Source organism: Janthinobacterium sp. SUN206 (assembly GCF_030587305.1).
GTDB classification, from domain to species: domain Bacteria; phylum Pseudomonadota; class Gammaproteobacteria; order Burkholderiales; family Burkholderiaceae_D; genus Janthinobacterium; species Janthinobacterium kumbetense.
This window is the reverse complement of the sequence record NZ_JAPWIB010000006.1, coordinates 1-54997: the sequence shown is the minus strand read 5'-3', so window position 1 is coordinate 54997 and position 54997 is coordinate 1. Positions and strand designations below refer to the sequence as shown.

Below are 54997 nucleotides of genomic sequence, written 5' to 3'. Positions count from 1 at the left end.
TTCTTGCCCGTCATGATGGCAGGCTTGGCAAAGTAATAACCCTGGAAGTAATCGAAACCCAGGTCCAGGCCCGACTTGAATTCTTCGCGCGTCTCGACCTTTTCCGCCACCAGTTTCTTGTTTTCCTGCTTGAAACGGGGCGCCAAGGCTGCCAGCACTTTCGGGTCGACCGTGCTCATGTCCATCTTGACGTACTGCACCAGCGGCAGCAGTTCCTGCACTTGCGCCGTGTCGGACACGACGTTTTCCAGCGCGAAAGTGAAGCCATGGCCCACCAGCTCGCTGATACGCGCGCGCACTTCCGGCGTGACGGGCATCGATTCGACGATTTCCAGCACGACTTTTTCACGCGGCAGGAACACGAAGATGTCGCTCATGATCACGTCGGCATCGACGTTGACGAAGCCAAGCGCGTCGCCGATGACCTTTTCCATGCCCAGCTGGGAAGCGTGGGCGATGACGGAGGCCGTGGCGGACAGATCGCTGGTAATGTTGGCGGGACCAACCGGAGCGTTGCGGAATAGCAACTCATAGCCAAACAGGGCTTGATTGCGGTCAAGGATAGGTTGTCGCCCCAGATAGAACTCGCGCACGCGCAAGGGTTTCGGGGTGATGTCGTTGCTGGAAATATCGATCATTAACTCTTCATCAATCACGTCGAGTGACACCGGCCGCGCCGCGCCCGCATCAAGGTTCACTATTGACAATACTTTAGCTGAATTCCGCCCGCGCTGTGGGTATTTTGGCAGCAATCCAGTTTATTGTCGTCAACAAATTAGGCGACTGGCGTGTCTTGCACCATCCCGTCGACAAATAATTTCAATTCACCCGGCGCAAACGCCGTCCATTGCTCATTCGTCGTCAGCGGCTGGGTAACAATCACGGCCACGCGGTCCTGGGGTGTCGTCACCTGGGAAAAGTCCACGCTCAGGTCTTCATCGGAGAGTTTAGCAGTTGGAAACGGATGTTGTCGCACCAGATAGTGCAAGCTGGTCGAGCAATGGGCAAACAGCGCCTCGCCGCTCGACAGCATCATGTTGAAAGTGCCGTGGGCCGCGATGCTGGGCAGCAACTCCGCCAGGGCCGCATGCAGTTGCGGCAATGCCGGCGGGGCATCGCCAAAGCGCGCGTGCAGTTCCTGCAGCAGGTAGCAGAAAGCCCGTTCGCTGTCCGTGCAGCCGACGGGGCGGTAACTGCCCGTCAGCACGGGGTTGAAATCCTTCAAATCGCCATTGTGGGCAAAGACCCAGTAGCGGCCCCACAGTTCGCGCACGAACGGGTGGCAATTTTCCAGCGCCACCTGGCCTTGCGTCGCCTTGCGGATATGTGCGATGACATTGCGCGACTTGATCGGGTAGCGTTTGATCAGTTCGGCCACGGGCGAGGCGATGGCCGCCTGGTGGTCGACGAAATGGCGCACGCCGGCGCCTTCGAAAAAGGCGATACCCCAGCCGTCATGGTGGGTATCGGTATGGCCGCCGCGCATGGCGAAGCCGGTAAAACTAAAGACAATGTCCGTGGGGACATTGCAATTCATTCCGAGAAGTTGGCACATGGTCTGTTTGCAGCTGAATAACACAACCACCATACCATGCCGTCAGACGGATTGGTATGGTGGCGATAGCCATCCGGTCAGTGCAACAGGACGGGCTGGCTCATGAGGGAATCATAGCTGCCCAAAAATTCATCGATCTCTTCCATGCTGGGTTCGCTGGCGATCAGCTCCGTGACGTCGCGGCGGAAGTGTTGCGCAAGGATGCCGGCGATAAACGTTTCCCGCTTGCCCCCCTTGTCGACGATTTCATAGCCGCCAAAGCGCAGGGCTTCGAGGTCGCCGTCGACGCCGAATTCCACGACGCTGTATTGTTCGCTGTTATAGATCAGGTTCATTTTGCATCCTTCGCTCAAGCAGGAGAAGCTCCTGCGGTGTCAGAACAGAGGTGGGGTTCACACGGCGCCATTTCAAGCGGCCATGCCACCCTGCGGGCTACAGAGTTGTAACGAGATGCAAACTACGACTGCGGTAAGGCGATCAAGAAATCGTCAGGAAACCACCATGTCTGCTTGCAGCGCCAGCAGGGCATCGTAGGGACTGGCGGTGAGCCAGGTGCGCAATTGTTCGATGTGCGTGGCGTCGGCCAGGCTGATGAACAAGTGTGCGGGTGGATGGCGCAGCAGACGATTCAATGTTACACGCAATACGAGATTGCCGCTGCAGCACAGGCAACCTGGCGCGATGCGCAACAGTTGCAATGGAAATGATGGAGAAGGAGAAACTTGCCCGGCCAGGTCGGCCAGGATGGCGTTGCCGTCAGCCAATCCTTCGAGGATCACGGCGGCCGGCTGGCCAGGCGGCAAGGCTTGCGCGATGGCCGCTTCGCGCCCGGCGGCGCGTCCACCGCTGACCAGAGTCAGCGGCGTCGGACGCCGCACGGTTGCCGTCACAGGCTTTTCTTGGCCAGCTTGCCCGGTTCGACGCCCAGCTGTTTCAGCTTGCGGTACAAATGGGTGCGCTCGAGGCCCGTTTTCTCCGCCACGCGGGTCATGCTGCCGCCTTCGCGTCCCAGGTGATGTTCGAAATACATGCGCTCGAACGCGTCGCGTGCCTCGCGCAGCGGCAAGTCGAACGACAGGTTGTAGCCATGGCCTTCGGCCACCGCCGGTACGGCGATGCCTGGGCGCACCATCAGCTGTTGCGGCGCGCTGCCGCCAAAGCTCGGTACGGGATGGCTGCTTTCCTCGGCCACCACGGGTGCCACGGGGCGGGGCGCCACGCTCGGCGCGCGCACGGTTTCCTGTGCCCGCGTCAAGCCTTGCTGGACTGCCTTCAGCAGTTTTTGCAGGGCAATCGGTTTTTCCAGGAAGTTCATGGCGCCGATGCGCGTCGCCTCGACCGCCGTATCGATGGTGGCGTGGCCCGACATCATGATCACCGGCATGGTCAGCAAGCCGTCGCGCTGCCATTCCTTGAGCAGGGTGACGCCATCGGTGTCGGGCATCCAGATATCCAGCAATACCAGATCCGGCGCACCGGCGGCACGCGCTTCGCGCGCCTGCTGCGCATTTTCGGCCAGCTGGATAGCATGTCCTTCGTCGCCCAAAATTTCCGAGAGCAACTCACGGATACCCATTTCATCATCCACTACGAGTATGTTTGCCATTCGTGTCTTGCCTTCCTCATTTCGCCGGCCGTCGCGCACAAGATGCACACGGCGGACAACTATGATTTTATTAGTGTTTTAAATACTAAACCAGACCCTCACGCCAGGAATTCCTGGGCAGGAGTGTCGGGAGCTAACTTTAACAGCAAAATGACCACCGAAGCGCCATTGCCGTCGACCCGGTTCTCGATATCGATGCGTCCGCCGTGTTCATCGATAATTTTCTTGACCATCGCCAGGCCCAATCCCGTGCCGCGCGCCTTCGAGGTCACATACGGCTCGAAGGCCCGCGCCAGGATTTTTGGCGCGAAACCAGGGCCATTGTCGCTGATGGCCAGCCGCACGGCGATATTCACGCCGCCGTCCGCACTGCGATAATGAATTGCTTCCGTCCTTACGTCAATCCGCGGATGCGGCGAGTCCGGCGGCAGGTCGGCCATGGCGTCCTGCGCGTTCTGCAGCAAGTTGTGTATCACCTGGCGCAACTGGGTCGGATCGCCCATCACCATCGGCAGGTTCGGCGCCAGCAGCGGGTGGATGATGTCGCCATCGTCGCCGCGCAGGTACAGGTTCAGTATCTCTTCGATCAGCTCGTTCAGGCGCAGCGGCGTGAGCACGGCCGGCGGCGTGCGCGCATAGTCGCGGAAGTCGTCGACCATGCGCTTCATCGCATCGACCTGCTTGACGATGGTGGTGGTGGCGCGGCTGAGCAGGTCGGCATCGGGCTGCTCCAGCTTGCCTTCGAGCTTCATCTGCAGGCGCTCGGCCGACAGCTGGATGGGTGTGAGCGGATTCTTGATTTCATGCGCCAGGCGGCGCGCCACCTCGCCCCAGGCGATCGAGCGCTGCGCAGAAATCACGTCGGAAATATCGTCGAAGACGACGATGTAGCCGCTGCCGGACTCCAGCGGCAGGCGCGAACCGCGCGCCAGCAAGGTGATGTCATGCTCGTCGGCACTGCTGCCCAGGCGGCGCGGAATCTCGATCTGGCGCTGCCAGTGCAGGCGCTGCTGGTTGCGGCCCGACGCCGATTGCGCGCTTTGCGCCGTGAAGGCGCTGATGATGGCGCCGCCAAACTCTTCCATTCCAGCAATATTCGCCAGCGGCTGGCCCACCATGCTCATGCCCGAATGCTGCAGGATGCGCTCGACCGACTCATTGCAGGTCACCAGCTTGAAATCGCCGTCGAGCACCATCACGCCGGCCGACATGTTCGCCAGCACCGATTCCAGGTGGGCCTTGGCGTTCTGCAGGGCGGCGCGGTTGCTTTCCACGGCCGTGCGCGCATCGAGCAACTGGCGCGTCATGATGTTGAACGACTGCGTCAGGGTGCCCAGTTCATCCTTGGTGGCGACGATCGGACGCGGCGACAGGTCGCCCTCGGCCACGGCGCGCGTGCCTTCGGCCAGCAGCAGCAGGGGCTGGGCCAAATTACCGGCGATCAGGAAAGCGCTGCCGATGGCGCCGAAAATAGCCAGCAGCAAGGTCAGGGTGAGGATTTCCATGTACATCTTGCGTAGTCCCACGCGCGCGACGAAACGTTCCTTGTATTCGCTGTAGGCGGCGCGCAGCACTTCGCCATTCGTCGCCAGCTTGGGCGGCACCGATTGTAGCAGTTGCAAATAGCGGGGCGAGACGGAAGGCCCCGGCACGGCCACCAGCACGCGCAGGCGCAGGCTGGCCGCCGTTTCCAGCGATGCTGGCAAGCCCGAGCGGAAACCGCCGCCGCCCGACTCCGTGCCATCGTCGTGCAACTCCAGTCCGCCCTCGGCGGAGGCATAGCCGGCCGGCAAGGCTGCCTGCACCAGCATGGGCGGCGTCGGCAAGTCGGCCGCGCTGTGCGGCCCGGCGCTGGCCAGCAGCACGCCGTCGCCGCTGACGAGCATGACATTTTGCATGCCCTCTTCGCGCAGCAGGCTGGTCAGCACGGCTGGACCGGCCACCGGGTCGGCGCCCAGTTCTTCGACGGCCTTGTGGCCCCGGTGGTCGAGCTCGACCAGGGCCGCATCGAGGCCGGCACGGCCCAGCTCAATCCCCGATTCCAGCGCCGCTTCGATCTTGACGTTGAACCAGGATTCGATGGAGTGGGAGACGAATTGCACTGAGACAAGGAAAATCACCAGGCCCGGCAGGATGCCGACGGCGGCGAACAGCATCACCAGGCGCGTCATCAGCTTGGAGCCGAACTTGCCGCTCTTGTAGCGCGCGTACAGGCGCGCCAGGGAAATGCCCACCAGCGCCAGCAGGGACACGGCGACGGCCGCGTTCAGGCCCAGCAGCCAGGTGTAATAGCGGTCGAAAAAGCCGGAATTGTCGGAAGCCGACGCCAGCAGGAACAGCAGGATACTGACAATGCCGCCGCCCACCACCAGCAAATAGCGCAATGCTTGACTCACTACTCCGCCGTATACAAGAAGGTTTTTTTATTCGAAGCCAGGCGCCAGTCGCTGTTATTGAAGGCATTGACCTGTATCGGCTTGGGCAGGTAGTCGCGGTCCATGCCCATGCGCAAGGTGACGTTGTACGTCTGCCCCACTTTCAGCTCGCCGCGCCGCGCCACCAGCCAGCGGCTGGGACGGCGGATCAGGAAGAGCGCATCGTCGAGGGTGGGAAAGCTTTGCTGCAAGCCGCCGCCCGACACATGATACTGGCGCGTCAGCACGTTATAGGACAGCTTGCTGGTCTGGCGCGCCACGATGGCTTTTTCATCGAACCAGTACCAGCGGGGCCGGGTCAGTTCGATTTCTGTCGTGAAATACAACGGCACGCCATGCTGTACCGCATCATCGAGGTCGTGATTGAGCTCGAAGGAATACGTGGCGGCCAGCTTGTAGCCCTCTTCGCCCGACTCGATATAGGCACGGGTGATCTCGACCATGTCGGCGGCATGCGCGCGTGGCATGGTACATGTCAGCATCAGCAGCAGGGCCAGGAGTCGGAAGAGTCGTGTTGTCACAAGTGTGCCGGTAGTGTCCGTAAGAAAAGGTTCGACGAATCGCTCAAGCCGCATTTTTTTGGAATAGCGCATAGAACAAACCGTCGTGGTCCTGCTCCGCGCTGCCAGTCGGCAACAGCTGGCCAGGCGCTGTCAATCGGGTCGCATTATTGCGTACCGCAAATGCCGCCGCCTGTGCCTCGGACTCCTGCGGCCACAATGAACATGTCACGAACAGCAATTTACCATCGGGGCGCAGCATCTGCCACAGGTTGTCCAGAATTTTGGAGGAAAGTGTTGCAAGTTGGAACGCATCACCCTTGCGGCGCAACCAGCGAATGTCGGGATGGCGGCGCACGATGCCCGAGGCCGTGCACGGCACGTCGGCCAGGATACGGTCGTACTGCTGGCCGTCCCACCACGCGCTCGATTGCGCATCCTGCGCCTTCAGGTTGGCGTCCAGGCCCAGGCGCTCGAGGTTTTCCGCGATGCGCGGCAAGCGCTTGGCGTCCGCATCGATGGCTGTCACCTGCACGTCGGCCAGCTCCAGGATGTGGCACGTCTTGCCGCCCGGCGCGGCGCAGGCGTCCAGCACGCGCATGCCATCCTGCAAGTCCAGCAGCGGCGCGGCCAATTGCGCGCCAGCATCTTGCACGGAAACGACGCCCTGCTCGAAGCCGGGGATCAGCGCCACGCCGATCGGCTTGTCCAGCCGCACGGCGAACGGTCCCACCTGGCGCGCGGCAATGCCCGCCTCGGCCAGCACGGCCAGATACGCTTCGACCGTGCTCTTGCGGCGATTCACGCGCAAGGTCAAAGGCGGCACGGCATTGCCGGCCGTCAGAATGGCTTGCCAGTCGCGCGGGTAAGCCAGGCGCAGCGAGTCGATCCACCACTGCGGATAATTCCATTGCGCCAAAGGTTGCTGCAGGGCCGCTTCCAGCAAGGATTTGCGCTCGCGCAAGAAACGACGCAAGACGGCATTTACCATGCCCTTGGCATGCGCCAGGTCAGGGTGCGAAGTGGCCACTGTGACAGCCTGGTCGACAACGGTAAACTCTTCGTACGGCTGCTCGCCCGGCTCGGCCGACATCAGCGACAGCGCGCAGCACAGCAGGGCGGCCAGCATCGGCGGCTCGGGCGCCTTCGACGTCATCAGGCCGACCAGGGTTTCGCTGCGGCCCAGCTGGCGCATGGTACGGTAGGAAATATCCTGGATGGCGCCGCGCGCCTGCGGGCTGGCGTTCGATTGCGTAAACACCTTGGCCAGCGCCTGCGGCAGGGCCGTGCCCGTGCGCACTTGCGCCACGGCATTGGCCGCGCCCAGCAGGCAAAACGCCAGCGAGTCGGCGCGCAAATCGGGTTGGAAGCCTGGCTGCAAGACCGGTTTCAGGTCGGGATGGTAGCTGGGACGCAATTTCGGTGCGGCAGGAGCCTGGCCTGGCGCCGGCTTGGTTTTCAATTTCAGCGTGGGGCGCTTGTTCATAGTTATCCGGTGTGGCTGCGCGCGGCGGGCTGCATGGTGGCAAAGTCGCGGCCGCGCGTCATCAATAAAGGGTCGATTGTAGCGTTTGTGGCGCCCTCTGGCCCAAGCGATTGCAGCGATACATGTAAATTGCGGCAAAAAACTGCATATATACAAGCAGAATGCGCCATGCTGATGTTTTCGTGCACCAACATAGGCATGCTGTCCTGATAATATCGTGAAAAGCGCCGGCAAGGGCACACTGCCGGCTGGCGTATTGTTCCCGGCAGCAAACCAGTATAATTAACGCAGTCTGGGCGGCTTGGGTACTGGCCGTCCGTTTTGCTTTTTGATTCATTCTATTCATTCTTAACGCGGTTCCACCGCCATCCTGCTCATGCTCGCCCAACAGAAACAAGAAATCATCGCCCTGTTCCAGGCCGCCCTCGCTCCCGTCCTGGCCGGCACCTCGCTAGCGCCTAGCGTAGTGCTCGAGCGACCACGCGATGCATCGCATGGCGACGTCGCCTGCAATATCGCCATGCAACTGGCCAAGCAGCTGAAACAGAATCCCCGCGAACTGGCGCAAACCATCGTGACGGCCGTGCTGGCCAATCCGGCCGGCAAGGGCCTGGTCGAGGCCGTGGAAATCGCCGGTCCCGGCTTCATCAACGTGCGCGTCTCCGCCGCCGCCAAGCAAGCCGTGGTGAAAACCATCTTGAGCGAGGCCGACAGCTATGGCCGCAGCACGGCAGGCGCCGGCAAGCAAGTCATCCTGGAATTCGTCTCGGCCAACCCGACCGGTCCGCTGCACGTGGGCCACGGCCGCCAGGCAGCCCTGGGCGACGCCCTGTCCTCGCTGTTCGACGCGCAAGGCTACCAGGTCACGCGCGAGTTCTACTACAACGACGCGGGCGTGCAGATCCAGACCCTGGCCAATTCCGTGCAGGCGCGCGCGCGCGGCTTCAAGCCGGGCGACGCCGAATGGCCCGAGTCCGCCTACAACGGCGACTACATCGCCGACATCGCCAACGACTTCAAGGCCGGCAAGACGGTCTCGGCCAGCGACGGCCAGCCAGCGACGGCCAACGGCAACGTGGAAGACATCGATTCGATCCGCCCGTTCGCCGTCACCTACCTGCGCAACGAGCAAGACATCGATTTGCAGGCGTTTGGCGTGAAGTTCGACAATTACTACCTGGAATCGTCGCTGTACGCGGACGGCAAGGTCAACAGCGCCGTGGAAACCCTGATCAAGGCGGGCCACACGTATGAGCAGGATGGCGCGCTGTGGCTGCGCACCACCGACTTCGGCGACGACAAGGACCGCGTCATGCGCAAGACGGATGGCACCTACACGTATTTCGTGCCGGACGTCGCGTATCACCTGGTGAAATGGCAGCGCGGCTTCGTGCAAGCCATCAATATCCAGGGCAGCGACCACCACGGCACCATCGCGCGCGTGCGCGCCGGCCTGCAGGCGGTCGACATGGGCATCCCGCAAGGCTACCCCGACTACGTGCTGCACAAGATGGTCACCGTCATGAAGGATGGCGAAGAAGTCAAGATTTCGAAGCGCGCCGGCTCCTACGTGACCGTGCGCGACCTGATCGAATGGTCGGGCGGCGGCGACATCGCCAAGGGCCGCGACGCCGTGCGCTTCTTCCTGATCTCGCGCAAGGCGGACACGGAATTCGTCTTCGACGTCGACGTGGCGCTGAAAACCACCGATGAAAACCCGGTCTATTACGTGCAATACGCGCATGCGCGCATCTGCCGCATCCTGGAAAACTGGGGCGGCGATGCCAGCACGGTCGCCAGCGTCGACCTTTCCCCGCTGACGGCGCCGACCGAAGCGACCCTGCTGGCGACCCTGGCCGCCTACCCTGAAATGCTGGCGCGCGCGCAAGCCGAACTGGGACCGCACCAAGTCGCCTTCTACCTGCGCGACCTGGCCGCCAACCTGCACAGCTTCTACTTCGCCGAAAAAGTGCTGGTCGAGGACGAAGCCGTCAAGATGGCCCGCCTGGCCCTCGTCATCGCCGCGCGCCAGGTACTGCGCAACGGCCTGGCACTGATCGGCGTGTCCGCGCCAAACAAAATGTAATCGCGAAGGTCAAACCGTCAATGAATCACGCTTCCCGCTACTCTTCGTCCCGGCGCCAGCAGGGCAATACCCTGGTCGGTATCATCATCGGCCTGGTCATCGGCCTGGGCATCGCCGTGGTGGTCGCCCTGGTGATCACCAAGGGCGCCTCGCCCTTCACCGACAAGTCGGGCAAGGCCGGCAAATCGGCCGAGCCGACGGCCGGCCAGATCGCCGACCCGAACAAGCCGATGTACGGCAACAAGGAAGCGGCCAAGGAAGCGGCGCGCGACTTCTCCAAGGAGCCACGCGAGATCACCACGCCGACGCAGCCTGCCGCACCGGCGCCCGCGCCCACCACCGCGCAGCAGCCGAAGGCGCCGCCGCCGGACGCGCTGCAGGAATTGATCGGTACATTGAAGGACAAGCCGGCGCCGAAAACGCCGGCGGCAGCACCAGCGGCGCCCGCGCCGCAAGCCAAGGCCGACGCGAAAGAGGCCAAGGCCGATGCAGCCAGCGAAAAATGGATTTATTATCTGCAGGCCGGCGCCTTCCACGACATGTCGGACGCCGAAAGCACGCGCGGAAAACTGGCGCTGCTCGGCTTCGAAGCGGCCATCAGCGACCGCAGCACCGATGCGGGCGTGCTGCACCGCGTACGGGTCGGGCCGTTCAACCAGCTCGAAGCGATGAACCGCGCACGCACCAAACTGTCTGAAAACGGCATCGATGTCGCCGTCGTCCGCAACCAAAAATAAGGAACCAGCATGCGTTTTCTGAAGAACATCCTGATCGCCGCCGCCCTGTGCACCGCCGCCATGGGGGCGTCGGCGTCGCCGGCCGAGCCGAAGAACGGCGTCGAGTACGAAACCCTGCCCACGCCGCAGGCGACGGAATCGGGCAAGAAAATCGAAGTGACGGAATTCTTCGCCTATTACTGCCCCCATTGCAACGTGCTCGAACCGCAGCTGGCAGCCTGGGTCAAGAAACAGGGCGACAACATCGTCTTCAAGCGCGTGCACGTGTCGCGCGATGACAGCGTGGCGCCGCAGCAGCGCTTGTTCTTCACCCTGCAAGCCATGGGCCTGGTCGACAAGCTGCACACCGGCGTCTTCCACGCCATGCACGTGGAACGCAACCGCCTGAACACCGACGATGCCGTCTTCGACTTCGTCGCCAAGCAGGGCGTGGACCGCCAGAAGTTTATCGACACCTACCGTTCGATGGGTGTCTCGGCCCGCGTGCGCCGCGCGGACGCCATGATGCAGGGTTATAACGTGACGTTCTGGCCCATGATCGCCATCGATGGCCGCTACATCACCTCCCCTTCGCAGGCCGACCAGGGCAGCAAGTCGGCCAAGAACGAAGAGCAGCTGAACGCCCAGGCGCTCAGCGTGATGGACGTGCTGGTCGCGAAAGCCAAAGCGGAAAAGAAATAAGCATGGCCACTTCCCTGGCGCGCCCGGGCATCGCCTGATGCATCGCGTTTTCATCACGGGCGCGTCGAGCGGACTGGGCGCCGCCCTGGCGCTGCAGTACGCGCGCCAGGGCGCCCATCTGGGCTTGCTGGCCCGCCGCGGCGACACCCTGCAGCAACTGATCGCCTCCCTGCCCCACCCTGAACGCCACCGCGCCTACGCCGTCGATGTGTGCGACCACGCCGCCCTGAAAAGCGCGGCCGGCGACTTCATCGCCCATGCCGGCGGCATCGACGTCGTCATCGCCAGCGCCGGCGTGTCGTACGGCACCTTGACCGAACATGCGGAAGACCTCGACGCCTTCGCCCGTTTGATGGCCATCAACGTCACGGCCACCGTCGCCACCTTCGCCCCCTTCATCGCCACCATGAAAAGCCAGGGTAGCGGACGCCTGGTGGGCATCGGCAGCGTGGCCGGCATCCGCGGCCTGCCCGGCGCGGAAGCCTACAGCGCTTCGAAGGCGGCCGTGATCAGCTACTGCGAATCGCTGCGCCTCGAACTCAAACCGGCAGGCATCAAGGTCGTCACCATCACGCCCGGCTACATCGACACGCCGATGACGCGCCATAACGCCTACCGCATGCCCTTCCTGATGTCGGCCGAAAAATTCGCCGTGCGCGCCGCGCGCGCCATCGCCGACGGCGACAGCTACCGCGTGATCCCGTGGCAGATGGGCGTCGTCGCCAAGCTGCTGCGCGCGCTGCCCAATGCCGTCTACGACCGGGCCTTCGCGAATGCGCCGCACAAGGCGCGCAACTGAACTGACCACCATGACGAAGCACTCAGACCTGAACAGCGCGGCCATCGCCGCCCATTGCGCCACAGGCGCCTCCCACGTGGCCATCGAAGTGGTCGACGAAACGGGATCGACCAACGCCGACCTGCTGGCGCGCTGCGCCACCCTGGCCGGCCCCACCCTGCGCATCGCCGGCCAGCAAACGGCCGGACGGGGACGCGCAGGGCGGCCCTGGGTGTCACAACCGGACGCCAGCCTGATGTTCTCGCTGGCCTGGCGCTTCAAGGGACCGCTGCACCGGCTGGTCGGCCTGCCGCTGGCCGTCGGCGTGGCGCTGGCCGAAACCATGACGGCGCTGGGCGTGCCGGTGCAGCTGAAGTGGCCAAACGACCTGCTCAAGGATGGACATAAACTGGCCGGCATCCTCGTCGAGACGCAGCAGACGCCAGACGGTGGCGTGTGGGCCGTCATCGGCTGCGGCATCAATCTGCTGATGCCCGACGCGCTGGAACGGCAGATCGGCCGCAGCGTCTCGGCCGTGCCTTGGCTGGCGCAGATGGAGCGCAACACCCTGGTCGCGGCCCTGCTCAGCCGCCTGGCCGGCGTGCTGGCCGAATTCGACGACACGGGCTTTGCGCCCTTCACGGAACGCTGGAACGCACTGCATGCCTGGCAAGGCCAGCACGTAAAAATCCTCGACAATGGCCAGTTGCTGCAGCAAGGCGTGGCGGCCGGCGTAGATGAACTGGGCCGGCTGCTGCTGCGCGGCGAAGATGGCTTGCAGCACATCATGTCCGGCGACGTGTCCCTGCGCCTGACGGGGGAGTAAGCGCATGCTGCTGCTGATCGACGCCGGCAATACGCGCATCAAATGGGCGCTCGTGGCCGCCGACAGCGCCGCCGGCGGCTGGCTGGCCAGCGGCGCCGTCACGCATGCGCAGATCGACACCCTGGCCGCGCAGTGGGCGTCACTCGCCATCGGCGAGGCACTGCTGTCGAACGTGGCAGGCGCCGTCATCGGCACGCGCCTGCGCGCCATGCTGCCGGTCGTTGCCCGCGACTTTGTCTCGCTGCCGCAGCTGGCGGGACTGACGAATGGCTATCGCGTGCCGTCGCAGCTGGGCTGCGACCGCTTTGCAGCCGCCATCGGCGCGCACGCGCTGGCGCCTGGCCAGGCCGTCATCGTCGCCAATTGCGGCACTGCCACCACCATCGACGCCATCACGGCCGATGGCGTTTTCCTCGGCGGGATGATCTTGCCGGGACTGGGACTGATGGCCAGCTCGCTGGCGCGCAACACGGCGCAGCTGCCGCAAATCGCCAGCGACGCCCTGCTGCCGGCCGGCTTTGCCGACAACACGGATGACGCCATCCTCTCCGGCTGCCTGGCGGCCCAGGCGGGCGCCATCGAACGGGCCGTGCGCATGCACGGCGCCGGCGCCTGCCTGCTGTCGGGCGGCGCTGCATCGCACATCGCACCGGCCCTGGCGCTGGCGGTGCCGTTGCACCTGGTCGACAATATCGTCATGCTCGGCCTGCAGGCGGCCGCGCGCGCCGGGGCTGCAGGAACACAAGGAAACCACCCATGCTGAAATTCGTCTTCTGGCTGCTGGCCGGCGTCAACCTGCTGGTACTGGCCATCGGCCAGGGTTATCTGGGCAGTTTTCGCACGGAGACACGCGAGCCGGCGCGCCTGAAAAACCAACTGCAGGCGACCAAGCTCGCCTTGCTGACGCAGGAGCAGGCCATAGCGCCCGCCGCGCCGCCTGCCGCCGAAGAGGCAGTGACGCCGGCGGCGGCCGCACCGGCGCCACCGCTATCGTATGCCTGTACGGAAGTGGGCAATTTCCTGCTGGCTGACGGGCGCCGCTTCGAAGCGCAAGTGGCGTCGCTGGACTTGGGCGACCGCCAGTCGCGCCGCAACGTGGCCGGCCAGGAGATTTCCAGCTACATGGTGTACATCCCGCCGCAGGGCAGCAAGGAAGGCGCCGACCGCAAGGCGGGCGAATTGAAGCAGCTGGGCGTGACGAATTACTTCATCATGAATGAAAGCAGCCCGCTACGCTGGGGCATTTCACTGGGTGTGTTCAAGTCGGAAACCAGCGCGCAAAGCCAGCTGGCATCGCTCAACAAACAAGGCGTGCACAGCGCCCGCGTCGCACCGCGCTACAGCGCCAGCAAGCAGATGGCTTACCAGTTCCGCGACCTCGACGCCGTCACGCGCGCGCGTCTGGAAAAGATCAAAACGCAGTTCCCTGACCAGGAACTGCGCAACTGCAAATAAGCACCTGACTAAACCTACTGCGCGTCGCGCTTTGCAGCCTGCGATGCTCGCTGTGCTCCAGCACAGCTGCGCTTCTTAGCCACAAATCGCTACCGCTCGCTACGGTTTTATCAGGTGCTTTGCAGCATCAGGCGAGCCTATCGCTGGATGACGATAGGCTTGATGCCTGTCGATTCCGGCAAGTTCGCCGCCGCGCGGGCTGCCTCGGCGCGGCTGGAGAACGGTCCGCCGTACAGGCGGAACAGGTTACCGGCCTGCACCACGCCCAGGGTACCGAGGGCTGCCGCGTATGGCGCCAGGCGCGAACGTCCCGATTCCGCATTGTCGGCGCGCGAGTAGGCGCCCAGCTGCAAATAGAAGCCGCTGGCCAGCGCCGCCGGCGCCGGCATGGCCACCGTCGCATCGACGGGCAGCATCTGCGTCGACACTTCCGGCTGCACCACGGCGCCCGTTTCTACCGGCGTGTCGATGGAGATGGCCACCACGGACGGCACCGGCTTGGGCGCCGCACGGGCCGCCAGGATGGCGTCGATATCGGCTGGCAGCAGCCGTTCGACGACCACCTGGTGGCTGCCCTTGCCGAGGAAACCCAGCTTCAGCGCCGCCGTGTAGGACACGTCGATCACGCGCGTGGCGTGAAACGGTCCGCGGTCGTTGATGCGCACGATCACCTGTTCGCCGCTGTCGATGCTCGTCACGCGCGCATACGATGGAATAGGCAAGGTCGGATGGGCCGCCGTCATCTTGTACATATCGTAGATTTCACCGGACGAGGTGCGCTGGCCATGGAATTTCTTGCCATACCAGGTACCCGTGCCTTTCTGCTTGAACGGTTCGTTATCGGTGATCGGCGTGTAGGTCTTGCCGAAGACGACATACGGGCGGTTCGAGCGCGTGGAATACGGCTCGTTGCGCACTTCCGCATCGGGCACGTCGCGCAGGTTGGCCGGCGGATTGTCGCCCGGGCCGTCATCCTTGTAGTAGCCGCCACGCCCGGAGCCGGCCGCCGGCAGCGCAGGCAAGGTGGGATCCTGGCGCACAGGGGACTTGACCTTGCCGCCGGATGGCAGCGGCACGTTATTCGATGCGGGCTTTTGCGGCGTCGTGCCGCAGGCAGCCAGGGTCAGCAAGACCGTCAGGCCCAACCCGCGCATGGCGAAGGTATCGAAAGGCGCGCGCATCAGGTCTGCACCAGCTTGCGGTGGCGCTGAATGCTCATCAGGATACCGGTGGCCACGCCCAGGGTCAGCAGCGCGGTGCCGCCATAGCTGAGGAATGGCAAGGGGACGCCGACCACCGGCACGATGCCGCTGACCATGCCCATGTTGACGAAGGCGTAAGTAAAGAAAATCATAGTGATCGCTCCTGCCAGCAGGCGAGTGAAAAAACTGGGGGCGTTGGCGGCGATCATCAGCCCCCGTCCCACCAGCAGCAAATACATCAGCATCAGGATCAAGTTACCGACCAGGCCGAATTCCTCGGAATATACGGCAAAAATAAAATCGGTCGTGCGTTCCGGAACAAACTCCAGGTGGGCTTGCGTGCCGTGTGTCCAGCCCTTGCCCGTCATGCCGCCGGAACCGATGGCGATGATGGACTGGATAATATGGAAGCCCTTGCCCAGCGGGTCCTTGGTCGGGTCGATCAGCATCATCACGCGGTCGCGCTGGTAATCATGCAGGTGCGACCAGGCGATCGGCAGGCAGGAAACAAAAGTGATCAGCAAGCCGGCCAGCACCTTCCACGACAAACCTGCCAGGAAGATGACGGTAAAGCCGGCCGCCACCACCAGCAGCGCGGTGCCCAGGTCGGGCTGGCGCGCGATCAAGTAGACGGGCGCCAGCAACAGCACGGCCGCCATCACGAACGATTTCCAGCGCAGGGCGCCCGCATTGTGCTGGAAGAACCAGGCCAGCATCAGCGGCGTGGCGATCTTCAGGAATTCGGACGGCTGGATGTCGATCACGCCGATATGCAGCCAGCGCCGCGCACCGAGCTTGATGGTGCCGAACAGCGCTACTGCCACCAGCAAGATCACCGACACCGTATAGGCAGGTACGGCGATGCGCATCATCATCTGCGGCGTGACGTTGGCCGCCACCCACATGACGAAAAAGCACAGCAGGATATTGCGCAAATGGTCTTCGATCTTGCCGGGGATGCCGATGCTGGCCGAATACAGGGTCAGCAGGCTGGTGCTGAGCAGCATCAGGATGATGATCATCAGCGGCGGATCGAACACCGCCAGATAGGGTTTGGCGCGCCGCCACAGCGAGCGCCTCTCGTTAATGGGCATGTGCTTCCTTATTGCCTGGCAGGTGCCGCCGGGGCAGCCTGCTCGTCAGTGATTTCTTCCAGGGTGCGCACTTCGTCGACATCTTCCTTGGGCACCTTGGTGGTGTCCTTTTCCTTGTCGCTCGGGCGCTTGCCCAGCAGGTAGTAGTCGAGCGCCTTGCGCGCGATCGGCGCGGCCACGCCGGCGCCGAAGCCCGCGTTTTCCACCACGATGGCAATCGCGATGCGCGGCTTGTCGGCCGGGGCGAAGGCCGTAAACAAGGCATTGTCGCGCAGGCGTTCGGCCAGCAGCTTGGCGTTGTACTTCTCGTTTTTCTTGATGCCCACCACCTGCGCCGTACCCGTCTTGCCGCCCACCGTGTACTGCACGCCGGTGAAGATGCGCGCGGCCGTGCCGCCTTGCTCGCTGGTCACGCCCACCATGGCGCGCTTGATGATGTCGATGTTTTCCTGCTTGAGCGCGATGCGGTAGCTTTCCTTCGGCACCGTCAGGGTGCGCGCGCGCGTGGCGGCGTCTTCGATGATCTTCACCAGATGCGGTTTCATCACCACGCCGTTATTGGCCAGGTTGGCCGTCGCGTGGGCGATCTGCAGCGGCGTATACGAGTTGTAGCCGGAGCCGTTACTCACCGAAATCGTGTCGCCGCCCACCCATTTTTTCTGCTGCGGCGTCTTGAAGCGATTGCGCTTCCATTCCGTCGACGGCAGCACGCCCGTCTTTTCGTTATTCAGGTCGATGCCCGTCAACTGGCCGAACCCGAACGGCTTCATGAAGTCGTGGATGGCGTCGATGCCCATGTCGCGGCCCAGCTGATAGTAATAGGTGTTGCACGAGACGACGATGGACTTGTGCATGTCCACCGTGCCATGGCCGCCCACCTTGTCGTCGCGGAAGGTATGCCCGCCGAGAATGAAGAAACCGGGATCGGAAATCGACTGGCTCGGCGTGCGCTTGCCCAATTCCAGCGCGGCCAGCGCCATGAAGGGCTTGAAGGTCGAGCCGGGCGCGTAGGTGCCGGACAGGGGGCGGTTGACCATCGGCCGGTCCAGCGAGGTATTGAGCTCATTCCAGCTTTGCTGGTCGATGCCGTCGACGAACAGGTTGGGGTCATAACCTGGCTTGGAGACGTAGGCGAGGATGTCGCCCGTGGCCGGATCGATGGCCACGGCCGCGCCACGCCATTCGCCGAACGCTTCCTCGACCACTTTTTGCAGTTCGATGTCGATCGACAGAATCAAATTGTTGCCCGGGGTGGCCGCCGTGCGCGACAGGGTGCGCATGGCGCGCCCGCCGGCCGACACTTCCACCTCCTCGTAGCCGGTGGTGCCATGCAGCTGCTTCTCGTAGCTTTTTTCCAGGCCTTCCTTGCCGATATGGTCGGTGCCGTTGTAGTTGGCCGCGTCCTCGCCCTCTTCCAGCGCCTTCGCTTCATTGCGGTTGATGCGGCCGATAAAACCCACCACGTGCGAGGCGATTTCGCCCATCGGATACTGGCGGAACAGGCGCGCCTGCACCTCGACGCCAGGGAAGCGGAAGCGCTGCGCCGTGAAGCGCGCCACTTCCTCGTCCGTCAGGCGCGTGCGCAGCGGCACGCTGACGAAGTTCTTCGATTCTTCCAGCAGCTTCTTGAAGCGGCGGCGGTCCTTGATGTCGACCTGCACCAGGGTCGACAGCTCGTCGATCACGGAATCGAGACTGGCGCTCAATTTCGATGGCGTGATTTCCAGCGTATAGGCCGAGTAATTGCGCGCCAATACCACGCCGTTGCGGTCGAGGATCAGGCCGCGCGTTGGCACGATGGGCACCACGGCGATGCGGTTGTCCTCGGCCTTGGTCGCGTAATCCTCGTGCTTGATCACCTGCAGCCAGATGAAACGCGCCAGCAGCAGCGAAAAGCAGACGAAGACGAGCGCGCCCAGGATGGTCAGGCGCATGCGGAAAAAATGCAGTTCGCGCTCGGTGTTCTTGAGTTCAGTCATGGCAGGCGCTCGTCAAATCGGCCGGTTGTGGTCGCGGTCCACGGCGCGGCGCTGCGGCGCCAGCAGGATCCACGTGACGAGGGGCCACAGGGCCACGGCGACGAAGCTCTCGATGAAATTGAGCCAGCCGGGGAAACGGCCCGAGACGATCAGCCGCGTCAGCAATTGCAGCGCCTGCGTCAGCAGCAGCAGCGGCAGCACGTGCAGCGCCTGCGTCAGGATGGGGAACCACAGCACGCGGCGGTGCATCATGATGGCGAAATACGAGAGCAAGGTGTAGGCAAGCGCATTCTCGCCCAGCAGGGTCGAATCGTGCACGTCCATCATCAGGCCCATGAAGAACGCCACGCCGATACCGACCTTGCGCGGCTGGTGGATGCCCCAGAAGACCAGCACCAGGGCGACGAAATCGGGAACGCCGACGAACTGCCCCCACGGCAGCAGGTTCAGCAAAAAAGCGCACAGCAGGGAAAAACCGATGAACAGGGGGCTGACCGGCAGCAGGATGTAATGCGGGCGGTTCATCGTGTCGCTTCCTTCGGTGGCACGGCGGCAGGTGTTGGTACAGGTGTTGCGGCAGGCGCCGCCGGTTTCGGCGCAGGGCTCGCAGGCGGTTTCGCGGCCGGCACTGCGGCCGTATTGGCGGCAGGTGGTGTCGCAGCGGCAGCCGCAGGCTCCTTGGCAGGGTCCTTGATCGGCGCCATCTTGCCGGCGATCTTGCGGCCCGTCTTGACTTCTTCGGCGGGCGGACGCGGTGGAATGTCCGGCGATGTCATCAAGATGAGCAGCTGGGTGTTGCGCTCGATGCCGGCCAGCGGCTGGCACACGACGCGGCCGAACGGGCCATGCGCATTGCGCTCGACCAGGGTCACGCGCGCCACGGCCAGGCCGGCCGGGTACAGGCCGTCGAGGCCCGAGGTAATGACGATGTCGCCGATCTGGATGTCGGCGCTGGGGGCCGTGAAGCGCAGCTCCATGGTGCCGGACTTGCCACGGCCGATGGCTACGCTGCGCACGCCGTTGCGCAGCAGCTGCACGGGAATGGCTTGCTCTTCATCGGTCAGCAGGGTCACTTCGGAGGTGAACGGGAACACGCGCGTGACTTGCCCCACCACGCCGAGGTTGTCGATCACGGGGCGGCCCAGTTCGACGCCATGCTGGATTCCGCGATCGAGCACGATCTTGCGCGTGGCCGAATCGCGCGTGTCATACAGGACTTCGGCCATCATGGTCTTGACGGGAACGCGCTCGCGCGCTTCCATCAATTTGCGCAAGTGGTTGTTTTCAACGATATTGAGCTGCGCCTGCTGCAGGATCTGCGCCGAGGCGATTTGCTCGTGTTTCAGGTCGCGCACCTGTTTTTCCAGGGCGGACAGCGAAGAAAAGTAATTGCCGACGCCAAGCGCCACATCGCGCGGCACCAGGGCCGCCATCTGCACCGGATACAGCACGGTGCCGACGGCCTGGCGCACGGCCGTCAGCGCGTGCATGCGCGAATCGACCAGCAGCAGGGCGATTGAAATGCCGGCGAACACCATCATCTTGACGCGGGCGGAGGCGCCTTGTTTGAAAAGTGGCGGAGGACTGTATTCCATGACTTCCAATAATCAGGCCAGGCGCAGTGCGCCAACGTGCAGGCCCCGGTCAGACGCCGGCGCCAAAACCAAAAAAAGGCCGGAGTTGGTTTCCGGCCCTTCTGTCAGATTATTCGTAGGAGAAGATCGAGCCGAGCTTGTCCATACGTTCCAGTGCCATCCCGGAACCGCGCACCACGCAGGTGAGCGGGTCCTCGGCCACCAGCACCGGCAGGCCGGTTTCCTCCATCAGCAGGCGGTCCAGGTCGCGCAGCAGTGCGCCGCCGCCCGTCAGCATCATGCCTTTTTCGGCAATATCGGCGCCCAGTTCCGGCGGCGTCTGTTCCAGCGCGTTCTTCACGGCCGAGACGATGTTGTTCAGCGGATCGGTCAGCGCTTCGAGGATCTCGTTGCTGGAAATGGTGAACGAACGCGGGATGCCTTCGGACAGGTTGCGGCCCTTGACTTCCATTTCCTTCACTTCCGAGCCAGGGAAGGCCGAACCGATGGCCTTCTTGATGGCTTCAGCCGTCTGTTCGCCGATCAGCATGCCGTAGTTGCGGCGGATGTAGTTGACGATGGCTTCATCGAACTTGTCGCCGCCGACGCGCACGGAACCCTTGTAGACCATGCCACCCAGCGAGATGATGCCCACTTCGGTGGTGCCGCCGCCGATGTCGACCACCATCGAGCCGGTCGCTTCGGACACGGGCAAGCCCGCGCCGATGGCCGCTGCCATCGGTTCTTCGATCAGGTACACCTGCGAGGCGCCAGCGCCCAGGGCCGATTCACGGATGGCGCGGCGTTCGACCTGGGTCGAACCGCACGGCACGCAAATGATGATGCGCGGCGATGGACGGAAGAATTTCGAGTCGTGCACCATGCGGATGAATTGCTTGAGCATCTGTTCGGTCACGGTGAAGTCGGCGATCACGCCATCTTTCATCGGACGAATCGCTTCGATATTGCCCGGCACCTTGCCCAGCATCTGCTTGGCTTCCTTGCCGACTGCCTGAATGGTCTTCTTGCCATTCGGACCGCCTTCCTGGCGGATGGCGACGACGGATGGCTCGTCCAGGACGATACCGAGGCCGCGTACATAAATAAGGGTGTTGGCCGTGCCCAAGTCAATGGCCAGATCGGTGGAGATATACCTGCGTAAAAAACCAAACATGAGTGTCCTGTAGCGCATCGAGCTGCGCAAAAGCTGTTTATGGGGAGTTTCAAAGCGGGCGCTTTCAGGCACCCTGAAAATCCAAAAGGCGATTTTTCCGGGTTTCGCTTGGCGCTTGCGCAATCTTTTCTATGCTGCGGCAGCAGTCCATCAGCGCCGGCAACGCATTAACCCGCCATTCTACCTTATAATTTGAATGCGATTTGCTCAAAAACCATGGAAAAGTGCGACTCTTGCAGCCGCGAGTTACGCGGCATTCCTCGATTTTTGTGAGCAAAATAGCAGTAAATACCCGCGTTTTATCAAAACGCCAACTTAATACTAATGCGCGGCACTCCGCGCCATTCGCCATGTCCCTGACACTCTCCGACGTAAAACGCATCGCCCACCTGGCCCAACTTGAAATGGCCGACGACCAGGCCGTCACGTCTTTGGCCCAATTGAACAAGATTTTTGCACTCGCGGAACAAATGCAAGCCGTCAATACCGATGGCGTGGCGCCCCTGAGCCACCCGCTGGCCGCCCACATGGACAATATTGCCCTGCGCCTGCGCGACGATATCGCCACGGAACAGAACCGCCGCGATGCCTACCAGGCCGTGGCGCCGAAGGTACAGGATGGCCTGTATCTCGTGCCCAAGGTCATCGAGTAAACACGCCATAGCGCTGTTCCCGCCTTTTTGCCGAATATCAAAATAGAAACGCCATGCATACAAAATCCATCAAACAGCTGTCCACGCTTTTGCAGAACAAGGAAATTTCCGCCGTTGCACTGGCGACGCATTTCCTCGACCGCATCGAAGCGGACACCTCGAACGCCTTCCTGCACGTCGACCGTGCCCTGACCCTGGCGCAAGCTGCCGAGGCCGACGCGCGCATCGCCGCCGGCACGGCCACGCCCTTGACGGGCGTGCCGATCGCGCACAAGGATTTGTTCGTCACGAAAGGCTGGCGCACGACGGCCGGCTCGAAAATGCTGGCCGACTACGCCAGCCCGTTTGACGCTACCGTGGTGGAAAAATTCCAGGCCGCCGGCATGGTCACTCTGGGCAAGGTCAATTGCGATGAATTCGCCATGGGCTCCGGCAATGAGAACTCGGCCTTCGGCGCCGTGCAAAACCCGTGGGACAAGACGGCCGTACCAGGCGGCTCGTCCGGCGGCTCGGCCGCCGCCGTGGCGGCTGGCCTGACGCCGGCCGCCACCGGCACCGACACGGGCGGCTCGATCCGCCAGCCAGCCGCGTTTTGCGGCATCACCGGCATCAAGCCCACGTATGGCCGCGTCTCGCGCTTCGGCATGATCGCCTTTGCCTCGTCGCTGGACCAGGGCGGCCCGATGGCCCGCTCGGCCGAAGACTGCGCCCTGCTCTTGAGCGCCATGGCCGGCTTCGACGAGCGCGACTCGACCAGCCTGTCGCCGGAACAGGGCGGCGTAGCGGAAGATTTTTCGCGTGAACTGGGCCAGCCATTGACGGGCTTGCGCATCGGCGTGCCACGCGAGTACTTCGGCGAAGGCCTGGCCAAGGACGTGGAAGCGGCCGTGCGCGACGCGCTGGCGCAGTATGAAAAGCTGGGCGCCACCCTGGTCGACATCTCGCTGCCGAACACCGCCCTGTCGATTCCCGCCTATTACATGATCGCGCCGGCCGAAGCGTCGTCGAACCTGTCGCGCTACGACGGCGTGCGCTACGGCCACCGCGCTACCGAGTACAAAGACTTGCAGGACATGTACAAGAAGTCGCGCGCACAGGGCTTCGGACCCGAAGTACAGCGCCGCATCATGGTCGGCACCTATGTGCTGTGCCACGGCTACTACGACGCCTATTACCTGAAGGCGCAAAAGATCCGCCGCCTGATCGCGCAGGATTTCGACGCCGTGCTCAATGGCCCGAACGCCGTCTGCGACGTCATCATGGGCCCCGTCGCGCCGACCGTCGCCTGGGACCTGGGCGACAAGACGGACGACCCGGTGGCGAACTACCTGGCCGACATCTACACCCTGTCGACCAGCCTGGCCGGCCTGCCCGGCATGTCGATCCCGTGTGGTTTCGGCGAGGGCGAAAAGAACGCCAAGCGCCCCGTCGGCCTGCAAATCATCGGCAATTACTTTGGCGAAGCCAGGCTGCTCAATATCGCCCACCAGTTCCAGCAAGTGACGGACTGGCATACGCGCAGCCCGGCAGGCATTTAAGAAATAATTCGCGCCGCCCAGGCGGCGCCACCAAAAAATAAGCGAGAACACTATGCAATGGGAAGTCGTCATCGGTCTTGAGAACCACGTTCAGCTCACGACCGAATCCAAAATTTTCAGCGGTTCGCCGATCAAGTACGGCGCCGAAGCCAACACGCAAGCGAGCCCCGTCGACCTGGCGCTGCCAGGCGTGCTGCCGGTGATGAACAAGCAAGCCGTCGACCGCGCCATCCGCTTCGGCCTGGCCGTCGGCGCCACCGTCGCGCCGCACTCGGTCTTCGCGCGCAAAAACTATTTTTATCCCGATTCGCCCAAGGGTTACCAGATCAGCCAATTCGAGGACCCCGTCGTCATCGGTGGCGCCCTGACCTTCGGCTATGAAAAGGATGGCGAATTCGTCACCAAGACGGTCAACCTGACGCGCGCCCACCTGGAAGAAGACGCGGGCAAATCGCTGCATGAAGACTACGCGGGCATGAGCGGCATCGACTTGAACCGCGCCGGCACGCCGCTGCTGGAAATCGTCTCGGAACCGGAAATCCGCAGCGCCGCCGAAGCCGTGGCCTATGCCAAGGCCCTGCACTCGCTGGTCATGTGGCTGGGCGTTTGCGACGGCAACATGCAGGAAGGCTCGTTCCGCTGCGACGTCAACGTCTCCGTGCGCCCCGTCGGCCAGAAGGAATTCGGTACCCGCTGCGAAATCAAGAACCTGAACTCCTTCCGCTTCATCGAGGAAGCCGTGCACGTGGAAGTGCGCCGCCAGATCGAACTGATCGAAGAAGGCGGCAAGGTCGTGCAAGCGACGCGTTTGTACGATCCGGACCGCAAGGAAACGCGCGAAATGCGCAGCAAGGAAGACGCGCAGGATTACCGCTACTTCCCTGACCCTGACCTGCCGCCGCTGGTCATCTCGCAAGCGTGGATCGACACGGTCAAGGCCTCGATGCCGGAACTGCCGGCCGCCATGCGCGCCCGCTTCATCAGCGAATACGCGCTGCCGGAATACGACGCGCTGGTGCTGACGCAATCGAAAGCCATGGCCACCTACTTCGTCGCCGTGGTCGACAAGGCTGGCAAGGAAAACGCCAAGGCCGCCGCCAACTGGCTGATGGGCGACGTGTCGTCGACCCTGAACCGCGAAGGCGTGGACCTGGACGACGCCCCCGTCTCCGCCGCGCAGCTGGCCGCCATGCTCAAGCGCATCGCCGACGGCACGATCTCGAACAAGGCGGCAAAGGAAGTCTTTGCCGGCATGTGGGAAGCGAAGTCGGACGACGAAAATCTGGTCGACACCATCATCGACGCCAAGGGCCTGAAGCAGATCTCGGACTCGGGCGCCCTGGAAGCCATCGTCGATGAAGTGCTGGCGGCGAACGCCAAGTCGGTGGAACAGTACCGCGCCGGCAAGGAAGCGGCGATTAACGCGCTGATCGGCCAGGCCATGAAAGCGTCCAAGGGCAAGGCCAACCCGGCCCAGCTGACGGAACTGCTGAAGGCCAAACTGGCGGGGTAATCTTCGCGAGAGGCATGCAAAAGGACGCTGCGGCGTCCTTTTTTTATGCGCCGCCCGCTTGCAGTATGATCATGGATTCTTCCACGCACCTGTGAATACGCCATGAACAAGATCAAAACCGGCCTGGTCGGCTACGGCTTTGCCGGCTCTACCTTCCACGCTCCCGTGCTGTCCGCCATCGAGGCCCTGGAGCTGGCCGCCGTCGCTTCCAGCAAACCGGAGCTCGTGCACAAGGATTGGCCGCACGCGACCGTGTATGCCGAGCCCGCGCAGCTGTTTGCCGATCCGTCCATCGAACTGGTCGTCATCGCCGCGCCCAATGAGGCGCATTTCAGCCTGGCGCAAGCGGCCCTGCAGGCGGGCAAGCACGTGGTGGTGGACAAGCCCTTTACCATTTCCAGCTTTGAAGCACAGAGCCTGATCGCGCTGGCCAAAGAGCGCAAGCTGGTGCTCAGCGTGTATCACAACCGGCGCTGGGATGGCGACTTCCTGACCCTCAAAACGCTGCTGGCGCAGGGTACCCTGGGGCGCATCGCCAGCGTCGAGTCGCATTTCGACCGCTTCCGTCCCGAGATCCGCCAGCGCTGGCGCGAGTCTGGCGCACCGGGCGGCGGCTTGCTGTACGACCTGGGTCCGCACATGCTGGACCAGGCCATGCAGCTGTTCGGTCAGCCGGAAAAACTGTACGCCGATATCGCCCTGCAGCGCGACGGCGCGCAGGCTGTAGATTATATGCACCTTGTGCTGTACTACGACCGGCTGCGCGTGGTGCTGCAAGCGGGTTGCCTGGTAAAGGCGCCGACGGCGCGCTTCGCCGTGCATGGCGACAAAGGCAGTTTTGTGAAGTTTGGCCTCGACCCGCAGGAAGACGCCCTGAAGGCAGGCGGCAGGCCGGACCAACCCGGCTGGGGCGTGGATCCCGTGCGCGGCGCCCTGCACCTGGGCACGCAGCCGGACGGCCATTTCGAACACCTCGAGATGCAAGCGGGCCGCTACCAGGACTTTTACCAGGGCATGGCCGACGCCATCCGCCACGGCGCACCGGCGCCCGTGGCAGCCGAAGATGCGGCGGCGACGATACGTCTGATCGAACTGGCGCTGCAAAGCGCCACCGAAGGGCGCGTACTCAAGGTCAGTTGATGACGAAGGCCAGCACCACGGCGCCCAGCGCCAGCAGGGCCAGGCCGCAAATGAACAGCAGTTCGCCCCACCATTCGTAGCGCAAGCGCGACTGGCCGGGGCGCAGCGACATGAACGAAAGCACGGCGCTGACGAGAAAGACGATGGCATCGACGGCCAGCAGCTTGTCGATCGCCACGCGCACCTCGCCGCGCGGCGCCAGGTGGCCGATCGACAGCACCGTCATGCATACGCCGACCATCGTCGCCGACGTGGGCAGGATATGGGCAGACAAACCGCGCGCCGGCACGCCCCGCTCGGGCGCCTTGCCATCGCCCGGCATCAAGGCCGGCCCTGATTCGTTTCCGCCGGCCAGACCAGCTCCACGCGCGCGGAGCTGCCCGCCTTGACCTGCACCTTGCGTTCCAACGTCTTGCCGGCCAGGGTGGCGCGCAAGCGGTAGCTGCCCGGCGGCAGTTTCGCCAGCAGGAACGGTCCGCTGGCCGTCGTTTCCAGCACCGACATCCCCTTGGCATCGCTGATCTGCAGCTTCACGTCGGAGGCAAATTCCGCCTTGCCTGCCGCCTGCACGGAAAACACCAGGCTCAATGGCCAATGCCGGCTGGCGCTCTTGATGGCCGTCGACTCGTCGAGGCCGATGCCGCCGCTCAGGTATTCCACCGCCCCGCTCTTCTGCACGGGCGGCAGCGCGTTATCCGTTTGCGCCTGCGCCGCACTTCCCAGCAACAGCCCGGCGGCCAGCACTGCCACCGCCAGGCCCAGGGTACCGCGTCTGTTTGATGCCATCTCACTCTCCTCGTGTCGGTTGAATCAAGATAGGAAGCGCAGCTTAGGCAGGACTTAGGAAACCATCAACGCCGGCGCATGGCCTCGGCGATCTTCTGGTCCGTCTTGAACTGGCTCAACGCATATACGGCCCAGATCGTCGCTGGCAGCCAGCCGATCAAGGTGATTTGCAGGATCAGGCAAATGATGCCGGCGATCGGACGGCCGATCGTGAAAAAGGTCAGCCACGGGAATATCAGGGCAATCAGCAAGCGCATCGTTCGTTCCTTCAGTATTCCCCTGCGCCGCGGGGACCGGGCCGGCATGCGGCGGTAAAATCCATTGACCTGATTATAACGATACCTGCGCCTCACGCGGCGCGGGTGCCAGTTGTTTTTCCATCCACGCCAGAATGGCGGCGAAGATCTCCTCGCGGTTCAGTTCATTGAAATTCTCGTGATAATTGGCCGGATAGTAGTGATAGTCGAGCAAGCCATCGGGCACGCTGCGCAGCATGCTCTCCGTGGCGCGGCTGTCGGCCAGCTTGTCGTCACCGGCCACCACGGCAAACAGGGGGAAACGCCAGCCCGACAAGCCTCCCGCCAATTCCTTTTGCGCCGACGTCAAGGCATGGGCGAAACGCACCGAGGCGGCACTGGCGCGGATGCCGTCGCGCTCATCCTGGAAATGGCGCGCGGTGATGGTCTGGTCGTGCGTGAGCAGCATGGTCAGGTTCCCCAGCGGTACCTTCATCGTGGGGAAGCGCTGCGCCAGCCAGCCCGACAGCATCTGCAGCACCTTCGGCACGGGAATCGCATTCACGTAATACGGCGATGAGATGACAAAACCCTTGATGGCCGGGTCGCCCGCAAAACGCCGCAGCCCCAGATGCGTGGCGATCAAGCCACCCATGGAGTGGCCCATGACGAAAACCGGCACGCCTGGATACGCCTGCTTGACCCAGGCGAGGAACAGCTCTTCGTCGTCGAGAAAAGCCTTGAACGATGGGATATCGACCTTGCGCTGGCCATCGTGGCCCACCATGTCGAAGCTGACGGTGGCGATGCCGTGCTGGCGGAAGTACAGCGCCGGCGTGACGTAATCGCCCGCATGCGCCATGCCGCCGTGGATCGCCAGGATCACGGCACGTGGCTGTTGTGGCCCTGGCGGCTGCCAGATGTGGATGGGCCGCTCGACCTGGTCGCTGCACCGCAGGCTGGCCATCTTGTCTTCTGAAAAACGCATCGCTGCTCCTGTCATGCCCTGTCACGCCTTCAGATGATCGATCAACTGGCGCGCATACAGGGGTAATTCACTGAACTGGCGCACGCAAATCGTCAGATTGCGTACCGACCAGGGATCGGATAATTCCAGGCAGCGCAGTGCCATCGTCTGCTGGCAGCGGCTGGCAGCCGCCAGCGGCACCACGCTGATGCCCACGCCGCTGGCCACCATGCGGCACACGGCATCGAAGCTGCGCAGGCGCACGCGCACCTTCAACGGGCGGCCCAGGCGCGCCGCATGCATGCCCAGATACTGCTGCATCGCGCTGTCATCGGCCAGGCCGATGAAATCGTGATCCAGCAGCGTGGAAAACGCGACGACACCATCCTGGCCCAGCGCGCGGTGGTGCACGCCGTCGGCCGCGGCGATGACCACCAGGCGGTCGGGGCGAAACAAAAACGTCTGCAAGCCGCGCATGTCGACCGAGTCGGACACGATGCCCATATCGGCCAACCCTTCCGAGACAGCCTTGACGATATCGTAACTGAGGCGCTCTTCCAGGTCGATGGTCAGGTTCGGATGGCGGTCGAGAAAAGCGCCCAGCGCCTCAGGCAAAAATTCGCTGAGCGCCGCCGTATTGCACAGCAGCCGCAACTGCCCTTTCAAGCCGCGCGCAAACTCTCCAAGCTCGCCGCGCATTTTCTCCATTTGCAGTAAAACGAGGCGCGCGTGATGCAGCAAGGTCTGGCCCACGGGGGTCGGCTCCACGCCGCGCCGCCCGCGCAGCAGCAAGGGCATGCCCAGCATCTCTTCCATGCCGCGCACGCGCGCACTGCTTGAGGCCAGCGCCAGGTGACTGCGCGCGGCGCCCGCCGTCAGGCTGCCCGCCTCCACCACGTTGACAAACAGCTGCAAATCGACCAGATCAAAGCGCATGGCGGCTCTCCTTTTCGCCATCTTATCAGCCTTCGTCTTTCACTAAGGCTGACTCAAAATAATCCACCTTGGCGAAATCCGCAAGCGCGCGCAGAATCCACGCAAAATCACTGTGGGATGAAAAAGATGGAGACGTCATTTCTGCTGGCCGTTGGCGCCAGCTTCCTCGTCGCTGGCTTCGTCAAGGGCGTAGTCGGCCTGGGGCTGCCGACGGTGGCCATGGGCACGCTCAGCCTCATCATGCCGCCCGTGCAGGCGGCCGCCCTGCTGATCGTGCCATCGATGGTGACGAATGTCTGGCAACTGGCGGCCGGCCCCGGCCTGCGGGCGCTGCTGCGGCGCTTGTGGCCCATGCTGACCGCCGTCATGGCGGGCACGCTGGCCGGCGGCGCCCTGCTGCCGGCCGACAGCGGCGCCTGGGCCATCGTCGCGCTGGGCGTGGCGCTGATGCTGTATGCGCTGGCGGGCCTGTTCTCGCTGCAGCTGCGCGTGCCGACGCGGCACGAAGCGTGGCTGGGGCCCGTGGCAGGCGCGGTAACGGGACTGGTGACGGCCGCCACGGGTGTCTTCGTCATCCCCGCCGTGCCGTATCTGCAGGGACTGGGGCTGGCGCGCGATGCGCTGGTGCAGGCGCTGGGCCTGGCGTTTACGGCGTCGACCGTGGCGCTGGCGGCCAGCCTAGCCCTTCACGGCGACTTCAGTCTCGGTGCGGCCGGCGCGTCGGCGTATGCGCTGCTGCCGGCGCTGGCCGGCATGCTGGCCGGTCAATGGCTGCGCGGGCGCATCGCGCAGCCGGTATTCAAGCGATGCTTTTTTATCGGCCTGTTCGCCCTGGGTTTGCATGCGGCGCTCAAACCATGGCTGGCGTGATGATGCAGATAGACTGGCAAGGGGACAGCGCGCTGTGCGCGTGGATCGACGGCCAGCAGGTGGCCATGCTCGACATCAGCAAGTGCGCGAACGAAGTGACGGTGAACATGCTGTTCGTGAAACCGCCGTTCCGCCGGCGCGGCATCGGCGGCGCGCTGCTGCGGCGGTTATTGCAATGCCATCCGCAGGCCAGCGCCGCCTGCAGCGACCCGCGGCTGCGGGCGCTGCTGGAAAGTAGTGCGATTTAAAGTGTTCAGGGCAAGGCGCAGCGCGGCAGACAGCACGCTAGTGCGGCAACGCGCTGCAACGCCGCCATGGGCGCTTTAAATCCCGTAGCGCGTGCGGTAGGCGGAAACAGCCTCTTTATGTTTCAACAGCTCCGGATCGGCGCCCGCACCATTCAAGTAGCCGAACAAGTCGTCCAGGTTGCCGATCGAGATGACTGGAATGCCGTACTGTTTCGACACTTCCTGCACCGCCGAACTTGGCGACAGCTGGCCATCGGGACCCGAACGCTCCATGCGGTCCAGGGCGATCAGCACGGCGCATGGCTCGGCGCCGGCGGCGCGGATCATGTCCACCGATTCGCGCACCGAGGTACCGGCCGAGATCACATCGTCAATGATGACAACTTTGCCATGCAATTTGGCGCCGACGATGGTGCCGCCTTCGCCATGGTCCTTGGCTTCCTTGCGGTTGAAGGCGAACGAAGTGTTGCGGCCCTTGCCAGCCAGCGCCACGGCGGTGGCCGAGGCCAGGGTGATGCCCTTGTAGGCGGGACCGAACAGCATGTCGAATTCCACGCCCGAATCGAGCAGGGTCTGCGCGTAGAACTGCGCCAGCTCGGCCAGGGTGGCGCCGTCGTGGAACAGGCCCGCATTGAAGAAGTACGGCGACTGGCGTCCGGCCTTGGTGGTGAACTCGCCAAACCGCAAGACTCCCTTGGATACTGAAAACGCGATAAACTGCTGGCGTAAATTATTCACATTAGCCTCATTTTTTAAAAGTGCCTGTATTTTAATCCGCGCGCACCGGCGAGACAATCGCCATGCCGCGCCCGCCGGCCCCGTCCAGCGCCCTTTCACTCTAGACCTATGCCAAAAATTATCTCCGCCAACCTGAACGGCATCCGTTCCGCCGCCAAAAAAGGCTTTTTCAACTGGATGGGCACGCAGACGGCCGATTTCATCTGCGTGCAGGAATTGAAGGCGCAACTGCCCGACATGACGCCGGAATTCCTCAACCCGCACGGCTATCATGGCCATTTCCACTACGCCGAGAAAAAGGGCTATTCCGGCACGGGCGTGTACAGCAAGGTGGAACCGGACGCCGTGCATATCGGCTTCGGCAGCCCTGAATTCGACGCCGAAGGCCGCTACGTGCGCTGTGATTTTGGCAACCTGTCCATCATTTCCGTGTACTGCCCGTCCGGTTCGTCCGGCCCGGAGCGCCAGGAAGCCAAGTTCCGCTTCATGGAACTGTTCCTGCCGCATTTGCTGGAATTGAAGGCGCTGGGCCGCGAAGTGGTCATCTGCGGCGACTGGAATATCGCCCACCACGAAATCGACCTGAAGAACTGGAAGGGTAACAAGAAAAATTCCGGCTTCCTGCCGGAAGAACGCGCCTGGCTGACGCGCGTCTTCGACGAAGTGGGCTTTGTCGACGTACACCGCGGCCTGGACAAGCGCGAAGACCAGTACACGTGGTGGAGCAACCGCGGACAAGCCTACGCGAAAAACGTGGGCTGGCGCATCGACTACCACGTCGCCACGCCCGGCATCGCGGCCCAGGCGCATACGGTCAGCGTCTACAAGGACGAGCGCTTCTCCGACCACGCGCCGCTGATCATCGACTACACGCTCAAGGCGTAAGCGCCGCTACAGGCTGCGCCGGCTTTCAAAATGGCGCGGCGCGCCGCTCAACGGGTCCGTGAAATCGATCGCGCGCGCCAGCAGCTGCAAGGGCTGCGACATATCGTCCTCCTTGCACGGCAGGGCCACCGGGTAAAACGCATCGTTGACGATGGGGATGCCCAGCGACGCCAGGTGCACGCGCAGCTGATGCTTGCGCCCCGTGTGCGGCTGCAGCCGGTACAGATTCAACTCGCCACGCCGCTCGATCACGTCGATGACGGTTTCCGAGTTCGGCTCGCCCGCTTCCTCGCGCATGAGGAAAAACTGCTCACCCTCGACCATGCGGCTGCGGTAGGTAAATGGAAAATCGCGGCCATCGAGGCGCGGCGCCAGCGCCTCGTACGTCTTGCGCACTTCGCGGCGCTGGAACAGCGATTGATAGGCGCCGCGACTGGCCACCTGGCGCGAAAAAATCACCACGCCAGCCGTCTCGCGGTCGAGGCGGTGGATCGGCGTCAGGTCGGCGCAGTCCAGGGTTTTCTTCAGGCGCGTCAGCAGGGTCTCCTGCACGAAGCGTCCGGCCGGCGTCATGGGCAGGAAGTGCGGCTTGTCGACCACCACCAGGTGTTCATCCTGGAACAGGATCTCTTCCTGGAAGGGGATCGGCGTTTCCCGCTCCAGCTCGCGGTAGTAAAAAATGCGCATGCCGCGCTTGTAGGCGCTGCCAGGGCCCAGCACCGCACCGTCGCCGTTCACCACTTCGCCGCGCGCCATGCGGTCCCGCCATTGCGCGGCGCTGATCTGCGGATAGCGCTCCAGCAGAAACGACAGCATGTCGGGCCACTGCCCTTCCGGCAGCCACAGGTAACTGGGCGCCACGCCGTCGCGCATGGGCAACGGCGCCGCTGCCGGCTTGTTGCCGGGACTGCGTACAGACATCCTAGCGCTGCGCGATGGCATTGCTGCGGTATGGCGGCAGGGCGTCCACGCTGACGCCCTTGCTGCGCGCGTACAGGGGCAGCACTTGCGCCATGTGGCTGTTCATCTGCGAGATGCGGTCCTTGCCCGACGGGTGAGTCGAGAGGAATTCCGGCGGCGCGCCCGCGCTCACGGCCGCCATCTTCTGCCACAGCACCACGCCGGCGCGCGGATCGAAACCGGCGCGCGCGGCCAGATCCATGCCGATCAGGTCCGCTTCACGTTCATCGTCGCGCGAAAACTTCAGCATCACGCCCTTGGCCGCCATGTTCGTGGCGGTGCTGGTCAGATTCGGGTCGACGCCGAGCCAGGCTGACAGGCCGGCACCCACCAGCTTCGAGCCGACGGCAGCCAGGTTGCCCTTGCCAGCCTGCGCTTGCGAGTGTTCGCGCAAGGCGTGCGAAATTTCATGGCCCATGACGACGGCCACTTCATCGTCGGTCAGGTTCAGTTTGGTGATGATCCCGCTGTAAAAAGCGATTTGCCCGCCCGGCATGCAAAAGGCGTTGACCTCGTCCGAGTTGAGCAGGTTGATCTGCCAGTTCCAGTTGGCCGCCGCATCGTTCCAGCGCGTGGCAAACGGGATGATGCGCTGGGCGATGGCGCGCAGGCGTTTCACTTGCGGATCGCTGTCCGGCACCAGCGCGTTTTTTTCCTTCGCTTCGTTGACCAACTGCGTATATTGCTGCTTCGATTCCGCATTGAAATCGGTGCCGCCGGCAAAAATGCGCGACGTCGACAAGGGACGCACCTTGATGCCATCCTGTACCGTTGCCTGCTGGGCGTAGACGGACAGGGGCGCCAGCGCCGTGACCGCGCACAGGCTGGCCAGGACGGTGTAACGTTTAAGGGATATTGGTGCCATTGGCAGACCTCCATGGAGCGATTTTAGGCAGCATCATCATGGCCGGGAAGGCCAGGAAGAAGCACACGATGAAAAACGAGAACCAGCCCAGCTCGGCGACCAGGAAGCCCACCGAGGCATTGATCAGGGTGCGCGGCACGGCGCTCAGGCTGGAAAACAGCGCATATTGCGTGGCCGTGTAGCGCGGGTCCGTGGTGCGCGACAGGAACGCGACAAAGGCGGCTGCACCCAGGCCCAGGCTGGCGAAAGCTTCAAAACCGATCACGGCGCTCAATAGCATGGTGTTCGGCCCCACCTGCGCCAGCCAGGCAAATCCCAGAATCGCAATCGCCTGCAGCGCGCCAAACACCCACAGGCCCCGGTTGATGCCCAGCTTGAGCATCCACACGCCGCCCACCACGCCGCCGGCCAGGCTGGCCCAGAAACCCGTGGTGTTGGCGGCCAGGCCGATCTGCGTCATGGAAAAGCCCAGGTCCAGGTAAAACTTCGTCGCCAGCGCCGTGGCCATGCTGTCGCCGATTTTATAGAGTAATACGAAAGCGAGAATCCACATTGCGTTACGCCAACCATCACGCGCGATGAATTCCTGGAATGGCAAGATGATCGCTTCGCGCATGGTCTTCGGCGGCGAGCCATACACGGTCGGCTCCCTGATCAACAAAGTGCACACGAGGCCCGGCAGCATGAAGGCGGCCGTGATCCAGAACACGGGCTGCCACGGCATGCGGTCGGCCAGGATCAGCGACAGCGCGCCCGGCACCATGCCCGCCACCTTGTACGCGTTGACGATGACGGCGGCGCCCAGGCCCTGCTCGTTATCGCTGAGGATTTCGCGCCGGTAGGCGTCGATGACGATATCCTGGCTGGCAGACAGAAAAGCCACGCCGCCGGCAGCGGCCGCGATCAGGCCGATCTGCGTGAGCGGATCGAGCATGCCCATGCCGCCGATGGAAAAGAACAGCGCCACCTGCGTCAGGGCCATCCAGCCGCGCCGGCGTCCCAGGCCCAGGATGCGGTAGCGGTCCATCAGGGGCGCCCACAGGAATTTCCAGATATACGGGAACTGCACCAGGGCGAACAGCCCCAGCGCCTTGACGTTCAATCCCGACTTGGCCAGCCATGCCTGCAGCAGGTACAGCAGGATGAACAGGGGCAGGCCGGAACTGAAGCCCAGCACCAGCACGGCCAGCATGCGGCCATTGGCATAGGAACGCCAGCCTGGCGCCGGGATTGTGCTCATCAATGCACCGCTTTTTTACGCAGGCGGAAGACGGCCAGGTCGCCGCGCAGGTTTGGCAGCACGGAAACCATCTTGCCTTCGGCCAGGGCCACGCATTCGATCACTTCCAGGCCGCATTCCTCGGCCAGTTCGCGGAAGTCGTTGATCGTTGCGCAGCGCACGTTGGGCGTGTCGTACCACTGGTAGGGCAACGATTTCGACACGGGCATGCGCCCTTTCAGCAATGCCACGCGGTGCGGCCAGTAGGCGAAGTTGGGGAACGAGACGATGGCTTCGGCGCCCACGCGCACGATGTCGCGCAGCAGCGGCTCGACCTGCTTCATCATCTGCAGGGACGACAGGCACAGCACCGTATCGAAGCTGTTGTCGCCAAAGACGGCCAGGCCTTTTTCCATGTCCTGCTGGATCACATTGACGCCGCGCAAAGTACTGGCCAATACCTTGTCGTCGGCGATCTCGATGCCGTAACCGCTGCACTCCTTGTCGCTTTGCAGGTACTGCAGCATCACGCCGTCGCCGCAGCCCACGTCCAGCACATGCGCGTTGTCCGGCACCCAGTGGGCGATGAAGGCCAGGTCGGGGCGCAGCGCGCTCAATTCGTCAAAAGTCATGCGGTCTCCTTCGCGCCCTGGCGGACGGCGGTGTGCTGTGCAGGAGCGGGCAAGCCCGCCCCGATGTCGTTCCATACCTGGCCATAGTAGGCGCGCACCATGTTCATGTAGCGCGCATCTTCCAGCAGGAAGGCGTCGTGGCCGTGCGGCGCGTCGATTTCCGCATACGTGACCTGGCGGCGGTTGCAGACGAGCGCTTCGACGATTTCGCGGCTGCGCTCGGGCGAGAAGCGCCAGTCGGTGGAAAACGAGGCGAGGAAGAACTTGGCCTTGGTGCCCGACAGGGCCTTGGCCAGGTCGCCGCCGTGTGCGCGCGCCGGGTCGAAATAATCGAGCGCCTTGGTGATCAACAGATACGTGTTGGCGTCGAAGTATTCGGAGAATTTGTCGCCCTGGTAGCGCAAATACGATTCGATCTCGAAGTCGATGCCGAAGCCGAACTTGTAATCGCCCGTCTGCGCCGCATCGCGCAGCTTGCGGCCGAATTTCTCGGCCATGTCGTCATTCGACAGATAGGTGATATGGCCCACCATGCGCGCCACGCGCAAGCCGTTCTTCGGCACCACGCCGTGGGCATAGAAGTCGCCGCCATGGTAATCGGGGTCGGACAGGATGGCCTGGCGTGCCACATCGTTGAAAGCGATGTTTTGCGCCGACAGCTTGGCCGTCGAGGCGATCACCACGCAGTGGCGCAGGCGCTCGGGGAACATGATGCTCCACGCCAGCGCCTGCATGCCGCCCAGCGAGCCGCCCATCACGGCGGCGAACTGCGTGATGCCCAGTTCATCGGCCAGGCGCGCCTGCGCGCTGACCCAGTCTTCCACCGTGACGACGGGGAAGGAGGCGCCATACGGCTTGCCGGTGGCGGGATTGGTGTGCATGGGGCCCGTCGAACCGAAGCAGGAACCCAGGTTGTTGACGCCGATGACGAAGAATTTGTTGGTGTCGAGCGGCTTGCCCGGTCCCACCATATTGTCCCACCAGCCCGTGCTTTTCGGCTCGTCGGCGTAGACGCCGGCCACGTGGTGCGAGGCGTTCAGGGCGTGGCAGACCAGCACCGCATTCGATTTGTCGGCGTTCAGGGTGCCGTAGGTTTCATACATCAACATATAGTCTTGCAGCGATGCTCCGCTTTGCAGCTGCAAGGGTTGCGCAAAATACATGGTTTGCGGCGAAACAATTCCAATGGATGACATGTGTGTCGGTTTATAAAAGGGGGGCGGCCCCACGGGCCATGGTCGATGCAGCACCGCGATGATAGGTGCTGCAACTTTAGCATCAGGACACCTCTTGCCGCGCGCGAGGTGTCCTGATGCTGATAAGGTGACAGTTTACATGAGCTGCAGTTGCTGGACAGCTTCCGCGATCACATTTGGTTCCATGGAACGCATAATTTTGCGCATTTGTGGCGCAATCAGGCCAAGATCGCTGTTGAGTATCTCTTGCTTGACCGCCAACAGCTGGGCCGGATGCATGGAAAACTCGCGCAGCCCCATGCCCAGCAGCAAGCGCGTGAGCTTCACGTCGCCCGCCATCTCGCCGCAGACGGCCACGTCGATGCCCGCCTTGTGGCCGGCGGCGATCGTCATGGAGATCAGTTGCAGCACGGCCGGGTGCAGCGGATTGTACAAATGCGCCACTTCATAGTCGACGCGGTCGATGGCCAAGGTGTACTGAATCAAATCATTCGTGCCGATCGACAGGAAATCCATGCGTTTGACGAACATGGGCAGGGCCAGCGCGGCGGCGGGAATCTCGATCATGGCGCCCACTTCGACCTCGTCGTCGAACTTGACGCCGTCCTCGCGCAGGCTGGCCTTCGCTTGCGCGATCATGGCCAGCGACTGGTCGATCTCGAACGCATGCGCCAGCATGGGAATCAAGATGCGCACCTTGCCGAAGGCGGAAGCGCGCAAAATGGCGCGCAGCTGCGTCAGGAACAGCTGCGGCTCGGCCAGGCAGTAACGGATGGCGCGCAAGCCCAGGGCGGGATTCAAGGCCGTATGGTCGGACTGGTCGAGCGGCTTGTCGGCGCCGATGTCGAGCGTGCGGATGGTCACCACGCGCCCTTTCATCGATTGCACCGTGTTGCGGTAAGCCTCGAACTGCTCGTCCTCGGTGGGAATCTTGTGCGCGCGGCCCATGAACAGGAATTCGGAGCGGAACAGGCCCACGCCGCTGGCGCCCGATTCCAGCGCGAACGGGCAATCCTCGGGCAGTTCGATATTCGCCAGCAGGGTAATCGGCGTGCCGCACCTGGTGACGGCCGGCGTCTTTTTCAGCTTGCCCAGCTTCTTGCGCGCGCGCTGCATGGCCACTTGGCGCTCGCGGTACTGTTCCAGCACCAGGGGACTGGGGTTGGCGATCACCACGCCTGCGTCGCCGTCGATGATCAGCCAGTCGTCCTGCTCGATCAGCATCGACGCCTGCGACATGCCGACGGCGGCCGGGATATCCAGGCTGCGCGCGACGATGGCCGTGTGCGAGTTCTGACCGCCCACGTCGGTGATGAAGCCGATGAAGGAGCGGTCGCGGAACTGCAGCATGTCGGCCGGCGAGATATCGTGGGCGACGACGATCATCTGCGCCAGCAATTCATCGTCGGCGGGCGCTTTCGGCAGCAGCTGTTCCGTGCCCAGCAAGACCTTCAGCACGCGTTCGGCCACTTGCTGGATGTCGGCCTTGCGTTCGCGCAAATACGGGTCTTCGATTTCGTCGAACTGCGCCGATAATTCATCAATCTGCGTCAACAGCGCCCATTCGGCGTTGTAGTGGCGCGAACGGATGATGTCGAGCGGCGCTTCGGCGATCATCGGGTCCGACAGGATCAGCGCATGCACGTCGATGAACGCGCCCAGTTCCGTGGGGGCGTCCTTCGGCAGCTCGTTCCACAGGGTTTGCAGCTCCTTGTGGACGGCGGCGATGGCGTTTTGCAAACGCTGGACTTCCGCTTCGATCTGTTCCTGGGCGACCAGGTAGTGTTTGACGTCAAGGGCGGCCGGCGCCAGCAGATGCGCGCGGCCAATGGCGATGCCGCGGGAGACCGGGATGCCGTGGAGCGTGAAAGATGCCATGGGGTGACCTGTCGGAATGCGGCTGCGGCTGCGTTCGGCGGGCATTACTCGCCTTCGCCAAACCTGTCATTAATCAGGGCGGTGAGCGCATCGACACATGCCTGCTCATCATCGCCCTCGGCTTCCAGGGTCACTTTTGCGCCCTTGCCGGCGGCCAGCATCATCACGCCCATGATGGACTTGGCGTTGATGCGGCGCGCGTTGCGGGTCAGCCAGACGTCGCTCTTGAACTTGGCGGCGAGCTGGGTAAATTTGGCGGAGGCGCGTGCGTGCAATCCCAGCTTGTTGATGATTTCGAGTTCTCTTTGAATCATTTTTGTATGGTCTCTATCCCTGAATGCACTACGCTGATGACAATCTTGGCCTATAAAAACCGCCGCCTTCAGGGCGGCGGCCATGCACTTCCTTATTCTCCCACGCGGATGCGGTTATCGACGCGCACGGCGCCGCTTTGCGCACCGGCCAGCGCCATCTCCACCACCACGTCGAGCGTGTCGCGGCGATACGTGATGGCGCGCAGCAGCATCGGCAGGCTGATGCCGGCGATGACTTCCACGCGCCCCGCATCGGCCAGTTTATTGCAGCAGTTCGACGGCGTGCCGCCCTTCACGTCGGTAATCACCAGCACGCCGGAGCCATCGTCGAGGCGGCAGATGGCGTCCGACGCCAGCTTTTGCACTTCCGCCAGGTCCTGGTCGGCGACGACGTCGATGGCTTCAAACCGTTCCGTTGGCCCCCGAAACACATGCGCGCAGGCGGCGATGAAGGCCTGTCCCAGCGGTGCATGTGTCATGAGCAAAATCCCTACCATAGTCATTTCACCTTCTAGCGCTGCTGCGCTTGCGCAACGCCATGCTCGACGGCGTCGACAAACATGGCCGCCACGTCAAAGCCCGTCTGCTGCATGATTTCCTGGAAGCAAGTCGGGCTGGTGACATTGACTTCCGTCAGATAGTCGCCGATCACGTCCAATCCTACCAGCATCAGGCCACGCGCGGCCAGGATCGGGCCCAGCTTTTCCGCGATTTCCAGGTCGCGCGCCGTCAATGGCTGCGCCACGCCCGTGCCGCCGGCGGCCAGGTTGCCCCGCACTTCCCCCGCCTGCGGGATGCGCGCCAGCGAAAACGGCACCGGCTTGCCGCCGATGACGAGGATGCGCTTGTCGCCCTTGACGATGTCGGGAATAAACCGCTGCGCCATGATGGTCTGCGCGCCATTCTCGCTCAGGGTCTCGATGATGGCGCCCAGGTTCAGGCCATCGGCCTTGACGCGGAAGATGCCCGTGCCACCCATGCCGTCGAGCGGCTTGAAGATGACGTCCTGGTGCTTGGCGTGGAAAGCGCGCAGGCGCGCTTCGTTCGACGTCACCAGGGTCGGCGAGGTGAATTCGGAAAACTGGGCAATGGCCAGCTTTTCATTGTTGTCGCGGATGGCGGACGGCTTGTTGAAGACGTGCGCGCCCTGCTTTTCCGCCAGTTCCAGCAGATACGTACCGTACACGTACTCCATGTCGAACGGCGGGTCCTTGCGCTCGATGATGGCGTCCAGGGCCGACAGGCGCACTTCTTCGGTGGAAACGACCTTGTACCAGTCGTGCTCGTCGCCCGTCAGCTCGATATGTTTCACCAGTGCCGTGACGATGCCCTCTTCCAGCGCCATGTCCTTCTGTTCGAAGGCGTACACGGCGTGGCCGCGTTTGGCCGCCTCGCGCATCATGGCGAAGGTGGAATCTTTGTAAGTCTTGAAGCCTGCCAGCGGGTCGGCAAGGAATGCAATTTTCATGGTGCGTCCAATCGGGGAGCCTGGATAAGGAATGCTTGATTCTAGCCGAGATCGCCGGGCGCGGTAGTCACCGCGCCCGGCAAGCCACAGGGATGGATCAATACACCTCGGGATTCGGGTCCGTGCGCTCCATTTCCAGCGACGCGGCCAGCAAGGCCAGGCGCGCCACCACGCCATACACATAGAAGCGGTTCGGCGCGGCCGTGCCCGGCTTGGCCTTCAAGTCCGGCACGGCATGCTGCTGGGCAAATGCCAGCGGCACGTACTGCGAGCCGGGCGCGTTCAGGTTCTGGTCCACGCCCTTTTCCGCGTGCACGCGGTAGAAACCGCCCACCACATAGCGGTCGATCATGTACACGACCGGCTCGGCCACGGCATCCTTGATGCTTTCAAAGGTCGGCACGCCTTCCTGGATGATGACATCGGTGACAACCTTGCCGTCCTTGACAATGGACATCTTGTCGCGCTGCTTGCGCGACAGGTCACGCACTTCGCTGGCGTCGCGCACCGTCATGATGCCCGTGCCATACGTGCCCGCATCGGGCTTGACGATGACGAAGGGCTTTTCCTTGATGCCGTATTCCTTGTATTTCTTGCGGATCTTGGCCAGCAGCACGTCGACGCTGGCGGCCAGCGCATCTTCGCCCTCGCCTTCCTGGAAGTTCACGTCGCTGCACTTGGCGTGGAAGGGGTTGAGCATCCACGGGTCGACATCGATCATCTTGCCGAATTTCTTCACCACTTCATCGTAGGCCGTGTAGTGGTTGCTCTTGCGGCGCAAGGCCCAGCCCGCATGCAAGGGCGGCAGCAGGCTTTGCTCATGAATATTTTGCAAGATATCGGGAATGCCGTCCGACAAGTCGTTATTCAGCAGAATCGTGCACGGGTCGAAATCCTTCAAGCCCAGGCGGCGGCCATTGTTCAGGCGCACGAGGGGCTCGATGACGAGCATGTTGCCATCTGGCAACGCCAACGGTGTCGGCTGGGTGATGTCGGGCGACCACGAGCCGAAGCGCACGTGCAGCCCCGTCTGGCGGAATATCTGCATCAGGCGCGCCACGTTCTGCAGGTATTGCGGCGTGGTGTTGTGCAATTCCGGCACGATCAGCAGGTTGCGGGCATCCGGGCAATACTTGTCGATGGCGGCCATGGCCGCCTGCACGGACAAGGGCAGCATTTCCGTCGCCAGGTTGTGGAAACCGCCAGGGAACAGATTGGTATCGACGGGCGCCAGCTTGTAGCCCGCATTACGCAAGTCTACCGAGCAATAGAAGGGCGGCGTGTGCTCTTGCCACTCCATGCGAAACCAGCGCTCAATGGCCGGCGTCGCGGCCAGAATCTTTTTTTCGAGGTCGAGCAGCGGTCCGGTCAGGGCCGTGACGAGATGGGGAACCATAGTTACATCCTTAAATTATGTGCAGTATTCAAAAAAGCACACAGAACTGCCGACTATATTACCGTGTAAGTACCCCAAATCGGGGCAAAAGCCTTGTTTTAAAGACCTTTTCCATTCCCACAACGAAAAAAAGGCACCTCAATGAGGCGCCTTTTCCAGCAGGACATGCCGCGCCGGGGCGCTGGCATGCCAGATAATTGCTATTTAGCCATGATACGCTTGCTCGCCGTGGCTGGTGATATCGAGGCCTTCGCGCTCTTCTTCTTCCGGTACGCGCAGGCCGATGACGATGTCGACCAGTTTATAGGCAACGAGGGAAACCAGGGCCGACCAGAGGATGGTGGTGCCGACCGCTTGCGCCTGCACCCACACCTGGTGGCCGATCGAGTACGGATCCGCCGACATCTTGTTGGTGACATAGTCGAAGATGCCCTGGCCGCCCAGTTGTGGTGCAGCAAACACACCCGTCAGCAAGGCACCCAGGATACCGCCCACGCCATGCACGCCGAATACGTCGAGCGAATCGTCGGCGCCGATCAGGCGTTTCAGGCCATTCACGCCCCACAGGCAGACGACGCCGGCCAGCAAGCCGATGACGAGGCCGCCCATCGGGCCGACAAAGCCGGCCGCCGGGGTGATCGCCACCAGGCCAGCCACGGCGCCGGACGCGCCACCGAGCATGGAAGGCTTGCCCTTGGAAATCCATTCGCCAAACACCCACGACAGGGTGGCGGCGGCCGTTGCCAGCAAGGTATTGACGAAGGCCAAAGCCGCCACGTCGCCCGCTTCCAGCGAGGAACCGGCATTGAAACCGAACCAGCCCACCCACAGCAGCGAAGCGCCGATCATGGTCATCGTCAGCGAGTGCGGCGCCATCGATTCGCGGCCGTAACCGACGCGCTTGCCGATCATGATGGCCCCCACCAGGCCGGCGACAGCGGCGTTGATGTGCACCACGGTGCCGCCGGCGAAGTCCAGCGCGCCTTTTTGCCAGATCCAACCCGCCTTCAAGGCTTCGCTGGCCGAGGTGGCGGCATTGGTGATCAGGTCAGGACCGGTCCAGAACCACACCATGTGGGCCGCTGGCAGGTAGGCAAACGTGAACCACAGCACGACGAAGGCCAGCACGGCGGCAAACTTGGCGCGCTCGGCAAAGGCGCCGACGATCAGCGCGCATGTGATGGCGGCAAACGTGCCCTGGAAAGCGACGAAGACGAACTCGGGAATGACGACGCCCTTGCTGAAGGTGGCGGCGGCGGCAAACGTGCCCTTGGCCGGATCCCAGATGCCGTTCAGGAACAGGCGGTCGAAGCCACCGAAGAAGGCGGTTTTTTCCGTGAAGGCAATCGAGTAGCCGTAGATGCACCACAGGACGATGACCAGCGCGAACACCATGAACACCTGCATCAGCACCGACAGCATGTTTTTCGAACGCACCAGGCCGCCGTAGAACAGGGCCAGGCCGGGGATCGTCATCAAGATCACCAGCAAGGTGCTGATCATCATGAAACTGGTGTCGCCCTTGTTGGCAACGGGCGCGGCGGCTGGCGCGGCAACGGCCGGGGCCGGAGCGGCGGCAGCCGGTGCGGCTGCGTCAGGCACGGGCGTCACGGCCGGAGCGGCGACGGCCGCGGTCGTGGCAGCCTCCGTCTTGGCGGGCGCATCGGCAAAGCTCGGCGTGGCGACACCAAACGCACACAGACAGGCTATCCCGGCTAGCAATTTTGTTATATTTTTATGCATCAATATTCCCCTTAGAGCGCTTCGTTGCCGGTTTCACCGGTACGGATGCGGATGACCTGTTCCAGGTTGTAGACGAAAATCTTGCCATCACCGATTTTACCGGTACGCGCGGCGCCTTCGATCGCTTCGATGGCCTGGTCGACAATGGCGTCATCGACGGCCGCTTCGATCTTGGTTTTTGGCAAGAAATCAACGACATACTCGGCGCCACGGTAGAGTTCCGTGTGACCTTTCTGGCGGCCGAAACCCTTGACTTCCGTGACGGTAATGCCTTGCACATTGATAGCCGACAAAGCTTCGCGTACTTCGTCCAGTTTGAACGGTTTAATGATTGCAGTAATCATTTTCATGGCTGTCTCGCTTAAAAGGTTTTCGATACGGTCAGCACGAGACCGGATTTCGCCAGATTCTTGCCATTCGGTGCCAGCGATACGATATTGGCCTTGACGACCGCCAGGGCAACGGTCGCCATGCCGAAGTCCTTGGTCACGCCGATCTTGTAATCGCTGTAGCTGAGGGAATCGTTGTGTTCTACCTTCTGGCGCCCGGCGTGCAGATTCAAGATGTAACCGTCGTGCACCTCGACGTTGGCACCCACGTCGAGGTAGCCGCTGTTCTTGCTGTCGGCCACGCCGAACAGATTGGTGGTCGAATGCGAGTACTTGATGTACGCGGGGCCATAGCCCAGCTGGCCATACAGCTCGAAGGTGTTGGCATTGGTGCTCAGTCCATTCGATGGGTAGAAGTAGTACAGGCCGCCCACGTCATAGGTAAAATCCTTGCTGATCTCGCCCCGCCTGCCGCCGTAGATATCCCATTCCAGATTGGTATCGCCGCCGCCGTCCTTGATCCATTTGATACTCGACAGCCAGGTGCCCACATACAGGCCCGTCGGGTTATGGGTATAGTCGGCACCGCCGCTGATGGCCGGGTTCAAGCGGCTTTGCGAGATGCCGCGGTAACGGTAGTCGCTGGTCAGCGCCACGTTGTAGCTCACCACGTTATCAGGTACCGCTTCGGCCGCAGCAGGCGCCGCCACTGCATCCTGGGCCATGGCGCTACCGCACAAGGCGGTCATGGCCAGCGTCAACGCTGCAGCTAAAGTCATGTTCTTGGACAGATTCTTCATGGCGATTCCCTTTTATTGAACTTTTAAAGCGGTTGAGGTTTAAAATCTTGGCTGGAGATCACAAAGCGTTCATACCTTCTTTAGCAGAATACGTGCCAGCTCTATTGCCACCTTGACAGGTGCATTTCCGTCCATACATACCCTGCACACGGCCAGGAATGCGGCAACGGACTGCTGAAGCACAATGAAGCGCCCAGTTTCGCACCAGATTAACGCCGCTGTGCACCGCAATGGTGCGATGCACAGGCCGCACCATAAAAGGACTGACCATGGACATGAATACCTTCTTTAACGACTTGCAGGGCAAGATCCATCAAGCCATCGAAAACTCGCCGGCCAAGGATATCGAGAAAAATGTGAAATCGATGATGACCCAGGGCTTCGCCCGCCTCGATCTCGTCACGCGCGAGGAATTCGATATCCAGGCGCAAGTGCTGGCCAAGACCCGTGCCAAACTGGATGCACTGGAATTGCGTCTGATCGAACTGGAAACGCGCCTGAACGATCCAAAAGCCTGAACCGCTGCTGCACGCAGGGCGCCGTAATCGGCGACCTTGCTGGCATACCTCAAGCCTCACACCTTTTCAAGCGCTAGACTGATCCTGCCCGCGTCCGCGCTACAGGGGAGTCTGATGAGCCTGGCCGTCCTGAAAAGCCGCGCCCTGGCCGGCATGGAGGCGCCCGAGGTAAGTGTCGAAGTCCACCTTGCCAATGGCTTGCCTTCGTTTACAAAGGACGGCTAGAATACACCAATGCACAAAGCCTATTCATATATAAGATTCTCGTCCTCTGAACAACGCAAGGGCCGTAGTGAGCCAAGGCAGCTTGAAGAGTGCGCCATCTACTGCGCCAAACACAATCTATCTTTGGTTCAAAGCGAGGAGTACACCTTCCTTGACCGTGGCAAATCAGGGTTCAAGGCCGAACACCTCGGAGAAAACGGACAACTCGCCCGCTTCCTACGCCTCGTCAAAGACGGCTCAATCCCTCCAGGCTCCACCCTGATAGTAGAAAACTTAGATCGCCTCAGCAGGGAGCATGTCAAGCACGCCCTACCGCGTTTCATCGACCTCCTGAACGCAAACATCAATGTTGTCACGCTAACTGACGGTAAGGTGTACACCAGCGAATTTTCAGAGCTTGATCTAATTATGTCGATCTTCATAATGACGCGAGCGCACGGGGAAAGCTTGAGGAAGTCCGGCCTTCTGGGTGATGCATGGCGCAAGAAGAAGGAAAATGCCGCCGCCGACCTTACCCCCCTTGGCAACAATGCCCCCCTTTGGATCACCTACACCAAGGTAGGGGGTTATGCCTTGCACCCCGAGCGAGCAGAACTTGTGCGCCGCATCTTTCAACTATCTATAGACGGCAGAGGAAGAGGCTCGATTGCCAAGATACTGAATGGGGAAGGCATCCCAGCGTTTAAGGGGGGATCATGGGCGACTACCAGCATCAACCGCTTACTATCTAATAGAGCAGTCCTTGGCGAATATCAGCCCCGCACAGGATCAGGCAAGGCTCGTACACCGTCTGGCAATGCTATCCCCGGCTTTTTCCCCGCAGCTATCGAAGAGTCATTATTCGACCGAGCACAAGAGGCCAGTACAGGCCGCTACATCAACCGGTCAACCAAGCAATCTAAAAACTTCAATGTTTGGTCAGGTGTTGCGCTGTGCACTAAGTGCCAGTCATCTATGCACATGGTCAGTAAAGGCTTGCCGCCAAAAGGTTACACGTACCTCACTTGCCAAGGCACCCGCAAGGGCATATGTGACGCCAAGAGCGTGAGACTGGACGAATCAGAACTCGTATTCCGTGAAATACTCGCCAAGGTTGGCAATCAGTCCTTAGTTCAAGCCAACGCCTCCAAGTTAGAACATGACTTGCAGGCAGTAAGGGGCAAACTTCTAGCGGAGCAAGACAAGCTACAAGACCTAGCAACGGCACTTGACTCGTTCCCATCAGCTCGTGGCGCGCAGTCATTACAGAAGCAAGAGCAGGTCATTGCAGCCCTGATTGATGAACGTAACACCCTCGCCGCTTCCTTGGCGGCTGACACTATCATTGACAAGGAAGCGTTCTTCGCCGATCTGGACTTAGTGAGTTATGAAGGCAGAGCGCAAGCTAACGCCCTCCTAAAGCGCCTCAAGATTGTTGTGGCGATTAGGAAAGGTTGCGGGGACAGCAGGGATACTACAGGCTACGGAATCTTCCGGAGCAACAAGCTAATTCTTGCCTATATGCAACTTGACAGCAACGTTATTGCACCTATCGACTACATAGAGGAATTAGACGAACGCATACGGTTACAGGATGCACAGAAGGAACCTTATCCGATTGTGGACTTCTAAAGCCTTGCATAGGCACACAACCAAGAAAGTTGTGATATTTTAAACAACATTACACTTCCCACTCGGACGAATCAGATATGGTTTAGTACCCCACGCCCCACAGCCCAAATTAGCCGTAAAAGAGCCTCAAAAGTGCCACTTATCCCTTATAAAACAGCCTTTAAGACGTTCTTTTGGGAGAGTTGGCACCTACCTAGCCAAACCATATTTGGCGCTAATCTTCGCTGCAACGCCATAGAGAAAGCGCCTTACAGAATATTTTATAAATAAGAATCATTCTCATTTTGTTTAATGAGTATGCTTGTATTCTATTTTTAAAATCTGGCACGAGGCTTGCTTGTTTGCCCTATTGACAAGAAGACACGATTATGGTATAATGCTAACTCAATAAAGGAATAATAAGTACCCCAATGAAAACTATATCATATTTTTAAAAAGGAAGCAACATGATTCAACCAATTGACATCACCATCGCCCGACTGCATGCCCTTCACCTTGAAGGCATAGGCGCAAAAGAGATTGCCACCGTTTTAAACACCGAAGGCCACCGAACGTTACGCGGAGTTAAATTTACACAATTCGTCATCAACAAGCTTCTGTGCAATTTCCGCCTCAACGCCCCCTCCAGGTACACAGTGGCCTTCAAAAGAGCAACCGCATCATGACAAATCGACCGACCACGATCCCTCATACCCAGCGCCAGACCTGCCAGAACGCCGCAGGGCAAGCATTGCAACGCTCTTACATCTACTTACTACCATCTACTTGGATCATGCTGAAAACTCTGTGTGAGAGCGCTGCTATGCCATCTTCAAAACTGATCGAACAACTGATTCTTACCGCCGCTTCCGGCAACCTATTGAACAAGGATATCAATGACCGTGCCAAACCTAACCCTAGTAACGCCTGAAACGCCAGCACCAACACCGCCTAATAAACCAAGCCCCGCCGACAAGATCACCCTTGCCGCCTATGTTGCAACTCTCAAAGCTCGCGGATTCTGCAAGCTTGATGATGCCTCATCCAACTACACCCGCCTATTCAACCGTTTCAACGGTAAACCCTTGCCCCTATCATTCATTGACAACGATTTTTCCCGCTGGCTATTCGTGAACAAGCAAAAGTGCTCCTATCGTTCGCCGTCCTACATCACCTACACTTTGCCTCACGTAGTCGGTACTAAGTTTGTACCTGTCGATACTGAGTTTTTTACAGAACCACAAACGGAATGTTTGTATGTCAATACGTATCGCAAGTACACACCAACGACAGACAGCGCCAGCGTTTCCCCTTTGTTTTTGGAATACTTAGAACGCCTCGCTCCCGATCCAGCAGAGCGCCACATATTTACACAATGGCTTTCTCACATATTCCAGTACCCCCAAGAACGCCCATCGTGGCACGTAATGCTATGCAGCGATGTAGGTACAGGCAAAGGCTTCCTTGTGGAGTCAATCCTTCATCCCTTACTACATCACACCAGTGTGGTAAGCAGCTTTTCCAAAGTGATGGGGCAGTTTTCTACGATGCTTGAAGATAACTTGCTGGTGCTGCTTGACGATCCCGCGCAAGGATCGGACGACACCCAAACCAAACTTAAAAGCTTACTATCAGAGGAACGGGCTTACACGGAACGCAAGCACCAACAAGGTGGAATGGTGCGAACTTACACACGGTTCATGCTCGCCAGCAACGACGACCGCCCTTTGCACCTTGCCGAAAATGAAAGACGTTGGTACTCACCCGCCCCGTTAATTCATCGACACGACAAAGAAGAAACGCAAAGATTCATTAAGACATTGGCTGACTGGCTTGCGCTACCTGGCTCATTGTGCGCTGTACACAATTGGTTTATGTCTTACTCCCTTGAAGGATTCAATCCGAAGCACATCGACCAAAGCGCTAACCTAAAAAGCATGATTGGAATGTCTGCGGATATCCACTCGCAATTCCTAAATAACTACATATTAGAACACGTTGTGTTCACTCACTCGGAATTAATGGATGCCTACGACACCGAGAAGATGCAGCGCCCGAACTCCCGGCAAGTGCCGCACCTGTTACGTGAAGCCGGTTATGTAAATGCAAGACCACGTATCGACGGAAAGCTAACAAGTTTGTGCCACCCGATCAATATGAAATTAGACGAAATTAGAGTAGCGCATAAGCGCCAATGGGAACCTGCTGAAAGCCACACCACAGCAACGCCATCAGCGCCATTCTGATCACCCCAAGAGGGATTTGATCACCCCATGATCACCCTAATGATCACCCCATGAATTACCATATTATCATTTAAAAACAGTAGCTTATACTTTCTGATCACCCTGATCACACCAAGCACTATATTCTTACTTAATACGAAGTACATGTTTTTCTGTACTGAAGTTTAGCCATTCCTCAGCAATGCCCTGCGGCCCATCTCGGCCCTTTCCCAAATATTAAAACTCAATTTCAAATCACTTGAAGGATATTCCTATGTCTAAACGCTTTGCATCTATTTCCGAAGGCGACGCCGCCCAATTTCTCGCAACACTTAATGTTCTTCCCTGCCAGTCCTTCTCACCAGACTTTCAAACTGAGTTCACGGACAAACGTGGATTCACTGGAACATATCTACCGGACTTCAAACACACATGCAGTGTCACCGGGAAAGTTACATTCTTTGAAACCAAGTTTTCAGTATTGAACTCCAAGCAGTCGCACGAGGCATCCGAAAAAAAACTTCGTGCGCAGTATCGTTATCGCTTCGGCAGCGATGCAGACCTAAAATACCATGAAGTAAGCAAAGCATTGTGGAACTCTAAATGGCGTAGCGATTGCCTCTTACATGCTTTCAACCACAGCCTGACCAAGCACCTGCTAATCCAAAAAACTCTTGGCCGCGAGAATTACATTATTATTTTCGGCAATAATTTACCCGAAGAAATATCTAACAAATACACAAAAAGAGGACTTAACTTCATGCACATTTCTGAAATTTCCAATTATCTAAAATGCACAAATACTTGAAAACATAAAAATATTCAATCAAATCAAATACTATAGCTTATCAGCCATTTCCTTAATATTTTCATTTGATTTTGATTCATTTTTTTTCATATATTCTTGAGTGGCGACTATAACCTGCCCGTAATCTCGAATCTTCCCATCAATTTGACGTTCTGCAAATGACTCAAGAAGAATATTTACCTTCTCGCCCATCCACATACTTGTTTCATTAGGCAGGCTTGCACCACTCACCAATCTTATTTCACTCTTTTTTGTCACAGAAGGTATTCCATAGCGCTTAACCAATAAATCATAGACACCGGCATAATCATAAGAGAAAAATTTAACAGAAATTTTCTCAACAATTTTACTATCATTGAAAATAATTTTACCATCACGAAAAGCTTCTACTCCATACCCATAAAATTTTGCCCAAGTGTGATTATCATTGCTGTAAAAAAAATAACACAGCGGCTTTCCAGAATTTTCCCATTTTATAGTATCAATAGCAAAAAAGCTATTGTCATATGTTGGATAATTAGGGCAAATGTTTAAAATGGAAAGTTCTATCTTCTCACCCAATTTCACTGAAAGAAAAGAATTTGGCTCCTTCTCCCAATGAGCTACGACACTTTCCGTTTTCTTTTTCTCTTTTATTTCTAATACAGAGATTTTATCGTAGCATTGCATACGCTTACCACTATCTTTTATAGTGCGACACTCCAATACACTATCGCCATTTTTTTGTGCAATAGCTGGTTCAAATACACAAAACAATACTAAGAAGACCAATATTAATTTATTCACTGTAATTCCTATGGATATGTAAATGAAATCGCACGCAACGCCGTCTCCTCGTAGGATGCACCTTGTTTTTTACTGCCCCACTCGATGCTGAACTTCTGAAGAGCGTATCAAATATGCAATTAATTCTAGTTATTCTCAAGGTGAATGTTAACATAGCTACTCAAACTCTGTAGACCCATAGTCATCAAAAATTCACCCTTACGAGGTGAAAAAAGATACCGATACCACTACTAAAAGAGCGTCGCTTAAAGTCCACTTTGGCCTAACACTTCGCCGCGCCCGCGAAAATTTGAAGCTTTCTCAAGAAGTCCTCGCAGAGAAGGCCGGGCTTCATCGAACTTACATAGGCCAAGTTGAAAGAGGCGAACGGAACATCTCGATTGACAACATGGAGCATCTTGCGGAGGCGGTTGGCATGGAACTATGGGAAATGTTGCGCCCTTAATCTTCTTCTCTATCACAAGGGCAGGGTTCAACGGTCGATAATTGCCAAAGCCAAAAACCTATCAATAGATTGCAAAATATACCCATATGATATATTATCATTGCATCTAGACTCTATTTGTAAAAAGGATTGATATGTCAACCATCTACGGCTACGCAAGAACTTCGACTTCGGATCAACTAGCAGGCTTGGCTGACCAGATCGCAAAATTGAAGGCCGCAGGCTGCGACAATCAATCAATCTTCCAAGAGCAAGTAAGCAGCATGAAGATGGAAGAGCGCACAGAGTTCGCCAAAGTGCTTGCCAAGCTCGTCAAGGGTGATGTGTTGGTGTTCACCTCCCTAAGCCGGGCTGCGCGCTCTATGATCCATATGATGGAAATTGAAGCCCAAGTATCTAAGGCTGGCGCAACAATCCGCATTCTTGACCTGAACTGCGACACAGCCACCCCGAACGGACGCCTAACCTTCAATCTGTTTGCATCCGTCGCTACCTTTGAACGCGAACAAATGCTGGAGAGGCAAGCAGTCGGAATAGCAGCAGCGAAGGCCGAAGGCAAGTACAAGGGCCGCGCACCAACAGCACAGGCCAAGAGCGCCAAAGTGTTAGAACTGGCATCAAAAGGGCTTACGAGGCAAGAAATAGCGGACGCCGCTGGCATCGGGATAGCGTCCGTGTACAGGATTTTGAAAGCCGCCTAGAAAATTCAGCGTTTGTTCGCTATCCATTTCGCCGTTGCCGCACTCAGCATCTCTTGCCAACTTGGATAACTGGTATGTTCAGCAATAAACTCGTCCCACTTATCAACGGGGATCGGCTTTAAGTCTTCATGGCTGTTGACAGTAAAACCGCTAGAGTCAAAAAGTTCCTTTACTGAACCGTACGATGATGCTGCTGAAATGAACTCAGGGGGCAACAGTTCCCCAAAAGGTAATTCCTGGTCGTCCACTGAGGCCAAGAACTTCAGCTTCTCTTGCGCCTCTTTTAACCCCTTAATTTCGAATCCCATATCAAATCCTTTTCGGACGAACGCGTTGAACATCGGAACAACGAACATAACAAGGGAATTGTACTTATTGCATTTTAAATTGGCAACAAAAAGAAATGTGTGGGTGGATTTTAGTACCAATAGAGCAAATCAGCAGGAATTGCGTAAATACTTTTGGTGTTTTTCACCCATCCTTTACGATAGTCGGCCTGCCGGATACGGAAGTGAAGGAGTCGCGCGACCGCGTGCGTGCCGCGTTGCAAAACTGCGGCTTCGAGATGCCGGCGCGGCGCATCACGGCCAATCTGGCGCCGGCAGACTTGCCCAAGGAATCGGGCCGCTTCGACTTGCCCATCGCACTGGGCATCCTGGCCGCCTCCGGCCAGTTGCCGGGCGACCAATTACAGCACTATGAATTCGCGGGCGAACTGTCGCTGTCTGGCCAGTTACGTCCCATCCGCGGCGCCCTGGCCATGACCTTTGCCATGCAGCGCAGCCAGTCAGGCACGCCACGCGCCTTCATCCTGCCGCAGGCGAACGCGGACGAGGCGGCTCTCGTCAGCGATGCCTGCATCTATCCCGCCCACAGCCTGCTCGAGGTCTGCGCGCATTTTGCCAGGCACGCCAGCCAGACTGCCCTGCAACGCCACCAGCCCGTGCTGGCAGCGCACGCTTTTCCCTATCCCGACTTTGCCGACGTGCAAGGGCAGCTGCAGGCGCGACGCGCACTGGAAGTGGCGGCAGCGGGCGGTCACAACGTCCTGATGGTGGGACCACCGGGCGCAGGCAAGACCATGCTGGCCAGCCGCTTCCCCGGCGTGCTGCCGCCCATGAGCGATGACGAGGCGCTGGAATCGGCGGCCGTGCATTCGCTGGGCAGCCACTTCAAGGTGGAACATTGGAAACGGCGGCCCTATCGCGCCCCGCACCAGACGGCGTCCGGCGTAGCCCTGGTGGGCGGCGGCAACGTGCCGCGGCCAGGTGAAATCTCGCTGGCCCACTGCGGTGTGCTGTTTCTCGATGAAATTGCCGAATTCCACCGCCGGGTGCTCGACGTGCTGCGCCAACCCATGGAATCGGGCGTGATCAGCATTTCACGCGCGGCACGCCAGGCCGAGTTTCCTGCCCGTTTTCAATTGATTGCCGCCATGAATCCTTGCCCGTGCGGCTATCTGGGTCACGCTTCCGGTCGTTGCCGCTGTACGCCAGATGCCGTGTTGCGCTATCACAATCGTCTGTCGGGCCCCCTGCTCGACCGTATCGACCTGCAGATTGAAGTGGCCGCCATGCCGCCGACGGCGCTGGGGCGACGTGCAGGCGCCGGCGAAAGTACGCAAGCGATCGCCGCGCGGGTAGCGGCAGCCTATGCCTTGCAACTGGCACGCCAGGGAAAAGCGAACCAGCAGCTGAGTAACACGGAAATCGAACAACATTGTCGCCTGGAACCACATGGCGAACAGTTGTTGCATGGCGCCATGACGCGCCTGCACTGGTCGGCGCGCACCTACCACCGGGTGCTGCGCGTGTCGCGCAGTATCGCGGACTTGGCGGGCAGCCCCGCCATCACGCAACCGCATGTTGCCGAAGCGATCCAGTACCGGCGCGTACTGCGCGAGATATAAGGCAAGCGGTGAACCCCGCACGTGCGCGATTGCGCGTGATTGGCAGCGCTGCTACCATCTGCTGATGAAAAAAACATCACTTGCCCTCTTTCTGGCTACATTCGCGGCCGCCAGCGTCCTGTCCGCCTGCAGTCCGAAATTCGACTGGCGCGACTATCGCAGCCCCGACGCCCAGTTTACGGCCCTGTTTCCGGGCAAGCCGGCCGTGCTGACGCGCGAAATCGATCTCGACGGCAAGAAAGTCAGCCTGACCATGACGGCGAGCGAGGTCGATGGCAATACCTTCGCCATCGGCAGCGCCATGCTCGACAGCGCGGAACAGGCACAAACGGCCCTGCCCGCCATGCAGACAGCCCTGTTGAAAAATATCAATGGTGTCGTGCGCAGCGAGAAATCCGCATCGACGGCCAGCAGCACGGCGGCCGGCAGCCATCAACGCAGCGCGCTGAGCGTCGAAGCGACGGGGACGCAGCAGGGCAAGCCCGTCCTGCTGGTCGGCCGTTTTGTGGCGCAGGACAAACGCATCTTCCAGATCATCATACTCGGTGAAGAAAGCAAGCTGTCGCGTGACACCATCGACACCTTCATGGACTCGGTGAAACTGGATTGAGACTTAACGATCGCTTAAACGGATGTTTTCACGGTAAACACGCTCTTGTAAATACGTGCGTTGTCCAACAGATGGCCCTATCCGGCTTGCAAATGTGCAATCCGGGCAATCGGACGGCCTGTGCGACATTTCAAGTCGTGATATTGTTTCGACACTAACAACAAGTTTCAGAAAGCGCTTATGTTGATCTCATTCAAATCCAAATCCTCCCCAGAAGTGCTGATGTACCAGGAGCATGCCCAGCGCATCCTCGACATCCTGCACAAGAACCCCACGCGCGGCGTCATCACGCCAGCGGAAGCGGGCGATGCCCTGGCCCTGCTGGAAAAAGAAGTCGCGGAAAGCAAACTGCATCCGGAAAATGACATCGAACACGATGCGCATACGCCGGAAACGCTGGAAGACGGCGAAACAGGCGCCCATGCGCGCGCACAAAAAGTGCATTTTTCACAGCGCGCCTATCCCTTGATGGAAATGCTGCGCTCGGCCAAGGCGGAGGGTGAAAGCATCACCTGGGGCATCTGATCCGATGAATGCTGCAGACGAAAAAAAACCCCGCACCTAGCGGGGTTTTTTTATATAACAAGCCTGACGATAACCTACTTTCACACTGGTTGCAGCACTATCATCGGCGCAAAGTTGTTTCACGGTCCTGTTCGGGATGGGAAGGGGTGGGACCAACTTGCTATGGTCATCAGGCAT

At 60.5% G+C, this 54997-nt stretch carries 59 protein-coding genes, 1 rRNA gene and 2 pseudogenes (1 of these 62 cut by a window edge); 26 read left to right on the top strand and 36 right to left on the bottom strand.

Features of this window, described 5'->3' with window-relative positions:
- The 8 genes from O3300_RS26250 to rsmB all read right to left on the bottom strand — a co-directional run.
- On the bottom strand, nt 1-638 hold the 5' end (the start) of the coding sequence (locus tag O3300_RS26250) for an EAL and HDOD domain-containing protein (RefSeq protein WP_077399474.1). The gene continues 643 nt to the left of window position 1, outside the view; 638 of the gene's 1281 nt are visible here — the first part of the coding sequence; it begins with the start codon at nt 636-638; its stop codon lies beyond the left edge, outside the window.
- A 137-nt stretch (nt 639-775) separates the two neighbouring features.
- Complete coding sequence (locus tag O3300_RS26245) at nt 776-1555, bottom strand: class II glutamine amidotransferase (protein ID WP_099668254.1); 780 nt, start codon at nt 1553-1555, stop codon at nt 776-778.
- A gap of 77 nt (nt 1556-1632) precedes the next feature.
- Nucleotides 1633-1890: a DUF3567 domain-containing protein gene (locus O3300_RS26240; RefSeq protein ID WP_077399469.1), complete on the bottom strand. Its 258-nt coding sequence runs from the start codon at nt 1888-1890 to the stop codon at nt 1633-1635.
- 153 nt (nt 1891-2043) lie between these two features.
- Nucleotides 2044-2445 carry a GTPase gene (locus O3300_RS26235; protein ID WP_305054550.1) on the bottom strand — a complete coding sequence of 134 codons (402 nt, stop codon included), beginning with the start codon at nt 2443-2445 and terminating at the stop codon, nt 2044-2046.
- Nucleotides 2442-3161 (bottom strand): response regulator, encoded by a 720-nt coding sequence (locus O3300_RS26230; RefSeq protein WP_034784724.1) that lies wholly within the window; start codon nt 3159-3161, stop codon nt 2442-2444. The genes O3300_RS26235 and O3300_RS26230 overlap by 4 nt, the downstream gene beginning before the upstream one ends.
- A 98-nt stretch (nt 3162-3259) precedes the next feature.
- Nucleotides 3260-5557 carry a PAS domain-containing sensor histidine kinase gene (locus O3300_RS26225; protein WP_099665532.1) on the bottom strand — a complete coding sequence of 766 codons (2298 nt, stop codon included), beginning with the start codon at nt 5555-5557 and terminating at the stop codon, nt 3260-3262.
- Nucleotides 5557-6063 (bottom strand): DUF4390 domain-containing protein, encoded by a 507-nt coding sequence (locus O3300_RS26220; RefSeq protein ID WP_251350982.1) that lies wholly within the window; start codon nt 6061-6063, stop codon nt 5557-5559. Before O3300_RS26220 ends, O3300_RS26225 begins: the two co-directional genes overlap by 1 nt.
- A 97-nt stretch (nt 6064-6160) precedes the next feature.
- Nucleotides 6161-7582, bottom strand: coding sequence for a 16S rRNA (cytosine(967)-C(5))-methyltransferase RsmB (gene rsmB / locus O3300_RS26215; protein ID WP_305054549.1), 1422 nt, complete (start codon nt 7580-7582; stop codon nt 6161-6163).
- Between the two features lie 376 nt (nt 7583-7958).
- Here rsmB and argS point away from each other — a divergent pair, with 376 nt between their 5' ends.
- From argS to O3300_RS26180, 7 genes are read left to right on the top strand one after another with little or no spacing between them, the layout of a single operon-like run.
- Nucleotides 7959-9668 (top strand): arginine--tRNA ligase, encoded by a 1710-nt coding sequence (gene argS, locus O3300_RS26210; RefSeq protein WP_251350981.1) that lies wholly within the window; start codon nt 7959-7961, stop codon nt 9666-9668.
- Between the two features lie 20 nt (nt 9669-9688).
- A complete protein-coding gene (locus tag O3300_RS26205; RefSeq protein ID WP_305054548.1) occupies nt 9689-10405 on the top strand; it encodes an SPOR domain-containing protein in 717 nt (238 codons plus the stop codon).
- 9 nt (nt 10406-10414) lie between these two features.
- Nucleotides 10415-11086 (top strand): thiol:disulfide interchange protein DsbA/DsbL, encoded by a 672-nt coding sequence (locus O3300_RS26200; RefSeq protein WP_289900449.1) that lies wholly within the window; start codon nt 10415-10417, stop codon nt 11084-11086.
- Nucleotides 11087-11123: 37 nt separating this feature from the next.
- Entirely contained in the window at nt 11124-11885 is a 762-nt protein-coding gene (locus tag O3300_RS26195) for an SDR family oxidoreductase (protein WP_305054546.1), read from the top strand.
- A 10-nt stretch (nt 11886-11895) separates the two neighbouring features.
- A complete protein-coding gene (locus tag O3300_RS26190) occupies nt 11896-12690 on the top strand; it encodes a biotin--[acetyl-CoA-carboxylase] ligase (protein ID WP_289906765.1) in 795 nt (264 codons plus the stop codon).
- 4 nt (nt 12691-12694) lie between these two features.
- Nucleotides 12695-13453 carry a type III pantothenate kinase gene (locus O3300_RS26185; protein WP_305054545.1) on the top strand — a complete coding sequence of 253 codons (759 nt, stop codon included), beginning with the start codon at nt 12695-12697 and terminating at the stop codon, nt 13451-13453.
- The gene (locus tag O3300_RS26180) at nt 13447-14145 is read left to right on the top strand and encodes an SPOR domain-containing protein (protein WP_305054544.1); all 699 of its coding nucleotides are present in this window, start codon (nt 13447-13449) and stop codon (nt 14143-14145) included. Before O3300_RS26185 ends, O3300_RS26180 begins: the two co-directional genes overlap by 7 nt.
- A gap of 137 nt (nt 14146-14282) precedes the next feature.
- Here O3300_RS26180 and O3300_RS26175 read toward each other — a convergent pair whose 3' ends face one another.
- The 6 genes from O3300_RS26175 to O3300_RS26150 form a co-directional block, all read right to left on the bottom strand.
- On the bottom strand, nt 14283-15326 hold the full coding sequence (locus tag O3300_RS26175) for a septal ring lytic transglycosylase RlpA family protein (protein ID WP_289913564.1): 1044 nt from the start codon (nt 15324-15326) through the stop codon (nt 14283-14285).
- Complete coding sequence (gene rodA, locus O3300_RS26170) at nt 15326-16441, bottom strand: rod shape-determining protein RodA (protein WP_077399426.1); 1116 nt, start codon at nt 16439-16441, stop codon at nt 15326-15328. The genes O3300_RS26175 and rodA overlap by 1 nt, the downstream gene beginning before the upstream one ends.
- An 8-nt stretch (nt 16442-16449) precedes the next feature.
- Nucleotides 16450-18420 carry a penicillin-binding protein 2 gene (gene mrdA / locus O3300_RS26165; RefSeq protein ID WP_305054543.1) on the bottom strand — a complete coding sequence of 657 codons (1971 nt, stop codon included), beginning with the start codon at nt 18418-18420 and terminating at the stop codon, nt 16450-16452.
- 12 nt (nt 18421-18432) lie between these two features.
- Complete coding sequence (gene mreD / locus O3300_RS26160) at nt 18433-18945, bottom strand: rod shape-determining protein MreD (protein WP_077399420.1); 513 nt, start codon at nt 18943-18945, stop codon at nt 18433-18435.
- On the bottom strand, nt 18942-20015 hold the full coding sequence (mreC, locus tag O3300_RS26155) for a rod shape-determining protein MreC (protein WP_289919740.1): 1074 nt from the start codon (nt 20013-20015) through the stop codon (nt 18942-18944). Before mreC ends, mreD begins: the two co-directional genes overlap by 4 nt.
- Nucleotides 20016-20124: 109 nt before the next feature.
- A complete protein-coding gene (locus tag O3300_RS26150) occupies nt 20125-21168 on the bottom strand; it encodes a rod shape-determining protein (protein ID WP_010393186.1) in 1044 nt (347 codons plus the stop codon).
- A gap of 350 nt (nt 21169-21518) precedes the next feature.
- On the opposite strand from O3300_RS26150, the gene gatC reads away from it, so the two are divergent.
- From gatC to O3300_RS26130, 4 genes are all read left to right on the top strand, one after another.
- Nucleotides 21519-21821 (top strand): Asp-tRNA(Asn)/Glu-tRNA(Gln) amidotransferase subunit GatC, encoded by a 303-nt coding sequence (gatC, locus tag O3300_RS26145; protein WP_077399414.1) that lies wholly within the window; start codon nt 21519-21521, stop codon nt 21819-21821.
- Between the two features lie 53 nt (nt 21822-21874).
- Nucleotides 21875-23359, top strand: a complete 1485-nt coding sequence (gatA, locus tag O3300_RS26140) for an Asp-tRNA(Asn)/Glu-tRNA(Gln) amidotransferase subunit GatA (RefSeq protein WP_305054542.1) — start codon at nt 21875-21877, stop codon at nt 23357-23359.
- Between the two features lie 37 nt (nt 23360-23396).
- Nucleotides 23397-24872, top strand: a complete 1476-nt coding sequence (gatB, locus tag O3300_RS26135; RefSeq protein ID WP_257219060.1) for an Asp-tRNA(Asn)/Glu-tRNA(Gln) amidotransferase subunit GatB — start codon at nt 23397-23399, stop codon at nt 24870-24872.
- A gap of 102 nt (nt 24873-24974) precedes the next feature.
- On the top strand, nt 24975-26012 hold the full coding sequence (locus O3300_RS26130) for an oxidoreductase (RefSeq protein WP_305054541.1): 1038 nt from the start codon (nt 24975-24977) through the stop codon (nt 26010-26012).
- Here the strand turns inward: O3300_RS26130 and O3300_RS26125 are convergent.
- The 5 genes from O3300_RS26125 to O3300_RS26105 all read right to left on the bottom strand — a co-directional run bounded on the left by O3300_RS26125 (nt 26005) and on the right by O3300_RS26105 (nt 28937).
- Nucleotides 26005-26334 carry a hypothetical protein gene (locus O3300_RS26125; protein ID WP_099668255.1) on the bottom strand — a complete coding sequence of 110 codons (330 nt, stop codon included), beginning with the start codon at nt 26332-26334 and terminating at the stop codon, nt 26005-26007. The two genes, O3300_RS26130 and O3300_RS26125, sit on opposite strands and share 8 nt — an antisense overlap.
- Nucleotides 26334-26798 carry a carboxypeptidase regulatory-like domain-containing protein gene (locus tag O3300_RS26120; RefSeq protein WP_305054540.1) on the bottom strand — a complete coding sequence of 155 codons (465 nt, stop codon included), beginning with the start codon at nt 26796-26798 and terminating at the stop codon, nt 26334-26336. The genes O3300_RS26125 and O3300_RS26120 overlap by 1 nt, the downstream gene beginning before the upstream one ends.
- A gap of 65 nt (nt 26799-26863) precedes the next feature.
- Nucleotides 26864-27055: a YqaE/Pmp3 family membrane protein gene (locus O3300_RS26115; RefSeq protein ID WP_077399393.1), complete on the bottom strand. Its 192-nt coding sequence runs from the start codon at nt 27053-27055 to the stop codon at nt 26864-26866.
- A gap of 73 nt (nt 27056-27128) precedes the next feature.
- Complete coding sequence (locus tag O3300_RS26110) at nt 27129-28022, bottom strand: alpha/beta fold hydrolase (protein ID WP_305054539.1); 894 nt, start codon at nt 28020-28022, stop codon at nt 27129-27131.
- A 21-nt stretch (nt 28023-28043) separates the two neighbouring features.
- On the bottom strand, nt 28044-28937 hold the full coding sequence (locus O3300_RS26105; protein WP_070222806.1) for a LysR substrate-binding domain-containing protein: 894 nt from the start codon (nt 28935-28937) through the stop codon (nt 28044-28046).
- 126 nt (nt 28938-29063) lie between these two features.
- On the opposite strand from O3300_RS26105, the gene O3300_RS26100 reads away from it, so the two are divergent.
- Both O3300_RS26100 and O3300_RS26095 read left to right on the top strand, forming a co-directional pair.
- On the top strand, nt 29064-29807 hold the full coding sequence (locus O3300_RS26100) for a sulfite exporter TauE/SafE family protein (RefSeq protein WP_305054538.1): 744 nt from the start codon (nt 29064-29066) through the stop codon (nt 29805-29807).
- A complete protein-coding gene (locus O3300_RS26095; protein WP_180278629.1) occupies nt 29807-30055 on the top strand; it encodes a GNAT family N-acetyltransferase in 249 nt (82 codons plus the stop codon). Before O3300_RS26100 ends, O3300_RS26095 begins: the two co-directional genes overlap by 1 nt.
- A gap of 75 nt (nt 30056-30130) precedes the next feature.
- Here O3300_RS26095 and pyrE read toward each other — a convergent pair whose 3' ends face one another.
- On the bottom strand, nt 30131-30793 hold the full coding sequence (gene pyrE / locus O3300_RS26090; protein ID WP_035824465.1) for an orotate phosphoribosyltransferase: 663 nt from the start codon (nt 30791-30793) through the stop codon (nt 30131-30133).
- 108 nt (nt 30794-30901) lie between these two features.
- Here pyrE and O3300_RS26085 point away from each other — a divergent pair, with 108 nt between their 5' ends.
- On the top strand, nt 30902-31678 hold the full coding sequence (locus tag O3300_RS26085; protein WP_305054537.1) for an exodeoxyribonuclease III: 777 nt from the start codon (nt 30902-30904) through the stop codon (nt 31676-31678).
- A 6-nt stretch (nt 31679-31684) separates the two neighbouring features.
- On the opposite strand, the gene O3300_RS26080 is transcribed toward O3300_RS26085, so the two are convergent.
- The 13 genes from O3300_RS26080 to O3300_RS26020 form a co-directional block, all read right to left on the bottom strand.
- Nucleotides 31685-32599 (bottom strand): pseudouridine synthase, encoded by a 915-nt coding sequence (locus O3300_RS26080; RefSeq protein ID WP_305054536.1) that lies wholly within the window; start codon nt 32597-32599, stop codon nt 31685-31687.
- A gap of 1 nt (nt 32600) precedes the next feature.
- A complete protein-coding gene (locus tag O3300_RS26075; RefSeq protein ID WP_077399370.1) occupies nt 32601-33503 on the bottom strand; it encodes a M48 family metallopeptidase in 903 nt (300 codons plus the stop codon).
- Entirely contained in the window at nt 33484-34743 is a 1260-nt protein-coding gene (locus O3300_RS26070) for an AmpG family muropeptide MFS transporter (RefSeq protein WP_305054535.1), read from the bottom strand. The genes O3300_RS26075 and O3300_RS26070 overlap by 20 nt, the downstream gene beginning before the upstream one ends.
- Complete coding sequence (gene metW / locus O3300_RS26065) at nt 34743-35354, bottom strand: methionine biosynthesis protein MetW (protein WP_099665555.1); 612 nt, start codon at nt 35352-35354, stop codon at nt 34743-34745. The genes O3300_RS26070 and metW overlap by 1 nt, the downstream gene beginning before the upstream one ends.
- Nucleotides 35351-36550 (bottom strand): homoserine O-acetyltransferase, encoded by a 1200-nt coding sequence (locus tag O3300_RS26060; RefSeq protein ID WP_099665556.1) that lies wholly within the window; start codon nt 36548-36550, stop codon nt 35351-35353. Before O3300_RS26060 ends, metW begins: the two co-directional genes overlap by 4 nt.
- Before the next feature lie 135 nt (nt 36551-36685).
- The gene (gene ptsP / locus O3300_RS26055; protein WP_289919765.1) at nt 36686-38428 is read right to left on the bottom strand and encodes a phosphoenolpyruvate--protein phosphotransferase; all 1743 of its coding nucleotides are present in this window, start codon (nt 38426-38428) and stop codon (nt 36686-36688) included.
- 44 nt (nt 38429-38472) lie between these two features.
- Nucleotides 38473-38742 (bottom strand): HPr family phosphocarrier protein, encoded by a 270-nt coding sequence (locus tag O3300_RS26050; protein ID WP_034749416.1) that lies wholly within the window; start codon nt 38740-38742, stop codon nt 38473-38475.
- Between the two features lie 92 nt (nt 38743-38834).
- Nucleotides 38835-39239 (bottom strand): PTS sugar transporter subunit IIA, encoded by a 405-nt coding sequence (locus O3300_RS26045; RefSeq protein WP_035824452.1) that lies wholly within the window; start codon nt 39237-39239, stop codon nt 38835-38837.
- Nucleotides 39240-39253: 14 nt separating this feature from the next.
- Nucleotides 39254-40210 (bottom strand): glutathione synthase, encoded by a 957-nt coding sequence (gshB, locus tag O3300_RS26040; protein WP_305054534.1) that lies wholly within the window; start codon nt 40208-40210, stop codon nt 39254-39256.
- A 97-nt stretch (nt 40211-40307) separates the two neighbouring features.
- Nucleotides 40308-41606, bottom strand: coding sequence for a glutamate--cysteine ligase (gshA, locus tag O3300_RS26035; RefSeq protein WP_077399358.1), 1299 nt, complete (start codon nt 41604-41606; stop codon nt 40308-40310).
- 204 nt (nt 41607-41810) lie between these two features.
- Complete coding sequence (locus tag O3300_RS26030) at nt 41811-43349, bottom strand: ammonium transporter (RefSeq protein ID WP_305054533.1); 1539 nt, start codon at nt 43347-43349, stop codon at nt 41811-41813.
- An 11-nt stretch (nt 43350-43360) separates the two neighbouring features.
- Nucleotides 43361-43699: a P-II family nitrogen regulator gene (locus O3300_RS26025; protein WP_010393464.1), complete on the bottom strand. Its 339-nt coding sequence runs from the start codon at nt 43697-43699 to the stop codon at nt 43361-43363.
- Nucleotides 43700-43710: 11 nt separating this feature from the next.
- Complete coding sequence (locus tag O3300_RS26020) at nt 43711-44478, bottom strand: TorF family putative porin (protein WP_305054532.1); 768 nt, start codon at nt 44476-44478, stop codon at nt 43711-43713.
- Between the two features lie 269 nt (nt 44479-44747).
- Between O3300_RS26020 and O3300_RS26015 the strand changes: the two genes are divergently transcribed.
- From O3300_RS26015 to O3300_RS25990, 7 genes and pseudogenes are all read left to right on the top strand, one after another.
- Entirely contained in the window at nt 44748-44996 is a 249-nt protein-coding gene (locus O3300_RS26015) for an accessory factor UbiK family protein (protein ID WP_035824443.1), read from the top strand.
- A 114-nt stretch (nt 44997-45110) separates the two neighbouring features.
- Nucleotides 45111-45209, top strand: a pseudogene (locus tag O3300_RS28440) (magnesium chelatase subunit ChlI); the annotation flags it as partial.
- 21 nt (nt 45210-45230) lie between these two features.
- Nucleotides 45231-46832: a recombinase family protein gene (locus tag O3300_RS26010; RefSeq protein WP_305054531.1), complete on the top strand. Its 1602-nt coding sequence runs from the start codon at nt 45231-45233 to the stop codon at nt 46830-46832.
- A gap of 446 nt (nt 46833-47278) precedes the next feature.
- Nucleotides 47279-47497: a hypothetical protein gene (locus tag O3300_RS26005; RefSeq protein ID WP_305054530.1), complete on the top strand. Its 219-nt coding sequence runs from the start codon at nt 47279-47281 to the stop codon at nt 47495-47497.
- Nucleotides 47494-47742: a hypothetical protein gene (locus tag O3300_RS26000; protein ID WP_305054529.1), complete on the top strand. Its 249-nt coding sequence runs from the start codon at nt 47494-47496 to the stop codon at nt 47740-47742. Before O3300_RS26005 ends, O3300_RS26000 begins: the two co-directional genes overlap by 4 nt.
- Nucleotides 47708-49057: a primase-helicase family protein gene (locus O3300_RS25995; protein WP_305054528.1), complete on the top strand. Its 1350-nt coding sequence runs from the start codon at nt 47708-47710 to the stop codon at nt 49055-49057. Before O3300_RS26000 ends, O3300_RS25995 begins: the two co-directional genes overlap by 35 nt.
- 253 nt (nt 49058-49310) lie before the next feature.
- Complete coding sequence (locus O3300_RS25990; protein ID WP_305054527.1) at nt 49311-49844, top strand: hypothetical protein; 534 nt, start codon at nt 49311-49313, stop codon at nt 49842-49844.
- Nucleotides 49845-49874: 30 nt separating this feature from the next.
- On the opposite strand, the gene O3300_RS25985 is transcribed toward O3300_RS25990, so the two are convergent.
- Nucleotides 49875-50630, bottom strand: a complete 756-nt coding sequence (locus O3300_RS25985; protein ID WP_305054526.1) for a hypothetical protein — start codon at nt 50628-50630, stop codon at nt 49875-49877.
- Nucleotides 50631-50835: 205 nt separating this feature from the next.
- On the opposite strand from O3300_RS25985, the gene O3300_RS25980 reads away from it, so the two are divergent.
- Together O3300_RS25980 and O3300_RS25975 are read left to right on the top strand one after the other, a co-directional pair.
- Nucleotides 50836-51075 carry a helix-turn-helix domain-containing protein gene (locus tag O3300_RS25980; RefSeq protein WP_305054525.1) on the top strand — a complete coding sequence of 80 codons (240 nt, stop codon included), beginning with the start codon at nt 50836-50838 and terminating at the stop codon, nt 51073-51075.
- A gap of 134 nt (nt 51076-51209) precedes the next feature.
- Nucleotides 51210-51776 carry a recombinase family protein gene (locus O3300_RS25975; protein ID WP_305054524.1) on the top strand — a complete coding sequence of 189 codons (567 nt, stop codon included), beginning with the start codon at nt 51210-51212 and terminating at the stop codon, nt 51774-51776.
- A gap of 5 nt (nt 51777-51781) precedes the next feature.
- Here the strand turns inward: O3300_RS25975 and O3300_RS25970 are convergent, their stop codons facing one another.
- Nucleotides 51782-52084, bottom strand: a complete 303-nt coding sequence (locus tag O3300_RS25970) for a hypothetical protein (RefSeq protein ID WP_305054523.1) — start codon at nt 52082-52084, stop codon at nt 51782-51784.
- A 167-nt stretch (nt 52085-52251) separates the two neighbouring features.
- Between O3300_RS25970 and O3300_RS25965 the strand changes: the two are divergent.
- The 3 genes and pseudogenes from O3300_RS25965 to O3300_RS25955 form a co-directional block, all read left to right on the top strand.
- Nucleotides 52252-53685, top strand: a pseudogene (locus O3300_RS25965) (YifB family Mg chelatase-like AAA ATPase); the annotation flags it as partial.
- A gap of 64 nt (nt 53686-53749) precedes the next feature.
- Nucleotides 53750-54295, top strand: coding sequence for a hypothetical protein (locus tag O3300_RS25960; RefSeq protein ID WP_305054522.1), 546 nt, complete (start codon nt 53750-53752; stop codon nt 54293-54295).
- A gap of 180 nt (nt 54296-54475) precedes the next feature.
- On the top strand, nt 54476-54820 hold the full coding sequence (locus tag O3300_RS25955; protein WP_071325465.1) for a DUF1840 domain-containing protein: 345 nt from the start codon (nt 54476-54478) through the stop codon (nt 54818-54820).
- A gap of 61 nt (nt 54821-54881) precedes the next feature.
- Here the strand turns inward: O3300_RS25955 and rrf are convergent.
- Nucleotides 54882-54994 (bottom strand): 5S ribosomal RNA (gene rrf / locus O3300_RS25950).
- Nucleotides 54995-54997 lie beyond the last annotated feature (3 nt).

What these genes read in the sequence shown, in the direction of transcription:
- O3300_RS26195 (WP_305054546.1), top strand. Translation starts at nt 11,124, where the DNA reads ATGCATCGCGTTTTCATCACGGGCGCGTCGAGCGGACTGGGCGCCGCC.
- O3300_RS26190 (WP_289906765.1), top strand. Translation starts at nt 11,896, where the DNA reads ATGACGAAGCACTCAGACCTGAACAGCGCGGCCATCGCCGCCCATTGC.
- O3300_RS26045 (WP_035824452.1), bottom strand. Translation starts at nt 39,239, where the DNA reads ATGGTAGGGATTTTGCTCATGACACATGCACCGCTGGGACAGGCCTTC.
- rsmB (WP_305054549.1), bottom strand. Translation starts at nt 7,582, where the DNA reads ATGAACAAGCGCCCCACGCTGAAATTGAAAACCAAGCCGGCGCCAGGC.
- O3300_RS26070 (WP_305054535.1), bottom strand. Translation starts at nt 34,743, where the DNA reads ATGAGCACAATCCCGGCGCCAGGCTGGCGTTCCTATGCCAATGGCCGC.
- O3300_RS26080 (WP_305054536.1), bottom strand. Translation starts at nt 32,599, where the DNA reads ATGTCTGTACGCAGTCCCGGCAACAAGCCGGCAGCGGCGCCGTTGCCC.
- O3300_RS26025 (WP_010393464.1), bottom strand. Translation starts at nt 43,699, where the DNA reads ATGAAAATGATTACTGCAATCATTAAACCGTTCAAACTGGACGAAGTA.
- O3300_RS26130 (WP_305054541.1), top strand. Translation starts at nt 24,975, where the DNA reads ATGAACAAGATCAAAACCGGCCTGGTCGGCTACGGCTTTGCCGGCTCT.
- O3300_RS26200 (WP_289900449.1), top strand. Translation starts at nt 10,415, where the DNA reads ATGCGTTTTCTGAAGAACATCCTGATCGCCGCCGCCCTGTGCACCGCC.
- O3300_RS26000 (WP_305054529.1), top strand. Translation starts at nt 47,494, where the DNA reads ATGACAAATCGACCGACCACGATCCCTCATACCCAGCGCCAGACCTGC.
- O3300_RS26245 (WP_099668254.1), bottom strand. Translation starts at nt 1,555, where the DNA reads ATGTGCCAACTTCTCGGAATGAATTGCAATGTCCCCACGGACATTGTC.
- O3300_RS26185 (WP_305054545.1), top strand. Translation starts at nt 12,695, where the DNA reads ATGCTGCTGCTGATCGACGCCGGCAATACGCGCATCAAATGGGCGCTC.
- O3300_RS26115 (WP_077399393.1), bottom strand. Translation starts at nt 27,055, where the DNA reads ATGCGCTTGCTGATTGCCCTGATATTCCCGTGGCTGACCTTTTTCACG.
- O3300_RS26020 (WP_305054532.1), bottom strand. Translation starts at nt 44,478, where the DNA reads ATGAAGAATCTGTCCAAGAACATGACTTTAGCTGCAGCGTTGACGCTG.
- O3300_RS26230 (WP_034784724.1), bottom strand. Translation starts at nt 3,161, where the DNA reads ATGGCAAACATACTCGTAGTGGATGATGAAATGGGTATCCGTGAGTTG.
- gshB (WP_305054534.1), bottom strand. Translation starts at nt 40,210, where the DNA reads ATGAAAATTGCATTCCTTGCCGACCCGCTGGCAGGCTTCAAGACTTAC.
- O3300_RS26220 (WP_251350982.1), bottom strand. Translation starts at nt 6,063, where the DNA reads ATGCCACGCGCGCATGCCGCCGACATGGTCGAGATCACCCGTGCCTAT.
- O3300_RS26240 (WP_077399469.1), bottom strand. Translation starts at nt 1,890, where the DNA reads ATGAACCTGATCTATAACAGCGAACAATACAGCGTCGTGGAATTCGGC.
- gatC (WP_077399414.1), top strand. Translation starts at nt 21,519, where the DNA reads ATGTCCCTGACACTCTCCGACGTAAAACGCATCGCCCACCTGGCCCAA.
- O3300_RS26120 (WP_305054540.1), bottom strand. Translation starts at nt 26,798, where the DNA reads ATGGCATCAAACAGACGCGGTACCCTGGGCCTGGCGGTGGCAGTGCTG.
- O3300_RS26100 (WP_305054538.1), top strand. Translation starts at nt 29,064, where the DNA reads ATGGAGACGTCATTTCTGCTGGCCGTTGGCGCCAGCTTCCTCGTCGCT.
- O3300_RS26110 (WP_305054539.1), bottom strand. Translation starts at nt 28,022, where the DNA reads ATGCGTTTTTCAGAAGACAAGATGGCCAGCCTGCGGTGCAGCGACCAG.
- O3300_RS26150 (WP_010393186.1), bottom strand. Translation starts at nt 21,168, where the DNA reads ATGTTTGGTTTTTTACGCAGGTATATCTCCACCGATCTGGCCATTGAC.
- O3300_RS25975 (WP_305054524.1), top strand. Translation starts at nt 51,210, where the DNA reads ATGTCAACCATCTACGGCTACGCAAGAACTTCGACTTCGGATCAACTA.
- O3300_RS26015 (WP_035824443.1), top strand. Translation starts at nt 44,748, where the DNA reads ATGGACATGAATACCTTCTTTAACGACTTGCAGGGCAAGATCCATCAA.
- O3300_RS26075 (WP_077399370.1), bottom strand. Translation starts at nt 33,503, where the DNA reads ATGGCACCAATATCCCTTAAACGTTACACCGTCCTGGCCAGCCTGTGC.
- ptsP (WP_289919765.1), bottom strand. Translation starts at nt 38,428, where the DNA reads ATGGCATCTTTCACGCTCCACGGCATCCCGGTCTCCCGCGGCATCGCC.
- O3300_RS26105 (WP_070222806.1), bottom strand. Translation starts at nt 28,937, where the DNA reads ATGCGCTTTGATCTGGTCGATTTGCAGCTGTTTGTCAACGTGGTGGAG.
- metW (WP_099665555.1), bottom strand. Translation starts at nt 35,354, where the DNA reads ATGACTTTTGACGAATTGAGCGCGCTGCGCCCCGACCTGGCCTTCATC.
- O3300_RS26125 (WP_099668255.1), bottom strand. Translation starts at nt 26,334, where the DNA reads ATGCCGGGCGATGGCAAGGCGCCCGAGCGGGGCGTGCCGGCGCGCGGT.
- O3300_RS25970 (WP_305054523.1), bottom strand. Translation starts at nt 52,084, where the DNA reads ATGGGATTCGAAATTAAGGGGTTAAAAGAGGCGCAAGAGAAGCTGAAG.
- O3300_RS26050 (WP_034749416.1), bottom strand. Translation starts at nt 38,742, where the DNA reads ATGATTCAAAGAGAACTCGAAATCATCAACAAGCTGGGATTGCACGCA.
- O3300_RS26205 (WP_305054548.1), top strand. Translation starts at nt 9,689, where the DNA reads ATGAATCACGCTTCCCGCTACTCTTCGTCCCGGCGCCAGCAGGGCAAT.
- O3300_RS25960 (WP_305054522.1), top strand. Translation starts at nt 53,750, where the DNA reads ATGAAAAAAACATCACTTGCCCTCTTTCTGGCTACATTCGCGGCCGCC.
- mrdA (WP_305054543.1), bottom strand. Translation starts at nt 18,420, where the DNA reads ATGACTGAACTCAAGAACACCGAGCGCGAACTGCATTTTTTCCGCATG.
- O3300_RS26005 (WP_305054530.1), top strand. Translation starts at nt 47,279, where the DNA reads ATGATTCAACCAATTGACATCACCATCGCCCGACTGCATGCCCTTCAC.
- O3300_RS26060 (WP_099665556.1), bottom strand. Translation starts at nt 36,550, where the DNA reads ATGTCATCCATTGGAATTGTTTCGCCGCAAACCATGTATTTTGCGCAA.
- O3300_RS26030 (WP_305054533.1), bottom strand. Translation starts at nt 43,349, where the DNA reads ATGCATAAAAATATAACAAAATTGCTAGCCGGGATAGCCTGTCTGTGT.
- argS (WP_251350981.1), top strand. Translation starts at nt 7,959, where the DNA reads ATGCTCGCCCAACAGAAACAAGAAATCATCGCCCTGTTCCAGGCCGCC.
- O3300_RS25990 (WP_305054527.1), top strand. Translation starts at nt 49,311, where the DNA reads ATGTCTAAACGCTTTGCATCTATTTCCGAAGGCGACGCCGCCCAATTT.
- mreC (WP_289919740.1), bottom strand. Translation starts at nt 20,015, where the DNA reads ATGGAATACAGTCCTCCGCCACTTTTCAAACAAGGCGCCTCCGCCCGC.
- O3300_RS26175 (WP_289913564.1), bottom strand. Translation starts at nt 15,326, where the DNA reads ATGCGCGCGCCTTTCGATACCTTCGCCATGCGCGGGTTGGGCCTGACG.
- O3300_RS26180 (WP_305054544.1), top strand. Translation starts at nt 13,447, where the DNA reads ATGCTGAAATTCGTCTTCTGGCTGCTGGCCGGCGTCAACCTGCTGGTA.
- O3300_RS25955 (WP_071325465.1), top strand. Translation starts at nt 54,476, where the DNA reads ATGTTGATCTCATTCAAATCCAAATCCTCCCCAGAAGTGCTGATGTAC.
- O3300_RS26010 (WP_305054531.1), top strand. Translation starts at nt 45,231, where the DNA reads ATGCACAAAGCCTATTCATATATAAGATTCTCGTCCTCTGAACAACGC.
- O3300_RS26095 (WP_180278629.1), top strand. Translation starts at nt 29,807, where the DNA reads ATGATGCAGATAGACTGGCAAGGGGACAGCGCGCTGTGCGCGTGGATC.
- O3300_RS26085 (WP_305054537.1), top strand. Translation starts at nt 30,902, where the DNA reads ATGCCAAAAATTATCTCCGCCAACCTGAACGGCATCCGTTCCGCCGCC.
- gatA (WP_305054542.1), top strand. Translation starts at nt 21,875, where the DNA reads ATGCATACAAAATCCATCAAACAGCTGTCCACGCTTTTGCAGAACAAG.
- rodA (WP_077399426.1), bottom strand. Translation starts at nt 16,441, where the DNA reads ATGCCCATTAACGAGAGGCGCTCGCTGTGGCGGCGCGCCAAACCCTAT.
- mreD (WP_077399420.1), bottom strand. Translation starts at nt 18,945, where the DNA reads ATGAACCGCCCGCATTACATCCTGCTGCCGGTCAGCCCCCTGTTCATC.
- gshA (WP_077399358.1), bottom strand. Translation starts at nt 41,606, where the DNA reads ATGGTTCCCCATCTCGTCACGGCCCTGACCGGACCGCTGCTCGACCTC.
- O3300_RS25995 (WP_305054528.1), top strand. Translation starts at nt 47,708, where the DNA reads ATGACCGTGCCAAACCTAACCCTAGTAACGCCTGAAACGCCAGCACCA.